Annotated in this window: 52 protein-coding genes and 1 pseudogene (2 of these 53 only partly in view); 29 read left to right on the top strand and 24 right to left on the bottom strand. The window is 72.3% G+C overall.

All coding sequences use genetic code 11. The features are described 5' to 3' along the window. The 3 genes in view from M8J74_RS11730 to fdhD are tightly spaced (at most 7 nt apart) and all read left to right on the top strand, a layout consistent with a single transcriptional unit that may run on beyond the window. Positions 1-821 carry the final stretch of an NADH-ubiquinone oxidoreductase-F iron-sulfur binding region domain-containing protein gene (locus M8J74_RS11730; RefSeq protein WP_249836298.1) on the top strand. Its footprint begins 997 nt before the window's first position, so only the last 821 of its 1818 coding nucleotides appear in the window; its start codon lies off the left edge, out of view; it ends in the stop codon at positions 819-821. After that, the gene (locus M8J74_RS11725) at positions 818-1678 is read left to right on the top strand and encodes a 2Fe-2S iron-sulfur cluster-binding protein (protein WP_249836297.1); all 861 of its coding nucleotides are present in this window, start codon (positions 818-820) and stop codon (positions 1676-1678) included. The genes M8J74_RS11730 and M8J74_RS11725 overlap by 4 nt, the downstream gene beginning before the upstream one ends. A gap of 7 nt (positions 1679-1685) precedes the next feature. Further along, positions 1686-2534, top strand: a complete 849-nt coding sequence (fdhD, locus tag M8J74_RS11720; RefSeq protein WP_249836296.1) for a formate dehydrogenase accessory sulfurtransferase FdhD — start codon at positions 1686-1688, stop codon at positions 2532-2534. Between the two features lie 271 nt (positions 2535-2805). Here fdhD and M8J74_RS11715 read toward each other — a convergent pair whose 3' ends face one another. Next, positions 2806-3333 (bottom strand): isochorismatase family protein, encoded by a 528-nt coding sequence (locus M8J74_RS11715; protein ID WP_249836295.1) that lies wholly within the window; start codon positions 3331-3333, stop codon positions 2806-2808. A gap of 19 nt (positions 3334-3352) precedes the next feature. Continuing rightward, complete coding sequence (locus M8J74_RS11710) at positions 3353-3790, bottom strand: MarR family winged helix-turn-helix transcriptional regulator (protein ID WP_249836294.1); 438 nt, start codon at positions 3788-3790, stop codon at positions 3353-3355. A gap of 106 nt (positions 3791-3896) precedes the next feature. Here M8J74_RS11710 and M8J74_RS11705 point away from each other — a divergent pair, with 106 nt between their 5' ends. From M8J74_RS11705 to M8J74_RS11695, 3 genes are all read left to right on the top strand, one after another. Next, the gene (locus M8J74_RS11705) at positions 3897-4814 is read left to right on the top strand and encodes a quinone oxidoreductase family protein (RefSeq protein WP_249836293.1); all 918 of its coding nucleotides are present in this window, start codon (positions 3897-3899) and stop codon (positions 4812-4814) included. Positions 4815-4950: 136 nt separating this feature from the next. Then, a complete protein-coding gene (locus M8J74_RS11700) occupies positions 4951-6813 on the top strand; it encodes a sialidase family protein (RefSeq protein WP_249836292.1) in 1863 nt (620 codons plus the stop codon). A gap of 10 nt (positions 6814-6823) precedes the next feature. Further along, positions 6824-8038 (top strand): DUF5005 domain-containing protein, encoded by a 1215-nt coding sequence (locus M8J74_RS11695; RefSeq protein ID WP_249836291.1) that lies wholly within the window; start codon positions 6824-6826, stop codon positions 8036-8038. Here M8J74_RS11695 and M8J74_RS11690 read toward each other — a convergent pair. Further along, positions 7974-8990, bottom strand: a complete 1017-nt coding sequence (locus tag M8J74_RS11690) for a bile acid:sodium symporter family protein (protein ID WP_249836320.1) — start codon at positions 8988-8990, stop codon at positions 7974-7976. The two genes, M8J74_RS11695 and M8J74_RS11690, sit on opposite strands and share 65 nt — an antisense overlap. 177 nt (positions 8991-9167) lie before the next feature. On the opposite strand from M8J74_RS11690, the gene M8J74_RS11685 reads away from it, so the two are divergent. Continuing rightward, the gene (locus tag M8J74_RS11685) at positions 9168-10094 is read left to right on the top strand and encodes a LysR substrate-binding domain-containing protein (RefSeq protein ID WP_249836290.1); all 927 of its coding nucleotides are present in this window, start codon (positions 9168-9170) and stop codon (positions 10092-10094) included. On the opposite strand, the gene M8J74_RS11680 is transcribed toward M8J74_RS11685, so the two are convergent. After that, positions 10069-11064 carry an Lrp/AsnC family transcriptional regulator gene (locus tag M8J74_RS11680; RefSeq protein ID WP_249836289.1) on the bottom strand — a complete coding sequence of 332 codons (996 nt, stop codon included), beginning with the start codon at positions 11062-11064 and terminating at the stop codon, positions 10069-10071. The genes M8J74_RS11685 and M8J74_RS11680 overlap by 26 nt on opposite strands. A 111-nt stretch (positions 11065-11175) precedes the next feature. Between M8J74_RS11680 and M8J74_RS11675 the strand changes: the two genes are divergently transcribed. The 3 genes from M8J74_RS11675 to M8J74_RS11665 all read left to right on the top strand — a co-directional run bounded on the left by M8J74_RS11675 (position 11176) and on the right by M8J74_RS11665 (position 15738). Beyond that, positions 11176-12684 carry an MFS transporter gene (locus tag M8J74_RS11675; RefSeq protein WP_249836288.1) on the top strand — a complete coding sequence of 503 codons (1509 nt, stop codon included), beginning with the start codon at positions 11176-11178 and terminating at the stop codon, positions 12682-12684. Positions 12685-12916: 232 nt separating this feature from the next. Further along, positions 12917-14743: an AMP-dependent synthetase/ligase gene (locus M8J74_RS11670; RefSeq protein WP_249836319.1), complete on the top strand. Its 1827-nt coding sequence runs from the start codon at positions 12917-12919 to the stop codon at positions 14741-14743. A 158-nt stretch (positions 14744-14901) separates the two neighbouring features. After that, positions 14902-15738: an aldo/keto reductase gene (locus M8J74_RS11665; protein WP_249836287.1), complete on the top strand. Its 837-nt coding sequence runs from the start codon at positions 14902-14904 to the stop codon at positions 15736-15738. A 93-nt stretch (positions 15739-15831) separates the two neighbouring features. Here M8J74_RS11665 and M8J74_RS11660 read toward each other — a convergent pair whose 3' ends face one another. Continuing rightward, positions 15832-16446, bottom strand: a complete 615-nt coding sequence (locus M8J74_RS11660; RefSeq protein WP_249836286.1) for a hypothetical protein — start codon at positions 16444-16446, stop codon at positions 15832-15834. A 191-nt stretch (positions 16447-16637) separates the two neighbouring features. Between M8J74_RS11660 and M8J74_RS11655 the strand changes: the two genes are divergently transcribed. Further along, complete coding sequence (locus tag M8J74_RS11655) at positions 16638-17348, top strand: glycoside hydrolase family 75 protein (RefSeq protein WP_249836285.1); 711 nt, start codon at positions 16638-16640, stop codon at positions 17346-17348. Positions 17349-17487: 139 nt separating this feature from the next. Here the strand turns inward: M8J74_RS11655 and M8J74_RS11650 are convergent, their stop codons facing one another. Continuing rightward, positions 17488-18399, bottom strand: coding sequence for a class I SAM-dependent methyltransferase (locus tag M8J74_RS11650; RefSeq protein ID WP_249836284.1), 912 nt, complete (start codon positions 18397-18399; stop codon positions 17488-17490). Positions 18400-18524: 125 nt separating this feature from the next. Here M8J74_RS11650 and M8J74_RS11645 point away from each other — a divergent pair, with 125 nt between their 5' ends. After that, on the top strand, positions 18525-19295 hold the full coding sequence (locus tag M8J74_RS11645) for a phytanoyl-CoA dioxygenase family protein (RefSeq protein ID WP_249836283.1): 771 nt from the start codon (positions 18525-18527) through the stop codon (positions 19293-19295). A 75-nt stretch (positions 19296-19370) separates the two neighbouring features. Here the strand turns inward: M8J74_RS11645 and M8J74_RS11640 are convergent, their stop codons facing one another. Both M8J74_RS11640 and M8J74_RS11635 read right to left on the bottom strand, forming a co-directional pair. After that, positions 19371-21137, bottom strand: a complete 1767-nt coding sequence (locus M8J74_RS11640; protein ID WP_249836282.1) for a glycoside hydrolase family 6 protein — start codon at positions 21135-21137, stop codon at positions 19371-19373. Between the two features lie 30 nt (positions 21138-21167). Next, positions 21168-22655 (bottom strand): cellulase family glycosylhydrolase, encoded by a 1488-nt coding sequence (locus M8J74_RS11635; protein ID WP_249836281.1) that lies wholly within the window; start codon positions 22653-22655, stop codon positions 21168-21170. A 278-nt stretch (positions 22656-22933) separates the two neighbouring features. Between M8J74_RS11635 and M8J74_RS11630 the strand changes: the two genes are divergently transcribed. Together M8J74_RS11630 and M8J74_RS11625 are read left to right on the top strand one after the other, a co-directional pair. Beyond that, a complete protein-coding gene (locus M8J74_RS11630; RefSeq protein WP_249836280.1) occupies positions 22934-25852 on the top strand; it encodes a glycoside hydrolase family 48 protein in 2919 nt (972 codons plus the stop codon). Positions 25853-26127: 275 nt separating this feature from the next. Then, complete coding sequence (locus tag M8J74_RS11625; RefSeq protein ID WP_249836279.1) at positions 26128-28791, top strand: cellulose binding domain-containing protein; 2664 nt, start codon at positions 26128-26130, stop codon at positions 28789-28791. Here the strand turns inward: M8J74_RS11625 and M8J74_RS11620 are convergent. Further along, complete coding sequence (locus M8J74_RS11620) at positions 28788-29738, bottom strand: helix-turn-helix transcriptional regulator (RefSeq protein WP_249836278.1); 951 nt, start codon at positions 29736-29738, stop codon at positions 28788-28790. The two genes, M8J74_RS11625 and M8J74_RS11620, sit on opposite strands and share 4 nt — an antisense overlap. A 39-nt stretch (positions 29739-29777) precedes the next feature. On the opposite strand from M8J74_RS11620, the gene M8J74_RS11615 reads away from it, so the two are divergent. Next, positions 29778-30257 carry a hypothetical protein gene (locus M8J74_RS11615; protein WP_249836277.1) on the top strand — a complete coding sequence of 160 codons (480 nt, stop codon included), beginning with the start codon at positions 29778-29780 and terminating at the stop codon, positions 30255-30257. After that, positions 30254-30715, top strand: coding sequence for a hypothetical protein (locus M8J74_RS11610; RefSeq protein ID WP_249836276.1), 462 nt, complete (start codon positions 30254-30256; stop codon positions 30713-30715). Before M8J74_RS11615 ends, M8J74_RS11610 begins: the two co-directional genes overlap by 4 nt. On the opposite strand, the gene M8J74_RS11605 is transcribed toward M8J74_RS11610, so the two are convergent. Continuing rightward, positions 30699-31442, bottom strand: a complete 744-nt coding sequence (locus M8J74_RS11605; protein ID WP_249836275.1) for a class I SAM-dependent methyltransferase — start codon at positions 31440-31442, stop codon at positions 30699-30701. The two genes, M8J74_RS11610 and M8J74_RS11605, sit on opposite strands and share 17 nt — an antisense overlap. 5 nt (positions 31443-31447) lie before the next feature. After that, positions 31448-31753 (bottom strand): 4a-hydroxytetrahydrobiopterin dehydratase, encoded by a 306-nt coding sequence (locus M8J74_RS11600; RefSeq protein ID WP_249836274.1) that lies wholly within the window; start codon positions 31751-31753, stop codon positions 31448-31450. 134 nt (positions 31754-31887) lie between these two features. Here M8J74_RS11600 and M8J74_RS11595 point away from each other — a divergent pair, with 134 nt between their 5' ends. The 4 genes and pseudogenes from M8J74_RS11595 to narJ form a co-directional block, all read left to right on the top strand. Further along, complete coding sequence (locus M8J74_RS11595; RefSeq protein ID WP_249836273.1) at positions 31888-32718, top strand: helix-turn-helix domain-containing protein; 831 nt, start codon at positions 31888-31890, stop codon at positions 32716-32718. A 132-nt stretch (positions 32719-32850) separates the two neighbouring features. Next, entirely contained in the window at positions 32851-33714 is an 864-nt protein-coding gene (locus tag M8J74_RS11590) for a Sco1979 family transcriptional regulator (RefSeq protein ID WP_249836272.1), read from the top strand. A gap of 68 nt (positions 33715-33782) precedes the next feature. Further along, the gene (locus M8J74_RS11585) at positions 33783-34595 is read left to right on the top strand and encodes an SAM-dependent methyltransferase (RefSeq protein WP_249836271.1); all 813 of its coding nucleotides are present in this window, start codon (positions 33783-33785) and stop codon (positions 34593-34595) included. Positions 34596-34724: 129 nt separating this feature from the next. Beyond that, positions 34725-35210, top strand: a pseudogene (gene narJ / locus M8J74_RS11580) (nitrate reductase molybdenum cofactor assembly chaperone); the annotation flags it as partial. Between the two features lie 110 nt (positions 35211-35320). Here narJ and dnaK read toward each other — a convergent pair. The 6 genes from dnaK to M8J74_RS11550 form a co-directional block, all read right to left on the bottom strand. Beyond that, positions 35321-37195 (bottom strand): molecular chaperone DnaK, encoded by a 1875-nt coding sequence (gene dnaK / locus M8J74_RS11575; RefSeq protein ID WP_249836270.1) that lies wholly within the window; start codon positions 37193-37195, stop codon positions 35321-35323. Between the two features lie 169 nt (positions 37196-37364). Next, a complete protein-coding gene (locus M8J74_RS11570) occupies positions 37365-37793 on the bottom strand; it encodes an OsmC family protein (protein WP_058922110.1) in 429 nt (142 codons plus the stop codon). A 57-nt stretch (positions 37794-37850) separates the two neighbouring features. Beyond that, positions 37851-39584: a vWA domain-containing protein gene (locus tag M8J74_RS11565; RefSeq protein ID WP_283948053.1), complete on the bottom strand. Its 1734-nt coding sequence runs from the start codon at positions 39582-39584 to the stop codon at positions 37851-37853. Positions 39585-39646: 62 nt separating this feature from the next. Then, positions 39647-40708, bottom strand: coding sequence for an ATP-binding protein (locus M8J74_RS11560; protein ID WP_249836268.1), 1062 nt, complete (start codon positions 40706-40708; stop codon positions 39647-39649). Between the two features lie 83 nt (positions 40709-40791). Continuing rightward, a complete protein-coding gene (locus tag M8J74_RS11555; RefSeq protein ID WP_249836267.1) occupies positions 40792-42810 on the bottom strand; it encodes a phage holin family protein in 2019 nt (672 codons plus the stop codon). Between the two features lie 135 nt (positions 42811-42945). Then, the gene (locus tag M8J74_RS11550; protein ID WP_249836266.1) at positions 42946-43353 is read right to left on the bottom strand and encodes a hypothetical protein; all 408 of its coding nucleotides are present in this window, start codon (positions 43351-43353) and stop codon (positions 42946-42948) included. Between the two features lie 84 nt (positions 43354-43437). On the opposite strand from M8J74_RS11550, the gene M8J74_RS11545 reads away from it, so the two are divergent. Next, positions 43438-44211, top strand: coding sequence for an MBL fold metallo-hydrolase (locus M8J74_RS11545; protein WP_249836265.1), 774 nt, complete (start codon positions 43438-43440; stop codon positions 44209-44211). Then, a complete protein-coding gene (locus M8J74_RS11540; protein ID WP_249836318.1) occupies positions 44211-44837 on the top strand; it encodes a DedA family protein in 627 nt (208 codons plus the stop codon). Before M8J74_RS11545 ends, M8J74_RS11540 begins: the two co-directional genes overlap by 1 nt. 162 nt (positions 44838-44999) lie before the next feature. On the opposite strand, the gene M8J74_RS11535 is transcribed toward M8J74_RS11540, so the two are convergent. The 4 genes from M8J74_RS11535 to M8J74_RS11520 form a co-directional block, all read right to left on the bottom strand. Next, positions 45000-46049, bottom strand: coding sequence for an MBL fold metallo-hydrolase (locus M8J74_RS11535; protein ID WP_249836264.1), 1050 nt, complete (start codon positions 46047-46049; stop codon positions 45000-45002). Beyond that, entirely contained in the window at positions 46046-47293 is a 1248-nt protein-coding gene (locus M8J74_RS11530; protein ID WP_249836263.1) for an aminotransferase class I/II-fold pyridoxal phosphate-dependent enzyme, read from the bottom strand. Before M8J74_RS11530 ends, M8J74_RS11535 begins: the two co-directional genes overlap by 4 nt. 169 nt (positions 47294-47462) lie before the next feature. After that, on the bottom strand, positions 47463-48410 hold the full coding sequence (locus M8J74_RS44810) for a prolipoprotein diacylglyceryl transferase (protein WP_308406041.1): 948 nt from the start codon (positions 48408-48410) through the stop codon (positions 47463-47465). Between the two features lie 213 nt (positions 48411-48623). Then, entirely contained in the window at positions 48624-49418 is a 795-nt protein-coding gene (locus tag M8J74_RS11520) for an RNA polymerase sigma factor SigF (protein ID WP_249836262.1), read from the bottom strand. Positions 49419-49671: 253 nt separating this feature from the next. On the opposite strand from M8J74_RS11520, the gene M8J74_RS11515 reads away from it, so the two are divergent. Further along, positions 49672-51465: a thiamine pyrophosphate-requiring protein gene (locus M8J74_RS11515; RefSeq protein WP_249836261.1), complete on the top strand. Its 1794-nt coding sequence runs from the start codon at positions 49672-49674 to the stop codon at positions 51463-51465. Between the two features lie 122 nt (positions 51466-51587). Beyond that, on the top strand, positions 51588-52238 hold the full coding sequence (locus tag M8J74_RS11510) for a methyltransferase family protein (protein WP_249836260.1): 651 nt from the start codon (positions 51588-51590) through the stop codon (positions 52236-52238). A 27-nt stretch (positions 52239-52265) separates the two neighbouring features. Here M8J74_RS11510 and M8J74_RS11505 read toward each other — a convergent pair whose 3' ends face one another. Continuing rightward, positions 52266-52412, bottom strand: coding sequence for a hypothetical protein (locus tag M8J74_RS11505; protein ID WP_249836259.1), 147 nt, complete (start codon positions 52410-52412; stop codon positions 52266-52268). A gap of 129 nt (positions 52413-52541) precedes the next feature. Here M8J74_RS11505 and M8J74_RS11500 point away from each other — a divergent pair, with 129 nt between their 5' ends. From M8J74_RS11500 to M8J74_RS11485, 4 genes are all read left to right on the top strand, one after another. Beyond that, positions 52542-52931: a DUF2795 domain-containing protein gene (locus M8J74_RS11500; protein WP_249836258.1), complete on the top strand. Its 390-nt coding sequence runs from the start codon at positions 52542-52544 to the stop codon at positions 52929-52931. Between the two features lie 215 nt (positions 52932-53146). Next, the gene (locus tag M8J74_RS11495) at positions 53147-53578 is read left to right on the top strand and encodes a CBS domain-containing protein (protein WP_249836257.1); all 432 of its coding nucleotides are present in this window, start codon (positions 53147-53149) and stop codon (positions 53576-53578) included. After that, positions 53575-54231: a hypothetical protein gene (locus tag M8J74_RS11490; protein WP_058922125.1), complete on the top strand. Its 657-nt coding sequence runs from the start codon at positions 53575-53577 to the stop codon at positions 54229-54231. Before M8J74_RS11495 ends, M8J74_RS11490 begins: the two co-directional genes overlap by 4 nt. Before the next feature lie 3 nt (positions 54232-54234). Then, positions 54235-54777 carry a type 1 glutamine amidotransferase domain-containing protein gene (locus M8J74_RS11485; protein ID WP_249836256.1) on the top strand — a complete coding sequence of 181 codons (543 nt, stop codon included), beginning with the start codon at positions 54235-54237 and terminating at the stop codon, positions 54775-54777. 42 nt (positions 54778-54819) lie between these two features. Here M8J74_RS11485 and M8J74_RS11480 read toward each other — a convergent pair whose 3' ends face one another. After that, complete coding sequence (locus tag M8J74_RS11480) at positions 54820-55098, bottom strand: DUF6158 family protein (protein WP_249836255.1); 279 nt, start codon at positions 55096-55098, stop codon at positions 54820-54822. A gap of 56 nt (positions 55099-55154) precedes the next feature. Between M8J74_RS11480 and M8J74_RS11475 the strand changes: the two genes are divergently transcribed. Then, a complete protein-coding gene (locus M8J74_RS11475) occupies positions 55155-55319 on the top strand; it encodes a hypothetical protein (protein WP_249836323.1) in 165 nt (54 codons plus the stop codon). Positions 55320-55323: 4 nt separating this feature from the next. Here M8J74_RS11475 and M8J74_RS11470 read toward each other — a convergent pair whose 3' ends face one another. Then, a protein-coding gene (locus M8J74_RS11470) for an ABC-F family ATP-binding cassette domain-containing protein (RefSeq protein WP_249836254.1) crosses the window boundary here: on the bottom strand, positions 55324-55391 show its 3' portion. It continues 1552 nt past the right edge of the window; 68 of the gene's 1620 nt are visible here — the last part of the coding sequence; the start codon falls outside the window, past its right edge; it ends in the stop codon at positions 55324-55326.

Raw genomic sequence — 55391 nt, 5'->3', positions numbered from 1 at the left:
AGCACGCCGTCGCGCAGGCACGCGCGCGCGGCTTCCTCGGCGACGACGTCCTCGGCCAGGGCTACGCCTTCGACATCGAGATCCGGCGCGGCGCCGGGGCCTACATCTGCGGCGAGGAGACCGCCCTGTTCAACTCCATCGAGGGCTACCGGGGCGAACCGCGCGCCAAGCCGCCGTTCCCCGTGGAGAAGGGCCTGTTCGGCAGGCCGACGGTGGAGAACAACGTCGAGACGCTGGTCAACGTGTTGCCGATCCTGACGAAGGGCGCACCGGCGTACGCGGCGATCGGGACGGGCCGGTCCACCGGCCCCAAGCTGTTCTGCGTGTCGGGCAGCGTCGAACGGCCGGGCATCTACGAGCTGCCGTTCGGGGCGACGCTCGGCGAGGTCCTCGCCCTGGCCGGGGTCCGCGAGAACCTGCGGGCGGTACTGCTCGGCGGCGCGGCCGGCGGCTTCGTACGCCCCGACGAACTGGACATCCCGCTCACCTTCGAAGGCACCCGGGAAGCCGGCACCACCCTCGGCTCGGGAGTCGTCATGGCCTTCGACGACACCGTCCCGCTGCCCCGGCTGCTGCTGCGCATCGCCGAGTTCTTCCGCGACGAGTCCTGCGGCCAGTGCGTGCCCTGCCGGGTCGGCACCGTGCGGCAGGAGGAGGCCCTGCACCGGATCGAGCGGCGCACCGGCGCGGCCGCCGCCGACGACATCGCGCTGCTCAGGGAGGTCGGCCGCGCCATGCGGGACGCCTCGATCTGCGGCCTCGGGCAGACCGCGTGGAACGCCGTGGAATCCGCCATCGACCGTCTGGGGGCGTACGAATGACCGTGACATCGCTGGGGATCCCGCGCCGGCTGCTGGAGTTCACGATCGACGGCGAGGCGGTGCGGGCGCCCGAGGGCTCGACCATCCTCGACGCCTGCCGGGCCGCCGGGAAGGACATCCCGACCCTGTGCCAGGGCGACACCCTGCGCCCCAAGAACGCCTGCCGGGTCTGCGTCGTCGAGGTGGAGGGCTCCCGGACCCTCGTGCCGGCCTGCTCGCGCCGGGCCGAGCCCGGCATGGAGGTGCGGACCGACACCGAGCGCGCCCGGCACAGCCGCAAGATCGTCCTGGAGCTGCTCGCCTCGTCCGTCGACTTGTCGACCACTCCACAAGTCGCTGAATGGATCAAGGAGTACGAGGCGAAGCCGGACCGTTTCGGCCCGGACGCGGCCCGGCTGAACGAGGAACCCAAGGTCGACAACGACCTGTACGTGCGCGACTACGACAAGTGCATCCTCTGCTACAAGTGCGTCGACGCCTGCGGCGACCAGTGGCAGAACACCTTCGCGATCTCCGTCGCCGGCCGCGGCTTCGACGCGCGGATCGCCGTGGAGCACGACGCCCCGCTCACCGACTCCGCCTGCGTGTACTGCGGCAACTGCATCGAGGTCTGCCCCACCGGCGCACTGTCCTTCAAGTCGGAGTTCGACATGCGGACCGCGGGTACCTGGGACGAGACCAGGCAGAGCCAGACGACCACCGTGTGCGCCTACTGCGGAGTGGGCTGCAACCTCACGCTCCATGTGCAGGACAATGAGATCGTGAAGGTCACCTCCCCGCACGACAACCCGGTGACCCACGGCAACCTCTGCATCAAGGGCCGCTTCGGCTACCAGCACGTACAGAACCGGGACTGAGGCACACATGGGACGAGTCACGGAACGACGCAAGGTGATCCGCATCCGCGACGGGGTGGTCTCGTCCCGCCCGGACACCCTCGTCGCCGAGGAACCCCTGGAGATCCGGCTGAACGGCAAGCCGCTCGCGATCACCATGCGGACCCCGGGCGACGACTTCGCGCTGGCCGCGGGATTCCTGGTCAGCGAGGGCGTACTCGCCGAGCAGGACGACCTGCAGAACATCGTCTACTGCGCGGGCGCCACCGTCGACGGCTCCAACACGTACAACGTGGTCGACGTACGCACCGCACCGGGCGTGGCGATCCCCGACATCACCCTCGAACGCAACGTCTACACCACCTCCTCCTGCGGCCTGTGCGGCAAGGCGAGCCTCGACGCCGTACGGACCACGGCCCGCTGGCCCATCGCCGACACTCCCCCGGTCCGGATCGACCCCGAGCTGCTCGCGAGCCTCCCCGACCGGCTGCGCGCGGCCCAGCGGGTCTTCGACCGGACCGGGGGCCTGCACGCGGCCGCCCTGTTCAACGAGGCCGGAGAACTGCTGGACGTACGAGAGGACGTGGGCCGGCACAACGCGGTCGACAAACTGGTCGGCCGCGCCCTGCAGAACGGGGACCTGCCCCTGTCCCGGACGATCCTGCTGGTCTCCGGGCGGGCCTCCTTCGAGCTCGCGCAGAAGGCCGTGATGGCCGGCATCCCGGTCCTGGCCGCGGTCTCGGCACCGTCCTCGCTGGCCGTGGACCTGGCCGCCGAGACCGGGCTGACCCTTGTGGGCTTCCTGCGCGGCACCTCCATGAACGTGTACGCGGGCGAGGACCGCATCGCCCTGCGGACCGCGGCCGCCCAGGGGTGACCGCCTCCCCGCGGCACGGCGGCGGGACCCCGACCGGCGGGGAGCGCCCCCTGCGCCTTCGGGGTCCCGCCACATTTGTTGGCTGCGTTCGCCTTCGGGGGCGCTGGGTGCCGGTGTCGAGACGGCGATCGTGCTCGGCGCTGCGCGCCTCCGCGCGTTCGCCGTCTCGACACCGGCGCGCCCCCTGCGGCTCTCTCCGCGGCCGGCGCGTGGGTGCCGTGAACGTGGGTGGGCACTTGCCGTCAGGGCGGGAGAGGTACCTGCGTTTCCGTCAGGCGGCGACGAAGCGCACCTGGGCGGCCTTCACCACCGTGCCCAGGCGGGGGAAGTCCAGGCGTACCGACGCCTCGTGCTCGGCGGAGGTGAAGGCGGCCATGGCGTCCTCGACGAAGATCAGGTCGTAGCCGAGGTCGCCGGCGGCGCGGGCGGTGGACTCGACGCCCAGGTTGGTGGCGATTCCGGCGAACACCAGCGCCCGGATGCCGCGTTCGCGCAGGAGGTCGTCCAGTCCGGTGCCCTGGAAGCCGCCGATGGTCCGCTTCACGACCTCCAGATCGCCCTCCTGGGCGAGGCCCGCGACCAGACCGCTGCCGGGTGGCTGTTCGGCGACACCGGGGCGTTCGACGCGGATGAGGACGACGGGTGCGCCGGCCGAGCGGAAGGCGACCGCCAACTCCTGGGCGGTGGAGAGCACTTCGGTGCCTTTGCGGGGCTCCAGGGGCAGCGCGACGATCCGGTCCATCAGATCGACGAGGACGAGGGCGCTGCGCGCGGGGTCGAGGGCGAGGGGTGGGGTCATGACGGAACGTTATCCGCCGTCAGCCCTCCGTACCGGAAATCCGGATCAACAAGGTCAGGAACAGGTCGCGTTCCGCGGCCGTGAGGGGCGCGAGCAGCTCGTCGTTGGCCGCGCGGGCCGCCTTCTCGCAGCGCTCCAGCAGCCGCGCGCCCGGCGCGGTGAGGGACACGGCGTTCTTGCGGCGGTCCTTCGGGTCCGGTTCGCGGACGACGAGGCCGGCTCCCTGGAGGTCGTTGAGGACGCCGACCAGGTCCTTCGGGTCGAGCCGCACGCCGCGGCCGAGGTCGGCCTGGGCGACGGGCGCGAGGTCGCGGACCGCGGAGAGCACCACGTGGTGCCACATCTTCAGCCCCTCCGCGGCCAGCGCCTCGGCGACCAGGGCGCGCCCCCGGTCGGCGGCGCGGCCGAGCAGCCAGCTGGGCAGGGAGCGGATCGCGGCGAGCGGGGCTTCGGGCATGGCAGGAGTCTAGGCCGGAAATCGTTGGGAGTCCCCATGAAATCCCGCTACCGTTGGGGCTCCCAATGAATCGCCGTCGGGTGTTCCGACGGTCTCTGGAGGTGCGATGCGCCGCGTTCGGTACGAGTCCCCTGGTGGCCCTCTGTTCCTGGAGGAGGTCGCGGTTCCGGAGCCGGGCCCCGGTGAGCTGCTCGTCCGGTGCGAGGCGGTCGGCGTCACCCTTCCGGTCGTCCGCAAGGTCACCGAGGCCGCCGCGCCGGTTCCGCTGGGCGGCGAGGTCGCCGGGGAGGTGGTGGCCGTCGGCGAGGGGGCCGGTCGTTTCCGGGTCGGCGACCGGGTGACCGGGCTCGTCTTCGGGCACGGGTACGCCGACTTCGCGGTGCTCGGAGTGGCGATGGCCTCGCCGGTCCCGGACGGCGCGTCCGCCGTCGACGCCGTCGCCCTGGTCCGCAGCGGTCTCGTCGCGCTCGGGGCCCTGGAGGCGGCCCGGCCCGAGCCGGGCGAGGCGGCTCTGGTCACGGGCGCGGCGAGCGGGGTGGGCCATCTGGCCGTGCAGCTGGCGCGGACGCGGGGCGCGGGCCGGGTCGTCGGGGCCGTGTCCGATCCGGGGAAGGGGGACTTCGTGCGCTCCCTCGGCGCCGACGACGTGGTCTGCTACGGCGACGAGGGGTGGGGCGAGCCCGTCGACTACGTACTCGACGCGGTGGGCGGCGAGTTGCTCGGTACGGCGGTGGCGGCGCTGAGCCCCGGCGGGCGGCTGGTGGCGTACAGCTCGGGCGGCGGGAGCGTCCAGGCGTACGACCTGCTCGTGGGCGCCAAGTCGGTGATCGGCTTCCAGATGGCGCGGATCGCGCGCGGGAAGCCGGAGTTGTACGAGCGGTGGCGGCGGGAGCTGTGGCGGCTGTTCGCGGAGGGTGCGCTGAAGCCCGTCGCGCACGGGGAGTTCGCGCTGGAGGAGGCCGCGAAGGCGCATGAGGTGATCGAGTCGCGCGGCAATCTGGGAAAGGTGGTCCTGCGGCCCTGACAGCAAGTGGCCGCACGGTTCTTGTGGGCCCTCGGAGACCGCAACTAGCCTCTGTGACACCGACATTGGACGTCGGATGTCCGGATGTCCGGATGTATGTCCGGTCGTACAGACCTCTGAAGGGCAGGTGCGCACCATGCCGTCACGTCTTCGCACCCGGCTGAGAGCCGTCGGCGTCGGGCTGGTCGCGGCCGCCGCGCTCGCCGCCCTCCCGGCCCCCGCCGCCCACGCTGCCTCGGGGGCGCCCGAGTTCGAGCAGCAGGTGCTGTTCAAGGCCGCCCAGGACCCCGGTTACGCCTGCTTCCGGATACCGGCGGTCGTGCGCACGACGGCCGGGACGCTGCTGGCGTTCGCCGAGGGGCGGCGGCTGAACTGCGGGGACGCCGCGGACATCGACATCGTGCTCAAGCGCTCCACGGACGGAGGGCGCACCTGGGGTCCGCTGCGGGTCGTCACCGCGGGCGGCGGTGACACGCACGGCAATCCGGCGCCGGTCGTGGACCGGGAGACGGGCCGCGTGCTGCTGGCCGAGACGTACAACACGGGCCGTACGGACAGCGCCAGTTGCTCGGTACCGTGCGACCGGACGCCGCATCTGCAGTACAGCGACGACGACGGCCTGACCTGGTCGGCGCCGCGCGACCTGAGCGACGAGATCCTGCCCGCCGACTGGAACTCCTGGTACGCCACCGGTCCCGTGCACGGCATCCAGCTCACCCGCGGCAAGCACGCGGGACGGCTCGTGTTCGGCGTCAACACCGAGACGTGGGACGGCAGCAGAGTCACCGCCAATCACGCGGCACTCATCGTCAGCGACGACGGCGGCGACCACTGGCGGGCCGGTGCCACCGACTCCTGGCCGATCGCGGACGACGGCACCTTCCGGCAGAAGCCGTCCGAACTCACCCTCGCCGAGCGCCTCGACGGCTCGGTCCTGGTCAGCGGGCGGGAGCAGGACGGCACCGACCTCGGCCACCGCACCCAGGCCGTCAGCCGGGACGGCGGCGACAGCTTCACCGGCCCCTTTCGCGACCTGCCCGACCTCTACGCCCCGCAGGTGCAGGGCTCGATGCTGCGCCTGGGCGACCGCATCCTGCTGGCCTGCCCGGGCGACCCGGACCGGCGCCGGACCATGATGATCCGCTCCTCCTACGACGGCGGCCGCACCTGGGACAGCGTCGACCGCGGCACGGTCGTGACGACGCACTGGTCGGGCTACTCCGACCTCACGCGGATCGACCGGGACGCCGTGGGGCTGATGTACGAGGGCGGGGCCGTCGACGCGCGCGACGAGATCCGCTTCGCCCGCTTCACCGAGGACTGGCTGCGACCGCGGCGCGGCCCCGACCCGACCACCCCCGACCTGGCCCGGCACGCGCGCCCGGCGGCCGTCCTCGGCGGAGCCGCGGAGACGAAGGGCGTGGCCGGCGGCGCGCTGGAGTTCGACGGCGTCGACGACGCCGTACGGCTGCCCTACAGCGACCGGCTGCCGCTCGGGACGAAGGACTTCACCGCGGCCCTGTGGTTCCGCTACACCGCCACGACCGGCGAGCAGCCGCTGCTGTGGATGGGCGGCATCGGCACCACCCAGCCGCAGGTCTGGCTGCGCGCGGAACCGGCCAACGACCGCGTCCAGGGCCTGATCACCGTGCGCGACGGGGCGGCGGCCCCCCGATCGGCGTCCGTGCGCACCACCGGCGCCTACAACGACGGACAGTGGCATCGGCTGGCGCTGCGCCGCGGCGGCGGACGGCTGACGCTGTTCATCGACGGCACGTCCATCGGCACCGCCGACGTGCCGGGCTCCGTCAGCCGCAACTCCCCCTTCGGCGTGCACATCGGCCAGCGCATGGACAGCCGCGCCTTCTTCACCGGCGCCATCGACGACGTCCATGTGTGGGACCGGGCGCTGAGCGACGAGGAGATCGCCGGGCGGGACGCGTCCGTGAAGGACACCGTCCTGTGGCTGCCCATGGACCACGTGCGCGGCAGCCACTAACGTCCCGTGGGTGCCCGACGACGTACGAGCACGACAGCGGACGGGGACCGGCATCGGCCTGCTGCTGACGCTGGTCCTCGCGGCCGTGCTGCTCACCGCCCTCCCGGACCACGGCGGACGGCGGGGCGGCGGGTGCGCGCCGTACACCATCTCCTCCTGGTCCGGGGACGAGCGGCTCACGGACGAGTTCACCCGCTACGGCGACGACCCGGCCCGCGGCGACGACTGGACCGGCGGCGACGGCACCCACTCGGTGCGGCTGCCGGACGGCCGGGTGCTGTGGCTGTTCTCCGACACCTATCTCGGCCAGGTGCACGCCCCGCCCGGCCCGGTCGGGGAGTCCGCCTCCTGGCGGGACACCTCCGCGCCGCTGGTGCGCAACTCGGCCGTGGTGATGCGCGACGGCCGGCTGCGGTCCACCCTTCCGGCGCCGCTGTTCCCCGACCCGGCGCCCGGCCAGTGGCGGTGGCCCGTCGCGGCCCGCGTCGAACCGCGCTCCCCCGGCTCGTCCGAGCAGGTCGTCCGGGTGCTGCTGTGGGTGCGGGCGGCCGGACAGCCGCCGTGGATCTACGGCGTGCCGACCGCCACCGAGGTGGCCACGCTCTCGCTGCCCGACCTGCGGGTGGAGTCGGTCGTGAAGGTGCTCGACCAGAGCCTGGTCGCCGACCCCTCGCGCCGGGTCCTGTTCGGCACGACGCTGGTCGAGAAGGGCGGCTGGAGCTATGTGTTCGGCGGCGACGACCGGCAGGCCGCCTCCCGCCCGTCGTCCTCGGCCTACGTGGCCCGCGTGCCGGAGGGCCGGCTCGCGGACCCGGCGGCCTGGCGGTACTGGGACGGCACGGGGTGGGGGACGCGGGCCGCCGCGGTGCGCGGGGCGAAGGTGGGCAGCGCGTTCTCCGTGGTGCGCGAGGACGGCACGTACGTGCTGTTCACCATGGCCGCGGGGAGCGCCGGGCTGACCACCGTGACCTCGTACTGGGCCTGCTCCCCCACCGGGCCGTGGCACGGCCCGACGCGGAACTTCGGCGCCTCGCTGCCGGCGGCCGGGGTCGCCGCGTACAACCCGCAGGCGCACCCCGCCGTGTCCGGCGGCTCCGGGGGGCGGCTGGTGCTCAGCTACGACGTCAACTGGCTGCAGACGGCGGGCGCTTCGGCGGGCATCAACGCGAACGTGGCCCTGTACCGACCGCGTTTCGTGACGGTGCGGCTGGTGCGGAGCCGGTGACGTCGTCGTCGACCGGGTCGCGCGAGCGACGCTTGGCGATCACCGCGCACACCATCAGCTGCATCTGGTGGAAGAGCATCAGCGGCAGCACGGCCAGCGAGGCGTGGGCGCCGAACAGGACGCTCGCCATGGGCAGTCCGGAGGCGAGGGACTTCTTGGAGCCGGCGAACTGGATCGCGATGCGGTCCTCGCGGTCGAAGCGCAGCGCCTTGGCGCCGTACCAGGTCAGCGCGAGCATCACGGCGAGCAGCAGCGCCTCCACGACCAGCAGGCCGCCCAGCCGGACGGGGCTCACCTGGTGCCAGATGCCCTGGACCATGCCCTCGCTGAACGCGGTGTAGACGACCAGCAGGATCGAGCCGCGGTCGACCAGGCCGAGGACCTTCTTGTGCCGGGCGACGAAGCCGCCGATCCAGCGGCGCAGCACCTGCCCGGCGAGGAACGGCACCAGCAGCTGCAGCACGATCTTGACGAGGGAGTCGGCGCTGAAGCCGCCGCCGCTGTTGCCGAGGAGGGCGGCCGCGAGCAGCGGGGTGAGGACGATACCGACCAGGGAGGAGAAGGAGCCCGCGCAGATCGCGGCGGGCACGTTGCCGCGGGCGATCGACGTGAAGGCGATCGACGACTGGATGGTGGACGGGACGAGGGTGAGGAAGAGCAGGCCCTGGTAGAGCGGCTGGGTCAGGAAGACCGGGACGAGGCCGCGGGCGGCCAGGCCCAGCAGCGGGAAGACCACGAACGTGCAGGCGAGCACGGTGCCGTGCAGGCGCCAGTGCCTCAGTCCGTCCAGTGCCTCGCGTGTGGACAGCCGGGCGCCGTACAGGAAGAAGAGGAAGGCGATCGCCGCCGTGGAGGCGCCCGAGGCCACGTCGGCCCCCGTCCCGCGCGCCGGGAACAGGGCCGCCAGGCCCACCGTCCCGAGCAGCAGCAGGATGTACGGGTCGATAGGCATCCAGCTCGGCCATCGCAGGCGTTTCACGGTGCTCCACTTGCTTGTCGCTGGGTCGGGGAGGTCGGTGGGAGGCACGGAGTCCCCTGCTCCATCGTCCTCCCCCGCGCACCGATCGGGAATCCGTCATACCGCTCTGACTGTCATCGCCGTTCATGATGACCGGCTACCGTGGACCTCATGTACGAGCCCTCCCACCTGCGTACCTTCCTCGCCGTCTCGCAGACGCTGAGCTTCACGCAGGCCGCCCGGCGGCTCGGGCTGCGGCAGTCCACGGTCAGCCAGCACGTGCGGCGCCTGGAGGACGTCACCGGCCGCCGGCTGTTCTCCCGGGACACGCACTCCGTGGAGCTGACCGAGGACGGCGAGGCGATGCTGGGCTTCGCGCGCCGGATCCTGGAGGTGCACGAGCAGGCGACGGCGTTCTTCGCGGGCACGCGGCTGCGCGGCCGGCTCCGCTTCGGCGCCTCGGAGGACTTCGTGCTGACCCGGCTGCCGGAGATCCTTGAGGGCTTCCGGCACGACCATCCCGAGGTGGACCTGGAGCTGACGGTGGAGCTGTCGGGCACCCTGCACGAGCAGCTGCAGGCCGGGAAGCTGGACCTGGTGCTGGCGAAGCGGCGCCCGGAGGACCCGCGCGGGGAACTGGTCTGGCACGACGAGCTGGTCTGGATCGGCGCGGAGCGGCTGCGCCTGGACCCGGACCGGCCGGTTCCGCTGATCGTCTTCCCGCCGCCGGGCATCACCCGCGCCCTCGCCCTGGAGGCCCTGGAACGGCAGGGCCGTCAGTGGCGCATCGCCTGCACCAGCGGCAGCCTCAACGGACTGATCGCCGCGGCCCGGGCGGGACTCGGCGTCATGGCCCACTCCCGCGGCCTCGTCCCACCGGGCCTGACCCGGGTACCGGAGCGGGCGGGGCTGCCGGAACTGGGCAAGGTCGACTTCGTTCTGGTCCACGGCCGGCTCCGGGCCTCCGCCCAAAGCGCGGCCGACGCCCTGGCGGCAGCGATCCTGGCAGCCGGCGACCGCCTGCACCGCCGCTGGACCCCTGCGGCGCGCAGGCGGGCCGGCGGGGACTCGGTCAGCGGACCGGAAGCGGATACGTGAGTTGTTTGATTCGGCGTAGGAATACGGTCGTCTCCACGTGCTGGATGCCCTCCAGGTGGCCGAGGGGGCCGCTGAGGTAGGCGTACAGGGCTGCGGTGCTCTCCGCAAGCGCGGTCGCGACGATGTTGCAGGGACCGGCCGTCGCCGAGGCGTGGGCGATCGGGCGATGGGCGGCCAGGGCCTCGCCGACCGAGTGCAGGGCGGCCGGGGCCGCGGTGATCCACAGCATGGCGGCCACCGGGTGGCCGACGACGGCCGGGTCGCACTCCGAGTCGACGTACACCGCCCCCGAGGCGCGCAGCGCGGCGAGGCGGCGCTTGACCGCGGACTCGGACAGGCCGGTGGCGCGCTGGAGTTCGGGGTAGGTGGCGCGGCCGTCGCGTTCCAGGGCGGCCAGCAGGGGCTCGTCCTCGGCGGTGAGGCGGGCGGGTCCCGGGGCCGGCCCGAGGGGCGGGCGCAGCGCCTCGGTCTCCTCGGCGGTGAGCGCGCCGAGCTTGCTGATCCAGCCCTGGGTGCCGCCGTAGAAGCGGTGCAGCAGCTGGTGGGCGCGGATCTCCACCACGCTGGGGGTGCGCGGGAGCTTGCCGAGCAGCAGGTCGTCGTGGTCGCTCGAACTGCGCGGGCGGGTCAGGCACAGGACCTCGGTGCCACCCGAGGCGAGTCCGACCCAGGAGGTGTCGGGGCGCTTGGCGAGCGCCTCCCCGATGGCGGGGGCGCTGTCGGGCGCGCAGCGCACCCGCAGCATCCACTGGTCCCGCCCCAGCCGGTGCGCGTCCGGCATCACCACCACCCGCAGCCCGCCCTCGGCGCACAGCCGGCGGTAGCGGCGGGCGACGGTCTGGTCGGAGACGCCGAGCACCGAGGCGACCTTGCTGAACGGCGCCCGGCCGTCGATCTCCAGGGCCGTCAGCAGGCGCAGGTCCAGCCCGTCGAGACCGGCCGGCAGCGGAGCGTGGGAATGCGTCTCCATACGACCTCCTGGTGTCGGATTCCGGCGCTCGGGCGCCGATGGCCGCCGTGATCGGCCGGAGTGTCCCATCGTACGGAGACAGACACAGCCATCGCACGAGGAGTTGAGGACATGCGTACTTGGGGGCCGCTGACGGCCGTCTGCCTGGGCACGTTCATGCTGTTGCTGGACGTGACCATCGCGGTGGTCGCACTGCCGGACATGGCGGGCTCGCTGCACGCCTCACTGAGCGACCTGCAGTGGGTGATGGACGGCTACGCGCTCGCGCTGGCCGCGCTGCTGCTCGGGGTGGGCGCCGCGGCCGACATCCTCGGCCGGCGGCGGGTGCACGTCACGGGCGTCGTGGTGTTCGCGACGGCGTCGCTGCTGTGCGGCGTCGCGGGCGGGCCGGGGACGCTGGTCGCGGCGCGCGGGCTGCAGGGCCTGGGCGCGGCGGCGATGCTGGCGACCACGCTGCCGCTGCTCAGCTCGGTGTACCGGGGCAGGCAGCGCTCGGCGGCGCTCGGTGTGTGGGGCGCGGTCAGCGGTGCCGCGGCCGCGGTAGGACCGGTGGTCGGCGGGCTGCTGACGGACGGGCCGGGCTGGCGGTGGATCTTCTTCGTCAACCTGCCGGTGAGTGTGGCCGCGGTGTGGCTGGTGCTGAAGGTCGTACCGGAGTCGCACGGTTCGCGCGAGCGTCGCGTGGACTGGGCGGGCACGGTGACGTTCGCCGCGTTCGCGGGCGCGCTGACGTACGGCGCGGTGCGGGCCGGGCAGCACGGCTGGGGCGAGACGGGCACCGTGCTGGCGTTCGCGGCGGCCGTCGTGGCGCTGGCCTGTTTCGTCGTCGCCGAGCGGCGCGGCGCCGACCCGATGCTGGACCTGCGGCTGTTCGCGAGGCCCGCCTTCTCGGGGGTGATGGCGGGCGCGCTCGCCTTCAACGCCGCCGCGTTCGGCCTGATGGCCTACGACTCGATCTGGCTGCAGTCGCTGCTCGGGATGAGCCCGGTGCGCGGCGGCCTGGTGTTCCTGTGGCTGTCGCTGTCGTCGTTCGTGGTGGCGGCGGCCGGTGGGCGGCTGCTGCACGGGGTGCCGGCCCGGATCACCGTCGGGGGCGGGCTGCTGCTGATCGGTTCGGGGCAGTTCTGCATGACGTCGCTGGACGCGGGGTCGACGGCGTCCGCGCTGGTGCCGGGACTGGTGCTGGTGGGTGTCGGTACGGGCCTGGTGGCGCCGGGGCTGGCGGGCGCCGCGCTGGCCACCGTCCCGCAGGACCGGCACGGGATGGCGGGTGGCGCGGTCAACACCTTCCGCCAGCTGGGCCTGGCGCTCGGCATCGCGGTCTACGGGACCGTGCTGACCTCGCGGATGCAGGACACGCTGCCGCACGGCCCGGCCCACGCGCTGGCGGGCGGCGGGGCGGGGGCGCTGCGCGGCGCGTTCTCCGAGCACGCGCTGCGCACGGCGTTCGCCGCGGGCCTGAACACCGCCGCCGGGGCCGCCGGGGTGACCGCCATGGTCGCCGGGGCGCTGGTGGTCGCCCTGGTCCGGGCGCCGCGGGCGACCTCGGGCACTGTGACGAAACCGGGCCGTGAGACGCTGACGGAGACGACGGGCGCGCCGTCGGCAGGAGGCCGTTGACCTGCGGTCAAGGGCGGTAGCCGGCTCGTACAGATTCCGTGGAGATTACGGGACCGAAACTTACTCAACCGTCAGTTTTCTGTCCGACCCTTCCTGATGTGAGCGCATTTTCCGCCCGGTGGGCGGGGTGTACGTGAGGGTTGTTCCGATTCGGCGCCCCTCCCGCCCCGTCTCCGGGTGGGGTAGCTTTCACGGCGCTTGCGAAGTCTCGAACAGGGAGCGGGGAGTGGGTTTGCGCGAGTTCACCAGCCCGCCGTTGACGCTGCCGCCGACGGTGGGCGGCCTGGCCGACATCGTCTTCGAGCGCGCCCTGGAGGACCCGCTGCACATCTCCCTCGGCCGCAAGGACGACGAGGGCCGATGGCGCGATGTGACGGCGGCGGAGTTCCGGGACGAGGTCCTGGCCCTCGCCAAGGGGCTGCTCGCCCAGGGCATCCGGTTCGGCGACCGGGTCGCGATCATGTCCCGCACCCGCTACGAGTGGACCCTGTTCGACTTCGCGCTGTGGACGATCGGCGCCCAGGTGGTGCCCATCTATCCGACGTCCTCGGCGGAGCAGTGCTTCTGGATGCTGTACGACTCCGAGTGCTCGGCGGCGATCGTGGAGCACGAGGACCACGCCATGACGATCGCCAGCGTCATCGACCGGCTGCCGCAGCTGCACCAGCTGTGGCAGCTCGACATCGGCGCCGTGCAGGAGCTGTACGACGCGGGCGCGCACCTCGACGACGACGTGGTGCACCGCCACCGGCAGGCCGTCACCCCGGCGTCGACCGCGACGATCATCTACACCTCGGGCACCACGGGCCGCCCCAAGGGCTGTGTGATCACCCACAGCAGTTTCATGTGGGAGGCGGACACGGTCGCCGACCGCTGGGAGTCGGTCTTCCACTCCAAGAAGGGCGACGAGGCGGCGACGCTGCTGTTCCTGCCGCTCGCGCACGTCTTCGGGCGCATGGTGGAGGTCGCCGCGATCCGCCGGGGGGTGCGCTTCGGCCACCAGCCGCAGCTGCACGCCGCCGCCCTGCTGCCGGACCTGCAGGCGTTCAGGCCGACGTTCATCCTCGCGGTGCCGTACATCTTCGAGAAGGTCTTCAACGCCTCCCGCCGCAAGGCCGAGAAGGAGGGCAAGGCCGGGCCGTTCGAGAAGGCCGTCGAGATCGCCGTGAAGTACGCCGACGCCGTGGAGGCGAAGGCCTGGGGCATCGGCCCCGGCCCCTCGGCCGGTCTGCGCATGCAGCACCAGCTGTTCGACAAGCTCGTCTACTCCAAGGTGCGCGCGGCGATGGGCGGCCGGATCCGCAACGCCATGTCCGGCGGCTCCGGGATGGACCGCCGGCTGGGCCTGTTCTTCGCGGGCGCGGGCGTGCAGATCTACGAGGGCTACGGCCTGACCGAGTCGACGGCCGCAGCGACCGCCAACCCGCCCGAGCGCACGCGGTACGGCACGGTCGGCCGGCCCGTCCCGGGTGTCACCGTGCACATCGCGGACGACGGGGAGATCTGGCTGCACGGCCCGAACATCTTCCAGGGCTACCTGAACAACCAGAAGGCCACCGACGAGACCCTGCACGACGGCTGGCTCGCCACCGGTGACCTGGGCTCCCTGGACGAGGACGGCTACCTCACCATCACCGGCCGCAAGAAGGAGATCCTCGTCACCTCCGGCGGCAAGAGCGTCTCCCCGGGGGTGCTGGAGGAGCGGGTCCGGGACCATCCGCTGGTCAGCCAGTGCATCGTCGTCGGCAACGACCGCCCCTACATCGCCGCCCTGGTCACCCTCGACCACGAGGCCGTCGAGCACTGGCTGACCATGCGCGGCAAGCCGCGGCTGTCCCCGGCCGAGCTGGTGCGCGACGCCGACCTGGAGACGGAGGTGCGGCGCGCGGTGGTCGCCGCCAACACGCTCGTCTCGCAGGCCGAGTCGATCCGCACGTTCCGGATACTGGCGCAGCCGTTCACCGAGGAGCACGGCCTGCTGACCCCGTCGCTGAAGCTGAAGCGCAAGGCGATCGAGAACGCCTACGCCAACGAGGTCGAGGCGCTGTACCGCGCTTAGGTTTGGTGTCCAGGTCTGGGTCCGCGTCGTCAGGGCACCTTCAAGGTGACGTCACGCACGGGCGCCGCGGTGGATTTCCCGGTCAGGAATGCATCACGGCCCGTGATCGTTGACGATAGGAGTACGACCTGACAGACAACCGTAAGGATCAAGAGCTCGTGAGCAGCAAGGTCCCCCCGATCATCCTCAACAACGGCGTCGAGATGCCCCAGCTGGGCTTCGGCGTCTGGCAGGTGCCGGACGACGAGGCGGAGCGGGCGGTCGCCACCGCGTTGGAGGCCGGGTACCGCAGCATCGACACAGCGGCGATCTACGGCAACGAAGAGGGCACCGGCAAGGCGATCGCGGCCTCCGGCGTCCCGCGCGAGGACATCTTCGTCACCACCAAGCTCTGGAACAGCGAGCACGGATACGACGCGACGCTCGCGGCGTTCGACGTCTCGCTGCGGAAGCTCGGCCTGGAGTACGTCGACCTCTACCTCATCCACTGGCCGACCCCGGCCCGCGACAAGTACGTGGACACGTACAAGGCGTTCGAGAAGCTGCTCGCCGACGGCCGCGTCCGCGCGATCGGCGTGTCCAACTTCGAGCCGGAGCACCTGCGCCGGCTCATCGACGAGACGTCCGTCATCCCGGCGGTGGACCAGATCGAGCTGCACCCGCATCTGCAGCAGCTCGCGGCGCGCGAGTTCCACAAGGAGCAGGGCATCGCCACCGAGGCCTGGTCGCCGCTCGGTTCGGGCAAGGGCCTGCTGGAGGTCCCGGCGATCGTCGCCATCGCGCAGAAGCACGGCCGCACCCCGGCGCAGGTCGTGCTGCGCTGGCACCTGCAGCTGGGCAACGTGGTGATCCCCAAGTCCGTGACGCCGTCCCGGATCAAGGAGAACATCGAGGTGTTCGACTTCAGCCTGGACACCGAGGACCTGGCCGCGATCAGCGCGCTGAACGAGGACCGGCGCCTGGGCCCGGACCCGTCCACCTTCAACGTGGCCTGAGAACGCGTCAGATCCCGCGCGAAGGCCCCCGCCGTGCGGCGGGGGCCTTCGTGTGCGGGGCCGGTCCGCGTCCCGACCGGGTTGCGCCCAGGGTCAGTTGCCGCCCCACACCTCCGCGTGGACGATCTCGAACTCCTCCAGTCCGACCACGGTGACATGCGCCTTGGCCGCCCCCTCCTGCCGGACGGACGCCTGCGACGAGCGCGACGCCGCCAGTGACTCGCGGTCCGCGAACAGGGCGCCGACCAGGCCGCGGCCGCGCGACCGGTCGATGTGCAGGGACGTCCCGGTGAAGCCCGGCAGCGTCTCCAGCCGGGGCGCCACCGAGACCCGGAAGGTGTCGGCCAGCAGATCGGCGTCGGCGGGGTCGAACTCCAGCCGGGTGACGCGCAGTCCGCCGCCGGACACCGGCCTGCCCACCGGGTGGTAGACGGCCACCTCGTAGTTGTCCACCGCGATCGTCGCCGCGAACGGCTCCATCAGCGACGGGCGCCGCTCCCGCATGACCTCGTCGCTGTTGCGCCTGGCCTCCTCGGAGTCCCACCAGCTGACGGCCAGCAGTTTGCCGAGCTCCCGGTCGACGAAGATGCCGGCCCCCCGGTATCCGGGGCGCTCCTGCAGCAGGTCCCGGCCCTGCGCGTTCAGCGCCCTGATGGCGGTGTCCACCTTCGCGGGATCTCCGGTGGCATACACAGTGCGCACGAACATGAGCCTCGCCTCCCAGAAGTAGGGCGAATTTCCGGAATGCTCGTTCCATCCAGTCTTGTCCCGGGCGCGGAGCGGTGCAATCAGGGCGGCCGACAGAAGTCCGGACCAAGGGGGTTGACGAGAGCACGTAAAGCGCGCGACCTTGTACGGCACCTGGTAAGGAAACTTTCCTAACAGAAGGGTCCCCCACAGTGCGCCTACGAACACTGACCCTCGCCGCGGCCTCCGGGGCCGCCCTGCTCGCCGCCGGAGTCCTCCCCGCGAACGCCTCCGGCACCGCCCGACCGGCCACCGCCCGTCCGGCCATCGCCCAGGAGGGATCGGTCAGCGCGGCCGACCTGCTCGCCAAGGTGACGTCCTGCTCACAGATATCGAACGGCAAGTACAAGACCGACGACGAGACCTCGGCCACCGTCCCGGTGTGCGGCAAGAACGGCGCCGTGTTCTGGAAGGCCGACATGGACATCGACTGCGACGGACAGCGCACGTCGAAGTGCAGCGAGAGCACCGACCCCTGGTACCAGGACGACACGGCCTTCCACCAGTCCGACGGCCGGCCGCTGCGCGCGGACTCGCTGCCGTACGTCGTCGTGCCCAGCTCCAGCAGCATCTGGAACTACTCCAGCGCCGGCATCAAGGGCGGCGGCGTGGTCGCCGTGATCTACAACAACAAGGTCGAGTACGCCGTCGTCGGCGACACCGGCCCCACCAAGATCATCGGTGAGGCCTCGTACGCCACGGCGAACGCACTCGGGATCGACCCGGACCCCGAGACAGGCGGCGCCGACTCCGACGTGACCTACATCCTGTTCAAGAACTCCCAGGTGTCCCCCATCGAGAGCCACAGCGCGGCCGTCACGCTGGGGGACAAGCTCGCCAAGCAGTTCCTGCAGAACAACTGACCGGGCCGGACAGCCCGACCGGCCTTCGCGCGGGGTCGGTCGGGCTGTCCGCCGACCGGCGGGCCGGGGCCGGTCCGCCGAGGCCGGTCCGCACCGACGGTGCCGGGCCTCAGGCACTCCGCACCGACGGTGCCGGGACTCAGCCGGTGCGCACCGCCGTGTGCACGGTGTGCGCCGCCAGGACGAACACGTCCGGACGGTGGTGCACGCCCGCCTTGTCGTCGGGGTCCAGGAGGCGGTCCAGGGTGGCGCGGTCGTCGGTGTCGAGACGGTCGCCGAAGGCATCCCGGAACCGGCTCAGAGTGTCGGCGACGTAGGCACGGGCCCGGTCGGAGGCGGGCGCGGGCAGGTCGAGGAGGAAGGTGCGCGTACGGGCGTGGGTCAGCCCCGCGCCGCTCAGCAGCGCCGGCCAGTCCTCCACCTCGTCGACGGAGCCGGGCAGGTCGGCCCGCATCCGCGCGAACCACTCCGCTTCCAGCACGTCCAGGCGCGCCTGCAGCCCGGGGCGGCCGAAGCCGAGGTCGCGCGGCAGGAACCGGGCCGGCAGACCGCCCTCCATGATCGCCAGCGTCCCGCCGGGCGCCAGCCGCTGCGCGAACGCGGCGAGGGCGGCCCGCTGGTCGCCGAGGTGGTGCAGGCTGCGGCCCGCCCACAGCAGATCGGCCGGGTAGTCCAACTCCCCCAGCACTTGCGGCAGTTCACCGGCCAGGGTGTCGAACCGGTCGGCGTGCCCCTGTCGCTCGGCCCGCTCCCGGGCCCGCTCCAGCAGCGGTGCGGAGCCGTCCACGGCCACGACGCGGGCGCCCGGGAAGGTCTCGGCGAACAGGCAGGTGACGACCCCGGGGCCGCTGCCCGCGTCGACGATCAGCCCCGGCTCGGTCACCTCCCTGCCGAGCCAGTTCAGGGCCCGCTCGTACAGCGGCGTGAACAGTTCGGCCTGTGCCTCCAGGTGCGGGGCCATCTCGGCCCAGTCGATGTCGGTGCCGTCACCGTGCGCGTGCCGGTGGCCCTCCTGGTGGTGACCGTGTCCGTGGTGGTGCTCGTGCGCCATGCTCGTCAGCCTCTCGTCCGCGATGCCGCCAGCGTGCTCCGACGCACCGGGCGGGGGCCACTTCTGTTGCCGGGGCGGCAAAAAACCGGGTGCGGTCAGGGCGCCGCTTCTCCCAGGATGGCCCGATGGACGACAGGCTGGTCGAGCGCTTCCTCGCGGACGGTTTCGTAAGGCTTGAGGGGGCGTTCCCGCCCAGGGTGGCCGAGGACTGCGCACGGCTGCTGTGGCGGGAGACGGGGTACGACCCCGAGGACCCGGCCACCTGGAAGGAACCGGTGGTCCGGGTGGCCGGGATGGCCCAGGGGCCGTTCGCCGCGGCCGCCAACTCCCCCGAGCTGCATGAGGCGTTCGACCTGCTGGTGGGCGAGGGCCGGTGGCTGCCCCGCTACTCGCTGGGCACCTTCCCGCTGCGGTTCCCGCACGAACGGGAGCCGGACGACGCGGGCTGGCACATCGAGGGCAGCTACCTCCCGGAAGGGGAGAGCTGGTATTTCGCCAACCTCCGCTCCAGGGACCGCGCCCTGCTGATGCTGTTTTTGTTCAGCGAGGTCACCGAGGCGGATGCCCCCACCCGTATCCGTGTCGGCTCCCACCTCGACGTACCGCCGCTGCTGGAGCCGTACGGCGAGAGGGGCGTCTCGGGTCTCGAGATCGCGCCGAAGCTGGTCGACGCCACCGCCGACCGCCCGCTCGCGTACGCCATCGGCAGCCCCGGCGACGTCTACCTGTGCCACCCCTTCCTGGTCCACGCCGCCCAGCCCCACCACGGCACCCGCCCCCGTTTCATGGCCCAGCCCCCGCTGATGCCGGCGGTGCCCTTCGAACTGGACCGCCCGGACAGCGACTACTCCGCGGTGGAGTACGCGATCCGCCGGGGCCTGACCGACAAGGGGTGACCCCGCGCCCCGAAAGGGGCGCGGGGAACTGCGCGACCAGCCACGACCAGCCCGCGGCAGGGACGAATCCGCGACCTACAACGGCGGGTACGCGTTCTGCATCAGCTGCTGGAACTGCGCCGAGAACCAGTGCCCCGACAGCGGAGCGTTCGGCAGTGCACCCGACAGGTTGTTGCCGTTGCGCGCGTTGCCCGTGTACGTCGGGTCGCACATCCGGTCGAAGCCCTTGCCCTCGTTGTTGGCGATGGCGGTGCTGGAGCCGTCCGACTCACCCGGAGGCTTCATCCACACGTAGGCGTCGATCCCGCTCGCCGGGCTGGCCTGCGGGCGCTCGCCGAGACCGGCGCCGGACTGGTTGCACCAGTTGCCGACGTGGATGCGGCGGTCGTAGCGGCCGCCGTCGACGTAGGTGTCCACGCTGGTCTTCGCGCCGGGACCGGTGGGACGCGCGGAGCCGCCCCAGCCGTTCCTGGAGGTGTCGATCAGCATGCCGATGTTCGAGTTGAAGCCGACGGAGACCAGTTCGTTGCGGAACGCCTGGGCGAACGACAGCTCGTCGACGTACCGGTTCCAGTCCACCCACTTCGACTGGCGCACGGTGGTGCCGTTCACCGTGTCGTCGATGGTGAAGTTGTTCTCCTTCAGGGCGCTGTAGTTGGCCGTGTTGGTGATGAAGCCCTGGACGTCGTCGACCGTCGCACCCTCGCTGGTCGCGGCCTGCTTCATGATGTTGGCGGACGGGGCGAAGTTGTCGTCCCAGCCGAGCCAGCCGTGGTGGCCCGCGTCGAGGTAGTTGTAGACGTTCGGGATCGCGCCGAGCTTGGCCAGCGCGTAGCCGACGCCCTTCACGTAGTTGCCGTTGGCGAGCATGGTGTCGCAGTTCGGGGTGGCGGTGGCGCGGCTGCCGGTGTTGGTGACCAGGTTGGGCAGCGAGTCGATCTCGATCGTGGTGACGATGCGCAGGGAGGCGTACTTGGCGTCCGACAGGATCGCCGCGATCGGGTCGATGAACTGCGTCTTGTACTTGTCGATGTCGGTCGGGCCGAGTTCGCCGTTGGAGGCGAGGGCCGAGCAGTCACGTCCGGGAAGGTCGTAGACGACCAGCTGGACGACTTCCTCGCCGCTGCCCTTCTGCTGGAGGGCCGCGTCGAGGTGGTCGCGCAGGCCCATGCCGCCGTTCACGCCGTTGATGGCGGCAATGCGGTCGAGCCAGACGCCGGTGGGCTGGTTGGAGACGCGGCTGCCGCCCGGTTCGGCGGCGGCCTTCGCCGACCATTCGGGGTTCACGTACACCTTGGCGCCGGCGTAGGGGTTGTCGACACGGCTGCCGGTGCCACCGCCGCCCGTGCCGCCGCCCGTGCCTCCGCCGGTCCCGCCACCCGTTCCTCCGCCGGTCCCGCCACCCGTTCCTCCGCCGCTTCCGTCGTCGACGTTGCAGGTCACGCCGTCGAGGGTGAAGGTCGTCGGCAGCGCGTTGGTGCCGCTGTAGGAGCCGTTGAAGCCGAAGCTGACCGAACCGCCGGTGGCCAGCGTGCCGTTGTAGGTCTCGTAGGCGGCGGTGACGGCGGCACCGCTCTGGCTGACCTTGGCGTTCCAGTAGCTGGTGACCTTCTGGTTGCCGGCGTAGGACCACTTCAGCGACCAACTGCTCTTGGCGGCACTGTTGTTGGTCACGGTCACCGCGGCGGTGAAGCCGGTGTCCCACTGGTTCTGCACCTTGTAGTCGACGGTGCAGGGGACGGACTGGAGTCCGATGTCCCCGGGGACGACGGCGGTCGCGGTCCCGGCGGTCCCGGCGACCAGCGCCAGGGCGGCGAGTATCGCTGTTCTGGTACGACTCATGAGTGCGGGTTTCCCTCTCCGATACGGGGGTTACGGGTTGACCGCGCGCAGGTGGTCGCGCAGCCCGATGCCGTACGACGTGGGGGTTCCGTCGTAGTCAGAGATGAGCGAGGGACCGGAGGAGCAGTCCCAGGTGTTCCAGGTCCAGCCCAGGTAGGACAGGCTGTGGTCGTCGAACCACTTCATGACCCGGTCGATGAACCCGTGCGAGCAGGTGTTCTCGCCGATCTCCCCTGCCACCAGCGGCACTTGGGCCGCGACGGGGGCGAGGGTGGAGTTCCAGCAGCTCTCGCTCGCACAGGAGTTGAAGTTGTACCCGTGGTAGGCGGCGACGAGGTTGCCCGCCGGATCACTGGGCTTGTACGTCAGCCACTGGCTCAGGTCGTTCGAGTAGGCCAGGCCGCCCGCGAGGACGACGTTCCCGGCGCCGGTGGCGCGTACCGCGTCGACGAGGTCCTGCATGCCGGCGACCTGGTACCCGATGCCGGGGCAGGTGCCGCCGTCCCGCCAGCACTGCCACGCCTGGGTGGTCGTGGAGGTGGCGCGGTCCGGGTAGGGCTCGTTGAACAGGTCGAAGGCGACGGCCCGGTCGCCCTTGAAGGTGTTCGCCACCGAGGTCCAGAAGGACGGCGTGTACTGCGCGTCCGGCATCGGCTTCTGGCAGGTGGCGTGGACGTCGGAGCAGCCGGCGGAGTCGCCGGTGTACTGGCCGTAGGTCCAGTGCAGTTCGACGATCGGGGTCATGCCGTGCGCCTCGACGCGCGCCACCAGGTCCTTGACGGCGTTGATGTAGTTGGCGCCGCCGTACTCGGACTTGATGTCGGAAAGCCCCAGCCAGCACTCCTCGTTGAGCGGGATGCGGACCGCGTTCGCCTTCCAGTCGGCGATCGCCTCGATCGCCGCGTCGTCGACCGGACCGTCCCAGATGCCACGGCCCTGGACGCACATGAACTCGCCGCCGGAGCGGTTCACGCCGAGCAGCCGGCGCGTGGCGCCCGAGGCGTCCACGAGCCTGTTGCCCGAGACGTGCAGCGCGGGTGCCGTGCCCGCCGCCGGAGGCTTTGTCGGGGGATCCGTCGGGGTGGGTGACGGCTCCGGATCGACGTTGCACAAGGTGCCGTTCAGCGTGAACGACGTCGGTGCGGCGTTGCTCCCCGAGGCCGGCCGGGAGGCGAGGAACCCGGCGCTGACGCTCGCGCCGGCGGCCGGCGTGCCGTTCCAGCTCTCGTTGGCGGCCGTCACCGTCGTGCCGGACTGGGACCACTTGGCGTTCCAGCCCTGGGTGACCTTCTGGCCGTCGGCGAGATCGAAGCTCAGGTTCCAGCTGCTCAGGGCGGCCGTGTTGTTCGTGAACGTCACGGCACCCTGGAAGCCGGTGTCCCACTGGCCGGTGACCGAGTACTCCACCGAGCAGGCGGGCGTGGCTCCCTGCGCCGTCACCGCCGGAATGGTCATGCTCCCGACAAGAGCGACCGCGCCGGCAGCGGCTAAAAGTACTGAACGCGGGGGGTGTCGCATGAGCGACTCCTTGCAGCTCAGGCGCGTCGTGACGGACGCGTCGACTGATGGAACCGCTCCCACTGGTGTCAACGAAGCTAGCGCCAAGTGACAGCGATGGACAGAGGGGTCGCGAAGTTTCCTGACTTTCCCTCAGCTGAAAGGCGGTCGAATCATTTCGACTCTTCAAGCACCTTGACCGCTCCCACCCTCATCCCCACTATGGGAGCGCTCCCACTGGTTCAAGGCTTGTTGCTCCTCCCCCACCTTCGCTCGAGCCGCAAGGAGGAACCAGCACCATGTATCCAAGACGCAGACGCCGCGGGACGCGGCGGCTGTGGACCGCTGCCATGGCGGCCCTCGCGCTTCCGCTCACCATGCTCGGCACCGGCACGACTCCCGCCCACGCGGCGGCACTTCAGTGCAGTGTCGACTACAAGACGAACGACTGGGGCTCCGGCTTCACCGCGGACCTGACGATCACCAACCGCGGCACGGACACCATCGACGGCTGGACGCTGACCTACAGCTACTCGGGCAACCAGAAGCTGAGCAACGGCTGGAACGGCACCTGGTCGCAGTCCGGCTCCGCGATCACCGTGCGGGACGCGGGCTACAACGGGAAGATCGCCGCGAACGCGGCCGTCTCCACCGGCGCGCAGTTCACCTACAGCGGCACCAACACCGCTCCCACGAACTTCGCGGTCAACGGCACCACCTGCGCCGGCGCGCACCAGCCGCCGGTCACCGTGCTGACCAGCCCCTCGGCCGGCGCGGTCTACACACAGGGCACCGCCGTGCCGCTGGCGGCCACCGCGGCCGCCGCGGACAACGCGACCATCAGCAAGGTCGAGTTCTACGACGACACGACCCTGCTGGGCACGGACACCAGCGCGCCGTACACCCTGTCGGCCTCCGGGCTCGCGGTGGGCAGCCACTCCCTGGTGGCGAAGGCGTACGACAGCCTCGGCGCCTCCGCCGAGTCGACGCCGGTCGGCATCACCGTCGCCTCCGGGCCGGCCGTGGTCGCCTCGCCCACCCAACTGGGCGTGCAGCAGGGCAAGTCGGGCACGTACGCGGTGAAGCTGTCGTCGCAGCCCTCGTCGAACGTGACGGTGACGACGGCCCGCGCGAGCGGCAACTCCGGTCTGTCGGTGACGGGCGGGGCGAGCCTGACCTTCACCCCGTCCAACTGGAGCACCGCGCAGAACGTGACCGTCACCGCCGACTCCTCCGGCACCGGTGCCGCGTCCTTCGAGTCGTCGGCCACCGGGTTCACCAAGGCGACGGTCACGGTGACCGAGCTGGCGGCGTCGAAGGCGTACGACGCCCGCTTCCTGGATCTCTACGGGAAGATCACCAACCCGGCGAACGGCTACTTCTCGCCCGACGGCATCCCCTACCACTCGGTGGAGACGCTGATCGTCGAGGCGCCGGACCAGGGGCACGAGACCACGTCGGAGGCCTACAGCTATCTGCTGTGGCTGCAGGCGATGTACGGCAAGGTCACCGGTGACTGGTCCAAGTTCAACGGCGCGTGGGGCCTGATGGAGAAGTACATGATCCCCACCCACGCCGACCAGCCCACCAACTCCTTCTACAACGCCTCGAAGCCGGCCACCTACGCTCCCGAGCTGGACACGCCCAACGAGTACCCGGCGAAGCTGGACACCTCCGTGTCCGTGGGTTCGGACCCGATCGCGGGCGAGCTGAAGAGCACCTACGGCACGTCCGACGTCTACGGCATGCACTGGCTCGAGGACGTCGACAACGTCTACGGCTACGGCGACACGCCCGGCGGCACCTGCGAGGGCGGTCCGACGGCGAAGGGACCGTCGTACATCAACACCTTCCAGCGCGGTGCGCAGGAGTCGGTGTGGGAGACGGTGCCGCAGCCGACGTGCGACGCCTTCAAGTACGGCGGCAGCAACGGCTACCTGGACCTGTTCACCGGCGACTCGTCCTACTCGAAGCAGTGGAAGTACACCGACGCCCCGGACGCCGACGCGCGTGCGGTGCAGGCCGCGTACTGGGCGGACGTGTGGGCCAAGCAGCAGGGCAAAGGCAGCGACGTCTCCGCGACCGTGGGCAAGGCCGCGAAGATGGGCGACTACCTGCGCTACGCCATGTACGACAAGTACTTCAAGAAGATCGGCAACTGCGTGGGCCCGTCCACCTGTGCGGCCGGCACCGGCAAGGACGCCTCGCACTACCTGCTGTCCTGGTACTACGCGTGGGGCGGCGCGACCGACACCAACGCCGGCTGGGCCTGGCGGATCGGGTCGAGCCATGTGCACGGCGGCTACCAGAACCCGCTGGCCGCCTACGCGCTGAGCTCCTACGCCGACCTGGAGCCCAAGTCGGCCACCGGCACCTCGGACTGGGCCAAGTCGCTGCAACGGCAGCTGGAGTTCTACCAGTGGCTGCAGTCGTCCGAGGGCGCCATCGCGGGCGGCGCGACGAACAGCTGGGCAGGCCGGTACGCGACGCCGCCGTCCGGTACGTCGACCTTCTACGGCATGTACTACGACCAGCAGCCCGTGTACCACGACCCGCCGTCCAACCAGTGGTTCGGCTTCCAGGCGTGGTCCATGGAACGCGTCGCCGAGTACTACCAGCAGACGGGGAACGCGCAGGCCAAGGCGATCCTCGACAAGTGGGTCAAGTGGGCGCTGTCCAAGACCACGATCAACCCGGACGGCACCTACCAGATCCCGTCGACGCTGCAGTGGTCGGGCCAGCCCGACACCTGGAACGCCTCCAGTCCCGGCTCCAACAGCGGGCTGCACGTCACCGTCGCCGACTACACCAACGACGTCGGTGTGGCGGCCGCGTACGCCAAGACCCTGACGTACTACGGCGCCAAGTCCGGTGACGCGAACGCCAAGTCGACGGCGAAGGCGCTCCTCGACGGCATGTGGGGCAACTACCAGGACAGCCTGGGCATCGCCGTCCCGGAGACCAGGGCCGACTACAACCGCTTCGACGACGGCGTGTACGTCCCGAGCGGCTACAGCGGCAAGATGCCGAACGGCGACGCGATCAACTCCTCGTCGACGTTCATCTCGCTCAGGTCCTTCTACAAGAACGACCCGGCCTGGTCGAAGATCGAGGCGTACCTCAAGGGCGGCGCCGCGCCCTCGTTCACGTACCACCGGTTCTGGGCCCAGGCGGACATCGCCCTGGCCATGGGTTCGTACGCGGAGCTTCTCGAATAGTCCCCGCCGGGCGCTCCGCGGGTTGGGCGGTGTGCGACTGCGGGCCCGCTGTGGCTGGTCGCGCAGTTCCCCGCGCCCCTTTCAGGGGCGTGGGGGCACCGTCCCTCTCTCGGCAGCCGCCTGAAGGCTTCGCGTGCGTGGCTCCGTCACCTGACGACGGAGCCGTCCCGCCGGGCGGCCCCCACCCGCACTGGGGGCCGCCCGGCGACTCTCGCGCGATCTAGAAAGCGCTTACCACTCCTCCTTCCGAAACCCCCACCCGGAAAGGACCCCCCGTGCGAAGAACCCGCATCCTCACGGCCGTGCTCGCGCTCGCGGCCGGCCTGCTCGCCGGAACCCCGCCCGCACTCGCCGCCGGACACACAGCCAAGGCCACGCTCGCCGCCGACACCTACACCTGGAAGAACGCCCGCATCGACGGTGGCGGCTTCGTTCCGGGGATCGTCTTCAACCGCACCGAGAAGAACCTCGCCTACGCGCGCACGGACATCGGCGGCGCCTACCGCTGGCAGCAGTCGACGAAGACCTGGACGCCGTTGCTGGACTCGGTCGGCTGGAACGAGTGGGGGCACACCGGCGTGGTCAGCCTCGCCTCCGACTCCGTGGACCCGGACAAGGTGTACGCGGCCGTGGGGACGTACACCAACAGCTGGGACCCGACGAACGGCGCCGTGCTCAGGTCCGCCGACCGGGGCGCGAGCTGGCAGAAGACCGACCTGCCCTTCAAGCTGGGCGGCAACATGCCCGGCCGCGGCATGGGCGAGCGGCTGGCGATCGACCCCAACAAGGACAGCGTGCTGTACCTGGGCGCGCCCAGCGGCAAGGGCCTGTGGCGGTCGACGGACTCCGGGGTGACCTGGTCACAGGTGACGAACTTCCCGAACGTCGGCAACTACCAGCAGGACCCGAACGACACGACGGGGTACGCGAGCGACAACCAGGGCATCGTCTGGGTCACCTTCGACGAGTCCACCGGCACCTCCGGCAGCGCCACGAAGACGATCTACGTCGGGGTCGCCGACAAGGACAACGCGGTGTACCGCTCGACGGACGCGGGCGCCACCTGGACCCGGCTCGCGGGCCAGCCGACGGGCCATCTCGCCCACAAGGGGGTCCTCGACGCCGAGAACGGCTACCTGTACCTCGCCTACAGCGACAAGGGCGGGCCGTACGACGGCGGCAAGGGGCAGGTGTGGCGCTATGCCACGGCGAGCGGCACCTGGACGAACATCAGCCCGGTCGCCGAGGCCGACACCTACTACGGCTTCAGCGGGCTGACCGTCGACCGCCGGCACCCCGGCACGGTGATGACGACGGCGTACAGCTCCTGGTGGCCGGACACGCAGATCTTCCGGTCGACGGACAGCGGGGCGACCTGGACGAAGGCGTGGGACTACACGTCGTATCCCGACCGCGCCGACCGCTACACGATCGACGTCTCGTCCTCGCCGTGGCTGACCTTCGGCGCCCACCCGTCCCCGCCCGAACAGAGCCCGAAACTGGGCTGGATGACGGAGTCGCTGGAGATCGACCCGTTCGACTCGAACCGGATGATGTACGGCACGGGCGCGACGCTGTACGGCACCGAGAACCTCACCCAGTGGGACAGCGGCGGCCAGTTCACCGTGAAGCCCATGGTGCAGGGCCTGGAGGAGACGGCCGTGAACGACCTGGCGTCCCCGCCCAGCGGTGCGCCGCTGCTCAGCGCCCTGGGCGACATCGGCGGCTTCCGGCACACGGACCTGACCAAGGTCCCGTCGATGATGTTCACCTCGCCGACCTTCACGACGACCACCAGCCTCGACTTCGCCGAGACGGACCCGAACACCGTGGTGCGGGTGGGCGATCTGGACTCCGGCCCGCACATCGCGTTCTCGACGGACAACGGCGCCAACTGGTTCGCCGGGACCGACCCTTCGGGCGTCAGCGGCGGCGGGACGGTGGCCGCGGCCTCCGACGGCAGCCGGTTCGTGTGGAGCCCCGCGGGCACCGGCGTGCAGTACACGACCGGTTTCGGCTCCTCGTGGCAGGCGTCGAGCGGAATCCCGACGGGGGCGGTCGTCGAGTCCGACCGCGTGGACCCCAAGACCTTCTACGGCTTCAAGTCCGGCAAGTTCTACGTCAGTTCGGACGGCGGCGCGACCTTCACCGCGTCGTCGGCGAGCGGCCTGCCCAGCGGTGACAGCGTGCGCTTCAAGGCGCTGCCCGGCACCAAGGGCGACGTCTGGCTCGCGGGCGGCGCCTCCGACGGCGCGTACGGCCTGTGGCACTCCACCGACGGCGGGGCGAGCTTCACCAGGCTGCCGAACGTCGAGCAGGCCGACACGATCGGCTTCGGCAAGGCGGCGCCGGGAGCCGCGTACCAGACCCTCTACACCAGCGCGAAGATCGGTGGTGTGCGCGGCATCTTCCGCTCCACCGACCAGGGCGCGACCTGGACCCGCATCAACGACGACGCCCACCAGTGGGGTTGGACGGGCGGGGCCATCACCGGTGATCCGCGGGTCTACGGCCGGGTGTACGTCTCGACCAACGGCCGGGGTGTCGTCTACGGCGACACCTCCGACACCGGCGGAGGGGACGGCGGCGGTGGCACGGACCCGTCGCCGACGCCCACCGGCGCCTGCACCGTCACGTACCGCATCACCAACCAGTGGGCGGACGGCTTCCAGGCGGACGTGCGGCTCGACAACACCGGGTCGACCGCCTGGACGGGCTGGTCGCTGGGGTGGTCCTTCGCGAACGGCCAGAAGATCGGCCAGTTGTGGAACGCCGACTTCACCCAGTCCGGCGCGGCGGTGACCGCGAAGAACGTCGGCTGGAACGGGAACGTGGCGGCGGGCTCGTCCGTGAGCTTCGGCTTCACGGGAACCTGGTCGGGCTCGAATGCGAAACCGACGTCGTTCCAGCTGGGCGGCCAGACCTGCACGGTCGCCTAGTCGCCGCCGTCCGGGTCCGGGTTGCCGTACATTCCGGCCAGTTCGGCGACCGTGCGGGCGATGCTCAGCCGCAGGCCGGAGGGTTCCAGGACCTCGATCCGCGACCCCAGGCGCAGGAACTCGCCATGCGCCTGCGCCACCGACTCGATGGGCACCCGGGCGACCGTCCAGCCGTCGGCGTCGGTGCCGAGGCCGACCGCCCTGGGCAGCCGCACGTCCGGCGCCAGCCGTACGACCGCCTCGCCCCGGTACAGCCGGTCGTGGAAGTCGCGCTGGTAGGCCGCCCAGTACGCGGCCAGGTCGAAGTCGGACGGCCGGGTGAACTCCTCGCCCGGGTCGGCGAGCCGCAGGATCTGGTCGACGCGGAAGGTGCGCGGTCCGGGGCCCGCGACGACGTACCAGCGCCCCGCCTTGAGGACCAGCCCGTACGGCTCCAACCGGCGCTCCACGTCGGTGGGTTCGGCCCAGCGGCGGTACAGCACGTGCAGCACGCGGCTGTGCCACACCGCGTCGGCGACCGCCGTGAGGTACGGCGTCTCCTCCGCGTCCGCGTACCAGCCGGGGGCGTCCAGGTGGAAGCGCCCGCTGATCCGGTCGGCGTGGGCGCGCAGCTCGGCGGGCAGGGCGGCGCGCACCTTGAGCTGGGCGGCGGCCAGGACGGTGCCGAGCCCCAGCTCGGCCGCCGGGCCGGGGGCGCCGGCGAGGAACAGGGCCTCGGCCTCGTCGGTGGTGAGGCCGGTCAGGCGGGTGCGGTAGCCGTCCAGCAGGCGGTAGCCGCCGGCGTGGCCCGCGTCGCCGTAGAGCGGGACGCCCGCCGCGCCCAGCGCCTCCACGTCCCGGTAGACCGTGCGGACGGAGACCTCCAGCTCCTCGGCGAGCTGGGCGGCGGTCATCCGGCCCCGGGTCTGCAGCAGCAGGAGGATCGAGACGAGACGGCTGGACTTCACTGACACATGGTGTCAGTGAAGCGGCCCTAGCGTCACCTCATGCCGTTCACGGAGAAACTGCTGACCGTGCCGCCGCCGATCGAGGTGGCCGGCCGGCACGTCAAGCGCTACCACGTCACCGCCGACCCGGCGGGCATCGCGCCCGACGTGGAGAAGGCGGCGTACGCGATCCTGCCCGACATGCTGCCGGAGCCGGACGGGACGCCGCCGGTGTCGTTCGTCGTCGTTCACCGGGGAAACGACGACGGCGCCTACGTCAACGTCTACAGCTGGGTGTGGGACAACGTCCTGCACTACGCGAACGCGGCCGCCGGCCAGCCGGTCCTCGGCTGCCCCGACCGGGACCCCACCCATTTCGTCCGGCCCGAACTGCCCTGGATCGGCTGCGTCTTCGAGCTGCCGCCGATCCAGCACGAGCGGGACGCCTGGGTGCGGCACATGCTCGTGCCCGAAGTCCCGGACCTGGCCGCCTACTTGTCCGACACCCTGCCCGAAGGAACCACGGGAGACCGCACATGAGCAGTCCGCACGACTTCGACTTCCTGCACGGAGCGTGGGAGGTGGCCCACCGCCGCCGCGCCGACTTCCTCGACCCGGACAGCGGCTGGGTGGAGTTCGCGTCCACCAGCCGGTGCTTTCCGCTGTTCGACGGCGCCGCGAACCTCGACGAGATCGACCTGCCGCACCTGGGCGCGAAGGGGCTGACCCTGCGGCTGTTCGACCCGGAGCGCGCGGAGTGGTCGCTGAACTGGTCCTCCAGCCGCACCGGCACGCTGTTCCCGCCGGTCTTCGGCCGCTTCGAGGGTGATCGCGGGGAGTTCTACGGCGACGACACGCACGACGGCAAGGACGTGCGCGTGCGGTTCGTCTGGTCGGGCGTCTCCCCCGCCGCGGCCCGCTGGGAGCAGGCGTTCTCCGTCGACGGCGGGGAGAGCTGGCTGACCAACTGGACGATGGACTTCAGCCGGCCTTCCTGAAGCTCCGCAGGTGGAAGACAGGATCGGGGCGGGGCCGGTCCTGGTCGGGGAGCCCCGCGAGACGGTCGGCGAACCGCTCGGCGAGCGGTTCGCCCGGTGGCAGGGTGACGAACCAGCCGCGCCGCAGGTCGGCGACGGTGCGGCGGGGGCTGCGCCCCTGCCCGTGCCCCTGGAAGCGGGCCTGCCCGGCCGGGAACAGGCCCTGGTCCGCGGCGTACCGGGTGACGAGGTCGGCGGGGTCGCGGGGCGCGCTGCGCGGCCGCTCGGCGAGCACGGCGTCGATGTCGCTGCCGACGTTGTGGGAGGCGGCCTTGTCGACGGTGGTGACGTACACCCCGCCGGGTCTGAGGACCCGGGCGCACTCGGCGACGACGGCGCGCACGTCCTGCGGCCCGTCCAGCAGGTGCAGCAGCCACACGCTGCTGACCGCGTCGAACGTGGCGTCCGGGAACGGCAGGGCACGGCTGTCGGCGAGGGCGATCGCGCCGGGCAGCCGGGCGGCGGCCATACGGGCCATGCCGGGCGTCAGGTCGACGCCGGTCACCCGGGCCGCGGGCCGCGCGGCCGCGAGCCGGCGGGTGACGATGCCGGTGCCGCAGCCGACGTCGAGGAGGCGTCCCACGGTGGCCGGGACCAGGCCCAGCACGGCGGCCGCCGCGGCCGCGGCCCTCGCCTCGCCGCCGCGTCTCCGGTCGTAGGCGCCGGCTTCCTTGTCGTAGTCGAGCACGTGCGTCAGCGTGCCCCGTGGCCGGCCGCGAGCTCCTCGACCCTGCTCGCGAGGCCGAAGTCGAGCTCGGTGATCCGGCCGCCCGCGCTGTGGGTGTTCACCGACAGGGAGACGGTGTTGTAGCCGAGGGTGAGGTCGGAGTGGTGGTCGAGCTCCTCCTGGACCCGGGCGATGTGCACGACCATCGCGGTGGCCGCGAAGTGCGAGGCGAGCCGGTAGGAGCGGGTGAGCCGGTCGTCCTCGGCCGACCAGCCCGGCAGCTCGGCCAGCCGGTCCTCGATCTCCTTCTGGGACAGCGGTTCCACGGGCATGGCCGCGCTCCTTCCTCGGCTGCGAATGCCTCTTCAGCCTCCCACAGCCCGGTGACTGCGGTCCTGGTCAGAGGGTTCCCGGGGGTGGCGCGAGGACACCTCGCGGGCGGCGTTCCTCGACTACGGTCGTACACATGACCACTGCCGTGACCGGAACCATCGCCTCCGCGACCGCTCCCGCCGAGAAGGGCGTCGGCCCGCTGCTGCGTGCCTGGCGGGAGCGGCGCCGGGTGAGCCAGCTGGAGCTGGCCCTGCGCGCCGACTCCTCGGCCCGGCACATCAGCTTCGTCGAGACGGGCCGTTCCCGGCCGAGCGAGGAGATGGTGCTGAGGCTGGCCGAGCACCTGGACGTGCCCGTCCGGGAGCGCAACGCCCTGCTGCTCGCGGCCGGTTACGCCCCGCGCTACCCGGAGACCCCGCTGGACGATCCGGCGCTGGGCGCCCTGCGCGAGGGCATCGAGCGGCTCATCCAGGGCTACGACCCCTATCCGGCGTTCGTGGTCGACGCGACGTACGACGTGGTCGCGGCCAACCGCGGCATCATGACGCTGCTGGACGGGCTCCCGGAGTCCCTGCTGAAGCCGCCGCTGAACGCCATGCGGCTGACCCTGCACCCGCAGGGCCTGGCGCCCCGCATCCTCAACCTGCCCGAGTGGCGCGGCCACCTGCTGGCCCAGATGGAGCGGCAGATCGCCCTGCACCGCTCGGCACCGCTGCGGCGGCTGTACGAGGAGGTCGTGGCCTACCCGGTCCCGGAGAGCGATCCCCGCGGCGAACCGGCCGAGCCCGTGCCGTACTTCGCGCTGCCGATGCGGATCGAGCACGACGGCCGGACGCTGTCGTTCATCTCCTCCATCTCGACCTTCAACACGCCCATGGACGTCACCGTGGCCGAACTGGCCATCGAGACGCTGCTCCCGGCCGACCCGGCGACGGCGAAGTACCTGCGGTCGCTGATCTCCTGACACCCGCCCGAGGCGGCCGGCCGGCGCCCGTTCGGCACACGTGGCAAGCGCCTCACCGCCGACCCCGTGAGACTGACCCCGGAACATGACACACTGCTTCGCGCGGACTTCGGCGCGTAGGGGAGGCGTGGCGTGAGTGAGCGGCGGCCCGCGCCCACTGTGGGCCAGGTGGTGCTGGGCAAGCGGTTGCAGGAGCTGCGGGAAGCGGCGGGGTTCAAGCGCGAGGAGGCCGCGCGCGTGCTGCGCGTGGCGCCGGCGACCGTACGGCGGATCGAGATGGCCGAGGTCGCGCTGAAGATCCCGTACGTCCAGGTGCTGCTGACCACGTACGGCGTGCCGGACGAGGAGGCGGCCGCGTTCGTCGCGCTGGCCGAGGAGGCGAACCAGCCGGGCTGGTGGCAGCGCTTCCACGACGTGCTGCCGGACTGGTTCAGCCTGTACGTCAGCCTGGAGGGCGCCGCCCGGATCATCCGCTCCTACGAGCCGCACTTCGTGCCCGGCCTGCTGCAGACCGAGGAGTACGCGCGCGCCGTCATGGAGGCGGGAACGGTCGGCCAGACCGGCCCGGAGACCATCGACCGGCACGTGTCGCTGCGCATGGCCCGGCAGAAGCTGCTGGACCGCCCGGACCCGCCCCACCTGTGGGTGGTCATGGACGAGACGGTGCTCAAGCGCCCGGTGAGCATTCGCGGCGAGGTCATGCGGGAGCAGCTGGACAAGCTCCTGGAGTTCGCCGAGCGCGACCGGATCACGCTGCAGGTCGCCGAGTTCGAGGACGGCCCGCACCCGGGGACGTACGCGCCCTTCACGCTGTTCCGGTTCGCCGAGCCCGAACTGCCCGACATGGTCTTCACCGAGTACCTGACGGGCGCCCTCTACCTCGACTCGCGGGGCGAGGTCTCCGCGCACCTCGAGGTCCTGGACCACATGACGGCGCGCGCCGCCTCGGCCCAGCGCACGAAGAAGCTGCTGCGGGAGTACCGCGAGACCTTCTGAGCCCGCCGCCGGACTCCCTCCCGCACGGCACGCACGGCACCCTTCCCACCCCGAGGAGACGACACCGCATGACCGGATCCGACGCCTTACCGCAGATCGACACCAGCCGCCCGCACCCCGCCCGCGTGTACGACTGGTGGCTGGGCGGCAAGGACAACTATCCGGTGGACGAGGAGCTGGCCCGCAACATCCTGGCCGTCGACGGCACCGCGGTGCGCGGGGCGCGCGCCAACCGCCGCTTCATGCACCGGGCGGTGCGGGCCGCCGCGGGGGCCGGGGTCCGCCAGTTCCTCGACATCGGCACCGGCATCCCCACCGAGCCCAACCTGCACCAGGTGGCGCAGGAGGCGGCGCCGGACGCGAAGGTGGTGTACGCGGACAACGATCCGATCGTGCTCCGGCACGCGGAGGCCCTGCTCAGCGGCTCGCCCGAGGGCAGCACCCAGTACGTGCACGCCGACGTCCGCGACCCGGACACCATCCTGCGGCTGGCCGCCGAGTCCCTGGACCTGGCGCAGCCGGTCTCGCTGTCCCTGATCGCGCTCACCCACTACCTGGGCGACGAGGAGGACGACGTCCACGGCCTCGTCGGGCGGTACGTCGAGGCGCTCGCCCCCGGCAGCTTCCTGATCCTCTCACAGGTCACCCAGGACCTCAGCCCCGAGGGGGTGGCCAGGGCCGCGGGGCTGTTCCGCAGGAGCGGCACGCCGTTCCACCCGCGCACGCTGCCCGAGTTCTACCGCTTCTTCGAGGGCCTGGAGCTGCTCGGCCCCGGCGTGATCCCCGTGCACGGCTGGCGGCCGGAGCCGGTGGACGTGGAGGCGCAGGAAGAGGGCGTCGTCCCGGTGTACGCGGGGGTGGCCCGCAAGCCGGGCGCCTGACGCCCCGGCCGTACACCCGTACGGATCTCTGGACGGGTGCGTTCCCCCGCCCGCCCCTAGCGTCGAAGCACGGGGCGAGCGAGGGAGCGAGGGACGTGGCCGACACGCGGATACCGGCAAGGAGGTCCGATGCCCTCTGACGCGGTCCTTCATCAGGCGGCAGCGCTCTGCCTGACCTACCCGGACGACGACTTCCGCGCGCGGCTGCCGCTGCTGCGCGAAGCCGCCCCGCAGCTGCGGGAGTTCACCGACCACGCGGCGGTCACGCCGGCTTTGGAGCTGGCCGCGCACTACGTCCGGGTCTTCGACTCCGGCGACCGGTGCAGCCTCCGGCTGAGCCGGTGGCAGGACGCGGACACGCGGCGGCGCGGGATGACGCCCGCCCGCTTCGGGGACGTCTACCGCGCCGCCGGACTGGAGATGACCGACGGCGAACCGCCCGACTTCCTGCCCGCGGTCCTGGAGTTCACGGCCCGCACCGGCGACACGGGCCTGCTCGCCGGGCACCGCGCCGGCCTGGAACGGCTGCGCACGGCGCTGACCGACCTCGGCACGCCGTACGCGACCGTCCTGACGGCCGTGTGCGCGACCCTGCCGGCCCCGGGCTCCGCAACGACCGGGGCGACGGCTGGGACGACGCCGGTTGCAGGGACACGGGGAACGGCGCGGCCGGCCACATCGGACCCGCGGCCGCCCGACGACGGGCCCCGGCACCCCTCCGGGCGCTAAGCCGCGCCTCCCTTCGTGTCCTTCTCGTCGTCGACGATCTCCGCGTCCACCACGCCCTCTTCCTCGGGGCCCGCCTGTTCGTGGGCCGTGCTCTGCTCGCCGCCCGAGCCGCCGGCGCCGGCGGCGTTCGCGTACATCGCCTGGCCCATCTTCTGGCTGACGGTGGCGAGCTTCTCGACGCCCGTGCGCAGTTCGCCGGTCTCGGCGTTCCGCTCCAGGAGCCCCTTCAGCTCCGTGGTGGCCTCCTGCACCTCGGACTTGGTGTCGGCGGGGATGCGGTCCTCGTTGTCCCGGATGAACTTCTCGGTCTGGTAGACGAGTTGCTCGGCCTGGTTGCGGGTCTCGGCGGCCTCCCGCCGCTTGCGGTCCTCCTCGGCGTACTGCTCGGCCTCCCGCATCATGCGGTCGATGTCGTCCTTGGGCAGCGCACTGCCGCCGGTCACCGTCATCTTCTGCTCGCGGCCGGTGGCCAGGTCCTTGGCGGAGACGTGCATGATGCCGTTGGCGTCGATGTCGAAGGCCACCTCGATCTGCGGCACGCCCCGCGGGGCCGGCGGCAGACCGGTGAGGTCGAAGACGCCCAGCTTCTTGTTGTACGCGGCGATCTCCCGCTCGCCCTGGTACACCTGGATGCCCACCGAGGGCTGGTTGTCGGTGGCCGTCGTGAAGATCTCCGAACGCCGGGTCGGGATCGTGGTGTTGCGCTCGATCAGCTTGGTCATGATGCCGCCCTTGGTCTCGATGCCGAGGGACAGCGGGGTGACGTCGAGCAGCAGGACGTCCTTGACGTCGCCGCGGATGACACCGGCCTGCAGGGCGGCGCCGACGGCCACGACCTCGTCGGGGTTGACGCCCTTGTGCGGGTCCTTGCCGGTGAGTTCCTTCACCAGGTCGGTGACGGCCGGCATGCGCGTCGAGCCGCCGACCAGGATGACGTGGTCGACCGCGGACAGCTTGATGCCCGCGTCCTTGACCGCCTGGTGGAAGGGGGTCTTGCAGCGGTCGAGGAGATCGGCGGTGAGCTCCTGGAACTGCGCGCGGGTCATCTTCTCGTCGAGGTGCAGCGGCCCCTCGGCGGAGGCGGTGATGTAGGGCAGGTTGATCGTGGTCTCCGAGGAGCTGGACAGCTCGATCTTGGCCTTCTCGGCGCCCTCCCGCAGCCGCTGCAGGGCCATCTTGTCCTTGCCGAGGTCGATGCCGTACTGCCCCTGGAACCGCTTGACCAGGTGTTCGACGATCCGCTGGTCCCAGTCGTCGCCGCCGAGGTGGGTGTCGCCGTTGGTGGCCTTGACCTCGATGACCCCGTCCCCGATCTCCAGCAGCGACACGTCGAAGGTGCCGCCGCCGAGGTCGAAGACCAGGACGGTCTGCTCCTCGCCCCGGTCGAGGCCGTAGGCGAGGGCCGCGGCCGTCGGCTCGTTGATGATCCGCAGGACCTTCAGGCCCGCGATCTCCCCGGCCTCCTTGGTGGCCTGCCGCTGGGAGTCGTCGAAGTACGCGGGGACGGTGATCACCGCGTCCGTGACGTCCTCGCCGAGATAGGACTCGGCGTCCCGCTTGAGCTTCTGCAGGACCCGCGCGGACAGCTCCTGCGCCCGGTAGCGCGTGCCGTCGATGGAGCCCTGGTCGGGGAAGCGCCAGTGCGCGTCGCCCATGTGCCGTTTCACCGAGCGCGCGGTGCGCTCCACGTTGGTCACGGCCTGCCGCTTGGCGACCTCACCGACGAGCACCTCCCCGTTCTTGGCGAAGGCCACGACCGACGGTGTGGTCCTGGCCCCCTCCGCGTTGGCGACGACCGTGGGTTCGCCGCCCTCCAGGACGGCCACCACCGAGTTCGTGGTTCCGAGATCGATCCCGACCGCACGTGCCATCTCCGTCCCCTTCCGCCAGGCACTTCCCAGACTCCAGCACAAAACTTGAGTGCGCTGTTGTCAATGCCGCGTAGGTCCCGGGTACCCCCGGCGAACGGCTCCCGGGTACCCCGGAAAACACCGGTGCCGCGCTCCCGGGCACGGGGCGCGGCACCTGTGGGGCGCGGTTTCAGGCCAGCTTGGCGGACAGGGTGATCGTCGTGCCGGCCAGGGCCTGGCTGACCGGGCAGTTCTTCTTGGCGTCCTCGGCCGCGGCGACGAAGGCGTCGTCGTCGATGCCGGGGACCGTGCCCTCGACGGTGAGGTGGATGCCGGTGATGCCCTCACCCGGCTGGAAATTCACGTCCGCCGAGGTGACGAGCTTGGTGGGCGGGGTGCCGGCGCCGTTCAGGGCGTGCGAGAGCGCCATGGAGAAGCAGCTGGAGTGCGCGGCGGCGATCAGCTCCTCGGGGCTGGTCTTGCCGTTCGCGTCCTGGGAGCGCGAGGCCCACGTCACCGGCTGCGCCTCGATGGCCCCGGAGGAGTCGAAGTTCACGACACCGCTGCCCTCGAGCAGGTTGCCTTCCCATACGGTGTGTGCGGAGCGCGTGGTTGCCACGGTGAATCCTTCCGAATTCCTGCTGTTGCTTGCGCTCCCATCCGATCACATTCCGGCTCAGCGCACCCGGAAGACCGGCCCGCGGGCGGTGAACGGCAGCCGGGCGCCCTGCGGGATCAGGTAGGCGTGCTCGCGGCGGACGCGCAGCACGTCGCACCAGCCGTCGGTGATCACCAGGACGGGCGCGCCCGGCGGGAAGTCGTCCGCCCGGTGCAGCAGGTCGATCCCGGGCTGCAGGACCGTACCGCCGCGGCCGTGCACGCGGACCCGGCCCGCGATCTCGGTCACCGGCAGGTAGCCCGCGTCGTGCGGGGCGGCGTCGCAGAAGACGACACGGGCGGCCGGCACGTCGCGGGCCTCGGCGTAGGAGGCGATCGCGCCGAGTGCCTTGCCCAGCAGTGTGTGGCTCATGGAGCCGGAGGTGTCGAGGACGACGCCGAAGGTGCAGCGGGCGATCTCCTCGGGCGGGAAATAGTGGCCCGCGCGCGGGATGTCCGGGGTGGAGGACTGACGGCGGGAGGGGCGCGCGTACGTCCGGACGGGCTGCGGGCTGGGTACGAACTCGTCGAACCAGCGGGCGAGTTGCGCGTCCCAGGGCAGGGGCGGCTGGCTGAGCGCGCGGATCTCCTCGACCAGGCCGCCCGGCAGGTAGCCGCGTTCCTGCCGCTGGTGCAGGTCCAGGCCCTGGCCGAGACCGCGGCGGTAGAACTCGTCGAGGTCGACGTGGGTGCCGGGCGGGCCGAGCGGGGCGCCGAGCACGTCGCCGACGCCCTTGCCGCGCAGGGTGGCGAGCCGGCGCATGCGGCGCAGGTCGCCGGCGATGCGGTCGTAGACCTCCTCGGCGGACAGGCCGGCGAGCACGGGGTCGTGCAGCAAACCCTCGGGCATGGTGCCGACCTGCATCTCGACCAGCCAGCCGTTGATGACGTAGTCGCAGGCGATGTTGAACAGGTAGGGGTCGCGGGTGCCGCAGCGGTCGCCGTGGCGCAGGGCGGCGTGCAGCATCTCGTGGGCGAGGACGAACCGCCACTCCTCGTCGTCGAGTTGGCGCAGGGGGTTGACGTAGATCTCGCCCGCCTCCGGGTTCACGGCGGCCACGGAGATGCCGTGCGCGCGGGCGAGTTCGGCGTCGGCGACGAGGGTGATGCCGGCCGCGATGCCGCCGAGCAGCGGGTAGGAGGAGACGAACCAGCTCAGCGCCTTCTGCCAGGGGCGGCGCGGGGCCACCGCACCGTCGAGGGAGTCGCGGCGGCCGCCCGCCATGTCCATCGCCGCGGACACGGTGCGGGTCAGGGCGGCGGCGAACGCCAGCTGGTGGTCCGGCGGGGCGCCGTACCAGCCGTTCCAGCGCAGCAGAAGCTGGTCGGGTTCGGCGCCGGCCGTGCCGCAGCGCTCGTAGGCGGGCGGGAGGCCGTCCCGGCGCCAGCGTGCGGCGAGTTGCTCCTCGTCGCCGTCGGGATAGGAGACGGGAAGCCCTTCGGGGGTCTCGCCGACGGTGAAGCTCAGCAGGAAGCGGTTGACGACGACGCAGCGCGCGGCGAGGTCGAAGCGGTCCGGCTGGACGCGCTCGCCCTTCGCCGCCGGGACGTGGCCGAAGCCGAGGTGGAGGACGGCGTGCGCGAGCGCCCAGGCCCAGGCGGTGGGTTCGGCGAGGCGATGAGGGTGGACGTGCAGGTCCGCGTCGGAGTCGACGACCACCAGCCCGTCGCGCGGGGCGAGTCTGCACTCCTCGTGCCGGCACACGTCGAACTCGACGGCCGCGAGGGCCGGGTTGGCCTTCACCAGGCGCATCCCCTCGGCGAACGCCTCGGCAGCCGGGTCCCGCTTCTCCTCCCCCTTGCCCTTGCCGCGGCTCACCGCCGCGCCTCCACCAGCCTCGGCATGTCCCGCGCCGCCTCGATGAGGAACCACGACGGCAGCACGGGGTTGCCGTCGGCGTCGGACGCGATGACGGTCTGGGCGACCTCCACGGAGATCTCCGCGAGCTGCACCAGCAGCGACTTGGCGCGATAGGCGGTCTGCCGGCCGTTGGCCGACATGTGCTCCTTGCTGACGGGGAGTTCCTTGACCAGGCGGCCGCGGAAGGACTCGGCGAGGTAGTAGAGCAGGTCGCGGTCCTCGACGCGGTGCGGCCAGGGGGCGTCGCCCTTGATGATCGCCTCGATGCCGAACCGGCTGCGCACGATCTTGACGTAGCCGCAGAAGGCGGTGGCGTGCGCGGGCGTCAGGGTGCCGTGCGCGACGACCTTGAGGGTGTCCTCGTCGAGGTCGCGGCCGAAGGAGTGCAGCGCGTCGGAGAGCATGTGCCAGGAGCGGGGCGTGGAGAAGGGCTCCTCGGTCTTGGGCGGCTTGGACCACAGGTGGTCGGGACGGTCGGTGAGGTGGTCGAGGATCCAGGGGTGGATGCCGTTGCCCGCCGCCCAGGCCAGCCAGTCCTTCGCGGAGGCCTCCAGGTGGACGTGGGTGAGGCGGTTGACCAGGGCCGAGGCGATCGGGCGGGCGAGGGCGTTGTCCGTGGCGCGGTTGCCGGCGCCGATGACGATGGACCCCTTGGGCAGCTCGTAGTCGCCGATGCGGCGGTCGAGGATGAGGGAGTAGAACGCCTTCTGCACGTCGGGCGTGGCCGCGTTGAGCTCGTCGAGGAACAGGCAGTACGGCTCGTCGCGGGCGATCGCCTCCGGCGGGCAGAACACCGACCGGCCGTCGCGGATCTGCGGCACGCCGATCAGGTCCTCCGGTGCCAGCTGGGTGCCGAGCAGGCTCACGCACTCCAGACCGAGCGACTCGGCGAACTCCCGTACCAGCGAGGACTTCCCGATGCCGGGCGCGCCCCAGAGGAACACCGGCCGGACGGTGGCAAGACCCAGCAGCAGTTCGGGGATACGGGCGGGCGTGACGGTGACAGCGGCCTGCAAGGGGTTCCTTCACGGTTCGGGTGCACGGCGACTCGAACAGTGTGAGCCGGTGACCGAACAGACGCAGCTCATTTTCGGGCGCTCTAGGCCGCCTGCTCCCCCTCCTCGGGCAGCGGCACCTGGGGGCCGTCGGCCTCCCGCAGCCAGCGCCGCAGGACCCGGTGCACCCGCTCGGCGCCGACGAGTTCGCCCCCCTCCTCGACCGGCGCCGACAGGGCGACCGGCGACAGCAGGAAGGGCCTGCCCTGCGCGCCGCCGAGCCCGCCGTGCGAGCCGATCTGCTCCTCGAAGGCCAGCACCTCGCCGTCCACGGGGTCGTGGAAGGAGTTGACCATGATGTCGGCGGTGTGCGGGAAGGAGTGGGTGCGCCGCACCGCGTCGGCCGCGCCCGGCCCGAACGCCTCCAACGGGCCCCTCTTGTCCTCGAGTTCGTCCAGCGGGACCTCGGCGCCGTACGCGCCCAGCACGACCCCGCCGTGCCGCTCGCTGCGGACGAGGAGGAAGCCGATGCCGGGATGGTTGGCGAGGGTCGTCAGCAGCGCGGGGTGGCGGGCGTCGATCTCCTCCTTGCTCATGCGGTGCGGCACGTCCGGGAAGGAGACCAGGCCGAGGTTGCCGGAGGCCAGCACCAGCGGCTCGGCGCGGCGGCCGGAGGGGTGGTACCGCTCGCCGCCCTCCACGGGCCTGCGCAGCACAGCGCGTACGGCGGCCCGGGCCTCCGCGCCGCTGTGGGTGCGCCGGGCGCGGCGCGGCACGGGCAGCCCGCAGCCGGCCCGCACCAGGTCGCCGAGGCTCAGGCCGTAGCGGGAGCGGAACGTCTCGCCGGGGCTCTGCCCGTGGTCCGACAGCACGACGATCCGGTACGGCCGCGGGGCGTGCTCGGCGACGTGCGCGATGAGGGCGAGCGCGCGGTCGAGGCGTTCGAGGACCTTCCCGGCGTCGCGGCTCGCCGGGCCCGAGTGGTGGGCGACCTCGTCGTAGGCGACCAGGTCGGCGTAGACGGCGGTGCGGCCGGCGAGCATGTCGCCCATCACCGCGGCGACCACGACGTCCCGCTCCACGACGGTCGCGAAGGCCCGTATGAAGGGGTAGAGGCCGCCGCGGGACACCCGCGGGCGCTGCTTGCGGATCCGGGCCCGGGTGGACTGGCCGATCTCGCGGCCGACCTCGGCGACGAAGGACAGGGCGGTGCGCACGGCGTTGGCGGGGTCGGAGAAGTAGGCGAAGTAGCCGGCCCGGGAGCGGGTGTCCCGGCCGCGCCTGCGGGTGGCGATGGACAGCACCAGTGCCTGCTCGTCGGCGCCGCCGCCGAAGAGGTTGCCGCGGCTGGCCCCGTCGAGGGTCAGCAGTCCGGTGTCGCCGGTGAACTCCACGGCGCGGCGCTGGAGTTCCGCCGCGCTGGTGGGGCGGTTGCAGACCATGACCTCGCCGGTGTCCTTGTCGTACCAGCGGAAGGCGGGGACGTCGTGGTTGGTGCCGTGCAGGATGCCGAGCTGGCTGGCGCCGGTCTGGCTGGACCAGTCGGTGCGCCAGGGGGTGAGCCGGTGCGTGGACCCCGTCCAGCGCGCGACGGTGGGCATGATCCCCTTGGCGGCCGCGTCCAGCAGGACGTCGTGGCCGACGCCGTCGAGCTGGACGAAGACGGTGCCGGGCGAGGCCGGGCCGGGCGGCAGGCGTCTGCGGCGGCGGTCGGCGAGCCGGTAGAGGCGCCGCCGGTAGGCGTCGTCGTCGCGGACGGCGAGGGCGGCGCCGGTGGCGGAGGCGACGGCGGACATCACGGCGGCCACGACCACGGCGGTCTCGGGGGCCGCCTCGGCGCTGCTGGCGGGATTGAGGCGCAGGGCGACCAGCAGCAGGGAGCCGTTGAGGACGAAGACGAGCAGCCCCAGCACGAGCGCGGGCACGAGCAGCAGCAGCCGCACCAGCAGCGGCCACACCAGGGCCGACAGGACACCGAAGGCGCCGGCGCCGACCGCGGCGGTGACGGCGATGTGGGTGGCGCTCTCGCCGTCCGGGGACTGCAGGCGGAAGTCCGGCAGGATCCCGGCGAGCACGAGCATGGTGACCGTCGAGACGGCCCACACCGTGACACTCCGGCCCATCTGACTGGCGATCCGTCGCCACCGCCCGCCACGCACTCCCGCACACCTCACGTCCCGCCCGTCGTCGATGCGGGCCTGGACCAAGCGTGTCATACGAGGTGCGAAGGGGCCCCGGGGCTTACGCGGGGGGTGGCCTCAGCGCCCGTCGTAGCCGGCCGTCGGCATCGACAGCCTGCGGTGCACGCGTGCCTTCATCTGGGCGTCGTAGCAGGGCTCCTCGAAGCCCACCGTCTCCACCCGCACGCCCCGCCGCGCGCACTCCGCGGCGAACTCCTCCACGGACGACAGCGCGCTCTCCAGCACCCGCCGGCTCGGCGCCACGAACAGGTCGAGGCCGGGGCGGACGCCGTCCCACAGCACGCAGTGGTCGGCCCGCAGTCCTCGCACCAGCAGCTCCCGGCTGACGATGTAGCCGCGCTCGGCCGCCCAGCGCGCGCACATCGCGTGCTGACTGCGGGAGTCCACCAGGAAGGGGTCGGCGTCCAGCTCCTCGAGCGGCGTCAGACTCGCGATCGCCGTGACGCGCACGCGCATCGGTCCCATGGCGTCCCCCTCACCTCCGGGTTTCGCCGCCGACCCTACTCCAGCCCGTAGGCTTCGGGGAGTCGCGCGAAGGAGGCAAAGAAGGTGCCGGTGGAGATCACCTGGTGGGGTCACGCGACCTGCACGGTCGAGGACTCGGACGTACGGGTGCTCACCGACCCCCTGTTCGCCCGCCGGCTCGCCCATCTCCGGCGCCGCAGAGGCGCGCTGCCACCGCCCGGCGCCTGGCGCGCGGACGTGGCGCTCGTCTCCCACCTGCACGCCGACCATCTGCACGTGCCCTCGCTGGAGCGGCTCGCCGAGGGCACGCGCCTGCTGGTGCCCCGGGGCGCACCCCGGGCGGTACCGGGGCTGCGCCGGCTCACGCACCTCCGGCTGACCGAGGTGGCGCCCGGTGACCGGCTGACCTTCGGGGACGTGGCCGTACGGGTCGTGCCCGCCCTGCACGACGGGCGGCGGCTGCCGGTCGGCCCGCACCGCTCCCCCGCCCTCGGCTACGTCGTCGAGGGCCAGGCGCGGACCTACTTCGCCGGGGACACCGGGCTGTTCGACGCGATGGCGCGCGAGGTGGGGCCCGTCGACGTGGCGCTGCTGCCGGTGGGCGGCTGGGGGCCGTACCTCGGCGAGGGCCATCTGGACGCGGGGCGGGCCGCGCAGGCGCTGGCCCGGCTGGCGCCGCGCAGCGCGATACCGGTGCACTACGGCACGTACTGGCCGATCGGGATGGACGCCGTGCGCCCCCATGAGTTCCACGCGCCGGGCGACGAGTTCGTGCGCCTGGCGGCCGACCACGCGCCGCGGGTGGCGGTGCACCGGCTCGGCCACGGGGAGAGCGTGCGGCTGGAGGTCGCCCGGTGATGTGGCTGGCCGCCACGGTGACCTCGACCGTGCCGCCCGAGTCGACGCAGCAGGCGCTCGGCTATCCGTCGCTGTTCCTGCTCGTGCTGTTCGGGGCGCTGGTGCCGGTGATCCCGACGGGGGCCCTGGTGAGTTCGGCGGCCGTGGTGGCGTTCCACCAGACGGCGCCGTTCGCGCTGGCGATGGTGTTCGTGACGGCGTCGCTGGCCGCGTTCCTCGGGGACGCGGCGCTGTACTGGCTCGGGCGGCGCGGGATGAACTCGAAGAACGGCTCCCGCTGGCTGGAGGCGATCCGGTCACGGGCGCCGGAGGAGCGGCTGGCGCAGGCGCAGGCGAAGCTGGCCGAGCACAACGTCTCGGTGCTGGTGCTGTCGCGGCTGGTGCCGGCCGGCCGGATCCCGGTGATGCTGGCCTGTCTGCTGGCGAAGTGGCCGCTGCGGCGCTTCTCGCGGGGCAACCTGCCGGCCTGCCTGGCGTGGGCGGCGACGTACCAGGTGATCGGGATTCTGGGCGGGTCGCTGTTCCCGGAGCCCTGGGAGGGCGTGGTCGCGGCGGTCGCACTGACCGTGCTCGTCAGCGCGGCCCCCGGCGTCTGGCGCCGCATCCGCCGGACGACGACGGCGTAGACGGCTTGGGCAGCCTGGACGGCGTGGTGGCTTGGGCAGCCTGGGCGACTTGAGCGGCTCGGGCGGCTGCTCCAGCACGCGCGACGCCCTCCGCCGGACGACGACGGCCTAGGCGGCTCGGGCGGCCTGGGCCGCTGGGGCGACTGGGGGCGGCCCGGGCGGCTACTCCAGCACCCGCGACGCCCCGACGGGCAGGTCCCACAGGTCCGCGCGGTCCAGTCCCGCCTTCTCCCAGGCCGCGCGCACGCGGGTGAGCGGTTCCAGGACCGGCTCCGCCGACAGCACGAACGTGCCCCAGTGCATCGGCGCCATGCGCCTGGCGCCGAGGTCGCGGGCCGCTCTGACGGCCTCCTCCGGGTCGCAGTGGACGTCGCTGAGCCACCAGCGCGGGTCGTAGGCGCCGATGGGCAGCAGGGCGAGGTCGATGCCGGGATAGCGCTCGCCGATGCGGGAGAACCAGTGGCCGTAGCCGGTGTCGCCCGCGAAGTGGACGCGCTGCCCGTCGGGGGCGGTCAGCACCCAGCCGCCCCACAGGGAGTGGCAGGTGTCGGTGAGGGTGCGCTTGGACCAGTGGTGGGCGGGGACGAAGTCGAAGCGTACGCCGCCCAGTTCGGCCGCCTCCCACCAGTCCAGCTCGGTGACCTCGGTGAAGCGCCGGCGGTGGAACCAGCGGCCGAGACCGGCGGGCACGAACACCGGGGTGTCGCGCGGCAGTCGGCGCAGCGTGGGGGCGTCCAGATGGTCGTAGTGGTTGTGGCTGATGACGACGGCGTCGACGCGCGGCAGGGACTCCCAGGGGATGCCGACGGGTGTGATGCGCGCCGGGGTGCCGAGGATGCGGCGGGACCAGACGGGGTCGGTGAGGACGGTCAGTCCGCCGATCTGCACCACCCAACTGGCGTGGCCCGCCCAGGAGACGGCCAGCGTGCCGGCGTCCACGCGGGGCAGGGGGGCGGGGGCGAAGGGGAGCCTGGGGATGTCGGCGAGGCCCTCGCGGCCGGGGCGCACGGAGCCCTCGCGGGCGAAGCGGGCCATGGCCTTCAGGCCGGGCAGGGGGGCGGTCAGGCGGTCGTGGAAGCTGCGCGGCCACTTCCGGCGTTCGCCCAGGCGGCGGGGCTCGGCGAGGGGCGGGAAAGGGGGCGCGAACACCGGCGTCGACGCCGGATCGTCCGCTTCCCGGGTGGTGGTGGTCGACTCGGACTGCTGCGTCATCGAGGAGGCTCCCATCGCTGAGCGTCGTCGCGGAGATCGTCGAAGACCGACTTCACATGACTCAACGCGCGTTGCACGTGTGGCAGTTCCAACGGCGCGGGGGACGTGAGACATTCCGCCCGCTCGTCGTCCGTACGGCCCAGCAGCGGGCCGGTGGCCAACCGGACGCGCAGAGCGCCCAGTTCGTCCCCGAAGCGGTGGCCGCCTGGCGCGGGCATGCCGAGCCGGACGGCGAGGAAGTCCTCCAGTTCCTGGGCGTCGCCGACACCGTGGGCGGTGAGGGCGGAGCGCAGCGGGGCGAGGTCGGCGTAGACGTGCCGGCCGGCCTGCGGGGGCAGGGAGAGGATGCCGGCGCGCACGAGCACGCCGTGCAGGGCTTCGGCCATCCGCGCGTGCAGGCGTACGGCGGCGGCCACGCGCGCGGTGACGGGCAGCGGCTCGCCCAGCGCGTAGGCGGCGGGTGCGGCGACGGGGCCCGCGATCCGGGCCCCGAGGGCGGTGAGGATGTCGAGCACGCGCGCGTGGAGGCCGGTTCCGGCGTCGCCCGCCGGGAAGCGGGCCACCGCGGCGGGCCAGCCCGGCGGCAGCAGCGCGCCGGCCAGGTCGGTGACGACCGTGACCCGGTCGGGCAGCATCTCGGCCGGGCTGAGCTGCACGGTGTCCCGCGGGGCGTGCAGGGTGTCGCGCCAGGTCTCGTCGCTGACCAGGTGCAGGCCCTCGCCCGCGGCGGCCTCCACGCACGCGTGCAGCGCCTCGGGCGGGGCCACGGTGGCGGTGGGGTCGTCGGCGACGGACAGCACGAGCAGCCGCGGGTCACCTCCCTCCGCGCGCACGCGCCGGACGGTCTCCAGGAGGGCGTACGGGTCCGGGACGCCGCCGCACTCGGCCGGCGTCGCGACGTGGAAGACGGGTCTTCGCAGCAGGCGGGCGTACGGCGCCCACCAGGCCGCGCACGGCCGGGGCACCAGGACGTCGCCGCCGAGCGCGGCGGTCAGCGCGAGCAGCAGCGCGGGGGCGCCCGGTCCGGCGGCGACCCGTTCGGCTCCGGTGGCGAGACCGCGCCGTTCCCAGTAGTCGCAGGCGGCTCGCAGCAGGGCGGGGCCGCCGCCGACCGGTTCGGCGTCGGCCCGGGCGGCGGCAGCGGCGAGGACGGCGGTCAGTTCGGGCAGGACAGGCAGGCCGTCCTCGGGGAGCGGCGGTCCGAAACGGACGGGGCCGTGGCCTTCCGGGTCCGTCCGCGGCATCCCTACCTCCGTCGTGGCTGCTTGCTGCGCCGGGCCCCCGGGACGATGGTGCCGTCCGGCTCCCCCGTCCGTGCGGCGCGGGCCGGGTCCCTGGGCTCTGAGTACCCCGTGAGCCGTCGCCTCATGGGGGTCCCCCGGGTCGTGGCGGTCACACGCGGCGATCCTCCGGTCAGCCGCCGGTGCCGGAGTCGCGGTGGCGCAGCCGGTGGGCGGCGGCGCCCAGCGCGCCCGCGATGAGGACGCCGCCCGCGACCAGGGCGGGCACGGAGTCGGTGAAGGTGCCGCCCTCGCCGGCCCGGACGCCGCGCTGGACCGGGGCCGTACCGCAGCCGTCGGTGCGCTGTTTCTCGGCGCAGCGACGGGTGCCGCCGGCGCCGAGGTCGACCTTGAACGTGGCGCTCCAGGCGGCACCCCGCCCGCCGGGCGGGGCCGGGCAGGTGCCGTTCACGGTCCACGCCGAGTCCGCGGTCACCGAGCCCGGGGGCACCGCGCCCGGACCCACCGCGTCCGGGGCTGTTCCGTCCGGGGCGGTACCGTCCGGAACCGCGGCATCCGGTGCCGCCGGGTCCGGGGTTACGTCGCCGGAGCCCGCGGCGTCCGTGGGCACGGTGTCCGGGCCCAGCGCGTCCGCTGCCGCCGCGTCCGTGGGCACCGTGTCCGGGCCCACGGCGTCAGGGCCGGCCGCGTCCGGACCCGACGCGTCCGGGACCGTCGCATCCGGGATCGCCGTGTCCTGCGGCCTGGCCGCGTCCGGGGCCGCGGGGTCCGGGCCCACGGTGGCCGGGCCGCCGGTGGCCGGGCCGCCGTCCTCCAGGTCGGTCGCGGGGGCGATGCGGGCGGTGCCTCGGTAGGTGACCCCGGAGGCCTGCTGCGCGTCGCCGGCGACGCGTTGCAGCTTGACCGTGCCCTCGTCGAAGGCCTGCGAGGTGGCGTCGATGGTGGCGGGCGCCGGGCCACCGGTGGATTCGCAGGAGACCGAGACGGTGACGCTGCCGCCGGGCGACGCGGTGCCGGGGCTGACCTCCGAGGCCGGGTCCGCGAAGGCGGCCGCGGCGGGGAGGCCGACCGCGGCACCCGCAAGGGCCGCGGCGGACAGGACACGGGCGGTGCGGCGCATGAGGTGGGCTCCTTCGAGCGGCGTCTGCGGACGGGTCACGCAGGGCGTGCCTCGTCCCCATCACAGCCCTCACCCCGCCGCCCCGCGCGCGGCCGGGCACCATTCGCGTCACGCACTGGGCCGAGCGGGTGACACGGACCGGGAGACGCCCGGGCCGCCCGGAGGCGGTGGCCTCCGGGCGGCCCGGATGCGCTGGAAGCGCTCCGCGCGGCGCTACACCGCCTCGTTCAGCACCTGTTCGCGCACACGGCTGCAGCAGCGGCTGATCAGCCGGGAGACGTGCATCTGCGAGATGCCCAGCTGCTCGGCGATCCGGCTCTGGGTCATGTCGCCGAAGAAGCGCATGTACAGGATGGCCCGCTCCCGTTCGGGCAGCGCCGCCAGCCGGGGCGCGACCGCCTCGCGGTCCACCACCGTGTCGAGGGCGGGGTCGAGCGAGCCGAGGGCGTCGCCGAGGGAGTAGCCGTCCTCGCTGCCGGGAAGCTCGGCGTCGAGGGAGAGGGCGGAGAAGCTCTCCAGGGCCTCCATGCCGGCCAGCACGTCCTCCTCGCTCATGTCGGCGTGCTCGGCGATCTCGGCGACGGTGGGCCTGCGGCCCGAGACGGTCTGGGTGAGGTCCTGCGCGGCGAACCGGACCCGGTTGCGCAGCTCCTGGACCCGGCGCGGGACGTGCAGGGTCCACATGTGGTCGCGGAAGTGCCGCTTGATCTCACCGGTGATGGTGGGCACGGCGTAGCTCTCGAAGGCGTTGCCGAGTTCGGGGTCGTACCGGTCGACGGCCTTGACCAGGCCGAGGGCCGCGACCTGGCGCAGGTCCTCGGAGCTCTCGCCGCGGTTGCGGAACCGGCCGGCGAGCCGGTCGGCCATGGGCAGCCAGGCCTCGACGACCCGTTCGCGCAGTGCGTCGCGCTGCGGGCCCGGGGGCAGCGTCGCGAGCCGGCGGAAGGCGTCGGCGGTGTCAGGGGCGTCGTCGTGCGGGTGGTGCTTCGTGCTCAGTCGAGTGGGCATGGTGCGTCCCAACTCCCTCGGTGGTGCTCGGGGACGGACGGTCACCGTGGGAGGGGGTCGCGCGAGGGGACAGGCGCGGCCGGGGCGGCACAAGGGGCCGCTCCCACGGACGTGCCTCCTGTCCGAAGCACTGACTCTGCGCCTGCCCCGGGTCCGCCCCGGCAAACACGCCGATGTTTTCCCCGGGGCCGCCGGGTGACCCGGTCCGCAGGCGACTGCCGCCCGTTCGTCCGACGACCCGGGAGGTCCGCACATGAGCACCAAGGTCTCCGACCACATCCTGCAGCGGCTCCGTGAGTGGGGGGTGGACCACGTCTTCGGCTATCCGGGCGACGGCATCAACGGGCTCCTCGCCGCCTGGGGCAGGGCGGAGAACCAGCCACGATTCGTGCAGTCCCGGCACGAGGAGATGTCCGCGTTCGAGGCCGTCGGCTACGCCAAGTTCAGCGGCCGTCTCGGCGTGTGCGCGGCGACGTCCGGGCCGGGGGCGATCCATCTGCTCAACGGCCTGTACGACGCCAAGCTCGACCATGTGCCGGTGCTGGCGATCGTCGGCCAGACCCACCGTACGGCGATGGGCGGCTCGTACCAGCAGGAGGTCGACCTGCACACGCTGTTCAAGGACGTCGCCTCGGACTTCATCGAGACGGTGACGGTTCCCGAGCAGCTGCCGAACGTCATCGACCGCGCCATCCGCACCGCCTACGCCCGCCGCTCCCCCACCGCGATCATCGTTCCCGGCGACGTGCAGGAGCTCGACTACTCGCCGCCCACGCACGAGTTCAAGATGGTCCCCTCCAGCCTGGGCCGCAGCTCCTGGACGGCCGTGCCCTCGGAGGACTCGCTGCAGCGCGCGGCGGAGATCCTCAACTCCGGTGACAAGGTGGCGATCCTGGTGGGGCAGGGCGCGGCCGGAGCACGCGCCGAGGTCGAGCGGATCGCCGGGCTGCTGAAGGCCGGCGTGGCCAAGGCACTGCTGGGCAAGGACGTCCTGAGCGACGAACTGCCGTACGTGACCGGCTCGATCGGCCTGCTGGGCACGCGCCCCTCCTACGAGCTGATGCGGGACTGCGACACCCTGCTGACCATCGGATCCTCCTTCCCCTACACGCAGTTCATGCCGGAGTTCGGCAAGGCGCGCGGGGTGCAGATCGACATCGACCCGCACATGGTGGGGATGCGTTATCCGTACGAGGTGAATCTGGTCGGCGACGCGAAGGCGACCCTCGAACGGCTCATCCCGATGATCGACCCGGCCCGCGGGCCCGAGTGGTACGACACGGTGTGCGACAACGTGAAGCGCTGGCACGAGGTGATGGAGCGGCGGGCGCAGCAGTCCGCGGACCCGATCAACCCGGAGTACGTCACCCACGCGCTGGACGCGCTGCTGCCGGAGAACGCGATCATCACCTCCGACTCCGGCTCGGCGGCCAACTGGTACGCCCGGCATCTGACGATGCGGCCCGGCATGCGCTCCTCGCTCTCCGGCACGCTGGCGACCATGGGGCCCGGGGTGCCGTACGCGATCGGCGCGAAGTTCGCGCACCCGGACCGGCCCGCGATCGCGCTGGTCGGGGACGGCGCGATGCAGATGAACGGCCTGGCGGAGATGATCACGGCGGCCAAGTACCGCCATGCGTGGGAGGACCCGCGGCTGATCGTCGCCGTCTTCAACAACCGCGATCTCAACCAGGTCACCTGGGAGATGCGGGCGATGGAGGGCGCCCCGTCCTTCCTGCCCTCGCAGGAGCTCCCGGACGTGCAGTACGCCGCGTTCGCCCGCTCCCTGGGGCTGACCGGTGTGCGGGTGGAGAAGCCCGAGGACGTCGAGGCCGGCTGGCGCGCCGGACTGGAGGCGGACGGCCCGGCGGTGATCGAGTTCCTCACCGACCCCGCGGTCCCGCCGATCCCGCCGCACGCCACCTGGGAGCAGATGGAGGCCACGGCCGCTTCCATCCTCAAGGGCGACGCGGACCGCGGCTCCATGATCAAGCAGGGGCTGAAGGCGAAGGTGCAGGAGTTCCTGCCGGGGCGCGAGAAGAAGTAGGGGCCTGTCGGGCCTCGGGCGGTGTCCGCCCGCGGGTGGAGCGTGTGCTCCACCCGCGGGTGGGGCGCGGTTCAGCCCGTGAGTGGTGGTGGTCGGCGGGCCCCGCGCCGCAGTCTTGAGGCATGGATTCGCTTCGCTCCGCACTCGCCGTGCTCGTCGCCGTCTGCGCCGCCGTGTTCGTCGCGGCGTGGCTTCTCGGCGCGGTGTATTTCGGCGCGAGGAGAGGCTCCGGCGTCCGGGACCTGGTCCGCGACCTGCGCGGGACCCTGCCGCGCCGTCTGGCCCTGATCGCCGGTGCCGGGGTGCTGGTGCTGGTGGTGCGGCGGACCCCGGGGTCCTGGCGGCACCACCTGGAGTTCTGGCAGCCGGAGCTGGCACTCCTGGGCGCCGCGCTGGCCGTCGCCTCGACCGTCTGGCTGGTGTGGGCGCGGTGGGTCCTCGGCACCATGTGGGCGAGCATCCCGATGGTCCGGGAGCACCACGAACTGCGCACCGACGGCCCGTACCGGATCGTCCGCCATCCCATCTACACGGGGATGCTCGGGCTGGTCACCGGTGCCATGGCGGCCTCTGGCTTCGGGGTCTGGGTCCTCGTCCTCGCCGTCACGGTGCCCTGGGTGCTGCGCCGGGTCCGGATCGAGGACGGCCTGATGGCGGACCGGTTCGGCCCGTCGTACGAGGCCTATCGCGCCCGCGTACCGGCCCTCATACCCTCGCTCCGGCCGCCCCGGGGCATACCGCGGCGGGCGGACGGTCACGGCCCCACGATCTGACGCGCAGGCGCTAGGGCGACACACGCCCTAGGTGCCCGCCGTTCCCGGCGGGCCGGCAAGGGCCTTCTCGTTCCGGTCGGCCTTCTTCGTTTGCAGCAGCAGCTCCTCGTAGCGGCCCAGTGCCAGCACGACGCCGAGCATGAGGAGCGGGATGAACACGGCGATCAGTGCCATGGCCGTTCTCTCCCGGAGAGGGGAGTGGGGGGCGTCTGCCGGGTCTCCCCGCCTTCGTTGCGCAAACCCTCGTGTCGGCCTCCGCTCATCGGGTACGCGGTCGCCACCCGAAGATCTGGAGGGAGTCTCATGCAGCGAGGCAGCAACCGGCTCAGCGTCCATCGCGACGAGGAGATGAAGCACGAACTCCAGGGTCTGCTCCGCTCCGGGCACCCCACCCGGACCGAGGAGTGGCACGACCCGGAGCCCACGGCCGACGACGACCCCGAGGTCGCCGGCGGCCCGGTCGCCCCGGGAGGTTCCGCGTCGCTCACCGCGATCCGTACGGAACTGGCCCGGCACCTCAACCGCCACACCTTCCCCGCGGGGCCCCGCGACCTGGCACGCGCCATGCGTCGCGCGCACGCCCCGGACGCCCTGGTGGAACCGGTGGAGCGCCTGCCCCGCACGGCGCACTACACCACGATCCAGCATCTGGCGGAGGCTCTGGTGGAGTCGGGCCGGGAGCGGCGTGAGTGATCCGCGCGGTGCGGCCGGCCATGGGGTTTTGGCGGAGGTGCCACCCGTGACGCCGGCACAGGGAGGCCATGGGGCCGTGTCCGCCTGGTGGGCCGGCCGAGACCTCGCCCCCCGGCACGCATGGCCCCCGGCGCCAGGGGTACTGCGGGCGGCGTCATGCCGACGACGGCCGCGGTGCACCCACCGGCCGGGGAACGGAGGAAGGGCCCACTGTGATGGCTGATTTCGTGAGGGAGGTCATGACGCCGGGCGTGGTCGCCGTCCGCCCCGACGCGTCGCTGGTCGAGGCGGCGCAGCTGATGCGTACGCAGGACATCGGCGATGTGCTGGTGGCCGACGGGCAGCGGATCGTCGGTGTGCTCACCGACCGCGACATCACGGTGCGCGCGGTCGCCGAGGGGATCGATCCCCTCACCGTGAGCGCGCGATCCGTGTGCACGCCGGATCCGGTCGTGGTCGGCCCGGACGACCCCGTCGGGACGGCCGTCGCGCTGATGCGCACGCATGCCGTGCGCCGGCTGCCGGTCGTCGAGGACGGGATGCCGGTCGGTGTGGTGAGCCTCGCGGACCTCGCCGTGGCCGAGGACCCGGACTCGGCGCTCGCCGCGATCGGACGGGCCGAGCCGGCGGGCGGGGCCACCGCGTGAGCCGGGGCCAGGCCGCGGAGATCAGTGCCACCGGCGTCACGGTCGACGTCGGGGACGTGACGACCCGTTACCTGCTGTACGGACTGCTGCCGAGCTGGTTCGTGCCGGGTCTCGCCGACTGGGTGATGCACCGGCGCACCAGGATCGAGGAGACGGCGGGCACCAAGGAGTCGCTCCTGCACTCGCTGATGATGGCCGAGGTGGGCCTGCCCATCGCGCTGACCCTGCGCTACGAGGTGAACCCGCTGCTGCTGACCGTGCAGTTGGGCGGCGCCGCGGTGCACGAGGCGACCGCGCTGTGGGACGTGCGCACCGCGGTGGACAGCGACCGCGAGGTCAAGCCGGTCGAGCAGCACATCCACAGCTTCCTGGAGTCCCTGCCGTTCGCCGCGCTGGCCGCGTTGACGTGCCTGCACGCCGACCAGGTCAAGAAGCTGCTGCGCGGTGGCGACGGCGATCCGGACGCCTGGCGGCTGGTGCCGCGCCGGCGACCGCTGTCCCGCGGCTATCTCGCGGGGATCGCCGCCGCGATCGGCACATGTGTGCTGCTGCCGTACGGCGAGGAGCTCGTGCGCTGCGTGCGCGCGGGCCGTCGGAACAAGAAGCGCGCCACCGGTGACGAAGCCGAGTGGCGTGCGCCGAAAGGACGTTGAGACATGCGCATCGCATTCCTGACCGCACCCGAGGGTGTCGAGCAGATCGAGCTGACCGACCCGTGGCAGGCCGCGAAGGACGCCGGCCACGAGCCCGTGCTGGTGTCGACGAAATCCGGTGAGATCCAGGCGTTCCACCACCTCGACAAGGCGGACACGTTCCCCGTGGACGAGGTCGTCGGGGAGACGTCGGCGAACTCCTTCGGGGCTCTCGTGCTGCCGGGCGGGGTGGCGAACCCGGACTTCCTGCGCATGGACGACAAGGCGGTGTCGTTCGTGCGGGACTTCTTCGAGCAGGGCCGCCCGGTCGCCGCGATCTGCCACGCGCCCTGGACCCTGATCGAGGCGGACGTCGTACGGGGGCGGGTGCTGACCTCCTGGCCGAGCCTGCGGACGGACATCCGCAACGCGGGCGGCACCTGGGTCGACGAGCAGGTGAAGATCTGCGACCACGGCACCAACAAGCTGGTCACCAGCCGCAAGCCGGACGACCTGAAGGCGTTCTGCGACGCCTTCCTGCACGTGTTCTCCGAGGGCGCCGACTGACGGCCCGCGGGGCCGGTTGCCGGTACCCGGCGAGTAGCGCCGTCAGGAGCGGGGAGTCACCGACTCCCCGCTTCGGCGTTCCCGGGCGCCTTCCCGGGTGCGGCCCGCGGCCACCATGCGCTGCGGATTGCGGCGCAGGTACTCGCCCTCCAGCTCGGCCATGCGGTCGTTGTGGGCCCGCAGCGCGTCGCTGGAGCCGTACAGCAGTGTGTCGTGGCGTGTGCGGTGGATCGTCTCCAGCTCCTTCATGAGCTGCTGGTCGTCCAGCCTGCCGACGTCGACTCCGGTCATGGTCATGTCCCGCTCGTCGTGTTCGTCCATGCGGTCCGGGTACCCGCCCGACGGCAACAACCCCAAGTGGCATCTGGGAGGGAGCCATGGATCTCGCCTTCCCACCCACTCTACGAACATCCGGGGCCCTGGGCCTCCGGCCCGACGCCCACCGCCAAGTGTGGATCGGCGAGGACGCGGACCATCTGGCGGTGCGCCGCACGGACCTGAAGATCCTCCGCGGCCTGGGAGCCCTGCTGCGGTGGACGTGAACGGCTAGCGCGCCCGCTCCACGCGCCGCTCGTCCCACACCGGCTCCGCGGTCTCCCGTACGCGCCCGTCGC

The organism is Streptomyces panaciradicis (assembly GCF_023516615.1).
GTDB lineage: Bacteria > Actinomycetota > Actinomycetes > Streptomycetales > Streptomycetaceae > Streptomyces > Streptomyces panaciradicis.
Note: the sequence above shows the minus strand (reverse complement) of the source record. Positions and strands in the feature narration are given on the sequence as shown.

Excerpts from the sequence above, each read along its gene's own strand:
- M8J74_RS11725 (WP_249836297.1), top strand. The coding sequence starts at position 818 with ATGACCGTGACATCGCTGGGGATCCCGCGCCGGCTGCTGGAGTTCACG.
- fdhD (WP_249836296.1), top strand. The coding sequence starts at position 1,686 with ATGGGACGAGTCACGGAACGACGCAAGGTGATCCGCATCCGCGACGGG.
- M8J74_RS11715 (WP_249836295.1), bottom strand. The coding sequence starts at position 3,333 with ATGACCCCACCCCTCGCCCTCGACCCCGCGCGCAGCGCCCTCGTCCTC.
- M8J74_RS11710 (WP_249836294.1), bottom strand. The coding sequence starts at position 3,790 with ATGCCCGAAGCCCCGCTCGCCGCGATCCGCTCCCTGCCCAGCTGGCTG.
- M8J74_RS11705 (WP_249836293.1), top strand. The coding sequence starts at position 3,897 with ATGCGCCGCGTTCGGTACGAGTCCCCTGGTGGCCCTCTGTTCCTGGAG.
- M8J74_RS11700 (WP_249836292.1), top strand. The coding sequence starts at position 4,951 with ATGCCGTCACGTCTTCGCACCCGGCTGAGAGCCGTCGGCGTCGGGCTG.
- M8J74_RS11690 (WP_249836320.1), bottom strand. The coding sequence starts at position 8,990 with ATGCCTATCGACCCGTACATCCTGCTGCTGCTCGGGACGGTGGGCCTG.
- M8J74_RS11685 (WP_249836290.1), top strand. The coding sequence starts at position 9,168 with ATGTACGAGCCCTCCCACCTGCGTACCTTCCTCGCCGTCTCGCAGACG.
- M8J74_RS11680 (WP_249836289.1), bottom strand. The coding sequence starts at position 11,064 with ATGGAGACGCATTCCCACGCTCCGCTGCCGGCCGGTCTCGACGGGCTG.
- M8J74_RS11675 (WP_249836288.1), top strand. The coding sequence starts at position 11,176 with ATGCGTACTTGGGGGCCGCTGACGGCCGTCTGCCTGGGCACGTTCATG.
- M8J74_RS11660 (WP_249836286.1), bottom strand. The coding sequence starts at position 16,446 with ATGTTCGTGCGCACTGTGTATGCCACCGGAGATCCCGCGAAGGTGGAC.
- M8J74_RS11650 (WP_249836284.1), bottom strand. The coding sequence starts at position 18,399 with ATGGCGCACGAGCACCACCACGGACACGGTCACCACCAGGAGGGCCAC.
- M8J74_RS11645 (WP_249836283.1), top strand. The coding sequence starts at position 18,525 with ATGGACGACAGGCTGGTCGAGCGCTTCCTCGCGGACGGTTTCGTAAGG.
- M8J74_RS11640 (WP_249836282.1), bottom strand. The coding sequence starts at position 21,137 with ATGAGTCGTACCAGAACAGCGATACTCGCCGCCCTGGCGCTGGTCGCC.
- M8J74_RS11635 (WP_249836281.1), bottom strand. The coding sequence starts at position 22,655 with ATGCGACACCCCCCGCGTTCAGTACTTTTAGCCGCTGCCGGCGCGGTC.
- M8J74_RS11630 (WP_249836280.1), top strand. The coding sequence starts at position 22,934 with ATGTATCCAAGACGCAGACGCCGCGGGACGCGGCGGCTGTGGACCGCT.
- M8J74_RS11615 (WP_249836277.1), top strand. The coding sequence starts at position 29,778 with ATGCCGTTCACGGAGAAACTGCTGACCGTGCCGCCGCCGATCGAGGTG.
- M8J74_RS11610 (WP_249836276.1), top strand. The coding sequence starts at position 30,254 with ATGAGCAGTCCGCACGACTTCGACTTCCTGCACGGAGCGTGGGAGGTG.
- M8J74_RS11600 (WP_249836274.1), bottom strand. The coding sequence starts at position 31,753 with ATGCCCGTGGAACCGCTGTCCCAGAAGGAGATCGAGGACCGGCTGGCC.
- M8J74_RS11595 (WP_249836273.1), top strand. The coding sequence starts at position 31,888 with ATGACCACTGCCGTGACCGGAACCATCGCCTCCGCGACCGCTCCCGCC.
- M8J74_RS11585 (WP_249836271.1), top strand. The coding sequence starts at position 33,783 with ATGACCGGATCCGACGCCTTACCGCAGATCGACACCAGCCGCCCGCAC.
- dnaK (WP_249836270.1), bottom strand. The coding sequence starts at position 37,195 with ATGGCACGTGCGGTCGGGATCGATCTCGGAACCACGAACTCGGTGGTG.
- M8J74_RS11565 (WP_283948053.1), bottom strand. The coding sequence starts at position 39,584 with ATGCGCCTGGTGAAGGCCAACCCGGCCCTCGCGGCCGTCGAGTTCGAC.
- M8J74_RS11555 (WP_249836267.1), bottom strand. The coding sequence starts at position 42,810 with ATGGGCCGGAGTGTCACGGTGTGGGCCGTCTCGACGGTCACCATGCTC.
- M8J74_RS11550 (WP_249836266.1), bottom strand. The coding sequence starts at position 43,353 with ATGGGACCGATGCGCGTGCGCGTCACGGCGATCGCGAGTCTGACGCCG.
- M8J74_RS11540 (WP_249836318.1), top strand. The coding sequence starts at position 44,211 with ATGTGGCTGGCCGCCACGGTGACCTCGACCGTGCCGCCCGAGTCGACG.
- M8J74_RS11535 (WP_249836264.1), bottom strand. The coding sequence starts at position 46,049 with ATGACGCAGCAGTCCGAGTCGACCACCACCACCCGGGAAGCGGACGAT.
- M8J74_RS11530 (WP_249836263.1), bottom strand. The coding sequence starts at position 47,293 with ATGCCGCGGACGGACCCGGAAGGCCACGGCCCCGTCCGTTTCGGACCG.
- M8J74_RS44810 (WP_308406041.1), bottom strand. The coding sequence starts at position 48,410 with ATGCGCCGCACCGCCCGTGTCCTGTCCGCCGCGGCCCTTGCGGGTGCC.
- M8J74_RS11520 (WP_249836262.1), bottom strand. The coding sequence starts at position 49,418 with ATGCCCACTCGACTGAGCACGAAGCACCACCCGCACGACGACGCCCCT.
- M8J74_RS11515 (WP_249836261.1), top strand. The coding sequence starts at position 49,672 with ATGAGCACCAAGGTCTCCGACCACATCCTGCAGCGGCTCCGTGAGTGG.
- M8J74_RS11510 (WP_249836260.1), top strand. The coding sequence starts at position 51,588 with ATGGATTCGCTTCGCTCCGCACTCGCCGTGCTCGTCGCCGTCTGCGCC.
- M8J74_RS11505 (WP_249836259.1), bottom strand. The coding sequence starts at position 52,412 with ATGGCACTGATCGCCGTGTTCATCCCGCTCCTCATGCTCGGCGTCGTG.
- M8J74_RS11500 (WP_249836258.1), top strand. The coding sequence starts at position 52,542 with ATGCAGCGAGGCAGCAACCGGCTCAGCGTCCATCGCGACGAGGAGATG.
- M8J74_RS11495 (WP_249836257.1), top strand. The coding sequence starts at position 53,147 with ATGGCTGATTTCGTGAGGGAGGTCATGACGCCGGGCGTGGTCGCCGTC.
- M8J74_RS11485 (WP_249836256.1), top strand. The coding sequence starts at position 54,235 with ATGCGCATCGCATTCCTGACCGCACCCGAGGGTGTCGAGCAGATCGAG.
- M8J74_RS11480 (WP_249836255.1), bottom strand. The coding sequence starts at position 55,098 with ATGGACGAACACGACGAGCGGGACATGACCATGACCGGAGTCGACGTC.
- M8J74_RS11475 (WP_249836323.1), top strand. The coding sequence starts at position 55,155 with ATGGATCTCGCCTTCCCACCCACTCTACGAACATCCGGGGCCCTGGGC.